The sequence below is a fragment of the Nocardiopsis prasina DSM 43845 genome (assembly GCF_000341265.1).
Lineage (GTDB): Bacteria > Actinomycetota > Actinomycetes > Streptosporangiales > Streptosporangiaceae > Nocardiopsis > Nocardiopsis prasina.
Window position 1 is genome coordinate 1 of sequence record NZ_ANAE01000176.1, and the last position, 48728, is coordinate 48728.

Below are 48728 nucleotides of genomic sequence, written 5' to 3' on the forward strand. Positions count from 1 at the left end.
TTCGGAGGAGCACAAGAACGAGTGGCTGCCGAAGATGGCCGCCGGTGAGGCGATCGGCTGCTTCGGACTGACCGAGCCCGACTCCGGCTCCGACCCCGGCTCCATGCGCACGCGCGCCCGCCGTGACGGCTCGGACTGGGTCCTCAACGGCACCAAGATGTGGATCACCAACGGTTCGGTCGCCGACGTCGCCGTGGTGTGGGCCGCCACCGAGGACGGGATCCGCGGCTTCGTGGTGCCCACGGACACCCCCGGGTTCTCGGCCAACGTGATCCACAGGAAGCTCTCGCTGCGCGCCTCCATCACCTCCGAGCTGGTCCTGGAGGACGTGCGCCTGCCCGCCGACGCCGTCATGCCCGCGTCGAAGGGGCTCGGGTCGCCGCTGTCCTGCCTGAACGAGGCCCGCTACGGCATCGTGTGGGGCGTGGCCGGTGCCGCCCGCGCCTGCTACGAGGCTTCCCTGGACTACGCGAAGACGCGTGAGCAGTTCGGCAAGCCCATCGGCGGGTTCCAGCTCACCCAGCGCAAGCTCGCCGACATGGTCGTGGACGCCAACCACGCCTCGATGACGGCGCTGCGGATCGGCCGGCTCAAGGACGAGGGGAACTGCCACCACAACCACGTGAGCTTCGGGAAGTTCGCCAACGTGGCGGCGGCGCAGCGGGTGGCCCGGACCGCGCGCGGCATCCACGGTGCCAACGGGATCACCCTGGAGTACCCGGTGATGCGTCACATGGTGAACCTGGAGACGGTGGCCACCTACGAGGGCACGGAGGAGATCCACGCGCTCAGCATCGGCCAGTCCGTGACCGGCGTCTCGGCGTTCCGGTAGGGCGGCGGGCACCCCTCGGGTGCCATCGGTGGCCGGAAACCATCACAATGGGAGCATCCGATCGAGGGAGTTGCCGAAGATGGTGAACGAACCGACGAAGCGGTTCGAGATGACGAAACTGCGGCGGACCGCCAACGCCTTCGTCAGCGGCTTCGTCAAGTACGGGGCCTGCCCGCCGGAGCTGCACCTGCTCACCACGCGTGGGCGCACCTCCGGTTTCCTGCGCACCATCCCGCTCAGTGTCCTGGACAGTGAGAGCGGACGGTACCTGGTCTCTCCGTACGGCGAGGTCGGCTGGGTGCGCAACATCCGCAAGGACGGTTTCGCCACCCTGCGCCAGGGCGGCTGGATCGAACTGGTGAGTGTGCGGGAGCTCGGCCCGGCCGAGGCGGCTCCGGTGCTCAAGGAGTACCTGGACAACCCCAGGTCCGCGGTCGTGGGCCCGTACTTCGACGCCCCGCCGGAGGCCCCGGAGCAGGCGTTCGAGGCCGAGGCCGACCGGCACCCGGTCTTCCAGATCGTGCGGTCCACGACGATCCGTCTGTAGAACCGCGCTGAGCCCCGGTCACCCGGAACTCGGGTGGCCGGGGCTCAGCCGTGGGGGCTCAGCCGTGGGGGTCAGCGCGCGGGGCGCAGCAGGGCCGTGCCCCGGTCGAGCGGTGTGTAGCCCACGGTCGCGTACGTCATGGCCGGGGTCGGGTAGGCCTCGTTCGGTGTGGTGTTGATGTACACCCGGTCCCCGCCCCGACGCGCGGTCAGGGCGCACGCCGTGAGGGCGAGCGCGACGGCCAGGCCCCGGCGCCGGTGCGCGGGGACCACGCCGAGGGGTTCGATCTCCGAGCAGCGGTTCTCCGGGTCCCACCACACGACGCAGCAGGCGGCCAGCGACCCGTCGGGGGCCTCCACCACCAGGTCGAGTTCGCGGTCGTACAGCAGCGCGGCGCGGGTGTTGTCGTACCGTTCCCGACTGAACCGGCTGGTCAGGTCCGGGTTCACCGTGCCCACGCGCTCGGGCCAGGGCAGGTCGGAGGGCTTCCAGGCGGTGCGGTGGCACTCCACCCGGGCCTCCTCCTCGCCCTCACGCACCGCGCGGATCCGGTAGCCGTCCGGCAGGTGGATCTCCTCCTCGGTGGCGTCGCGGCTCATCCACTCACCGAAGGTGTTGTCCTTCCCGAGGGCGAAACCGGCCTTCTCCGCGAGGTCGCGGAGCACGGTGTCCCCCTGGAAGGCCAGGAGCTCCACTGCGGCGTCACCGGTTCGGTCCAGGGCCCAGTCCAGGAGCGCGGCCCCGGCCTCGGGGTCGTCGGAGGCGCCCACGGCAGAGACGGTGGCGAGGGAGCGCAGGGCGTCGGGGCCCTCGACCACGGCCCAGCCCACGACCTCACCGTCCCGGCGGGCCACGGCCGCGTTCTCGGACGTGAACTCCTCGGTGGCCAGCTGCCAACCGAGGCCGCCGGGGTGCGGGGACTTCGGCCACAGGCGCCGGGCGAGGGCCTCCAGGGAGCGTGCGTCCCCGGGGCGGAGCGGGCGGACGTCGAGCATGGGGGGCTGCCTCCCCTCGGAGTGGTCCCAGGCACGTTAGCCCACGGGATCTCCCCCGCTCCACCGGTTTTCCGGGGCCGCCGCACCGCCCTCGCGGGGTGGCCGCGGGTCAGTTGCGGACGCGGAACACGTCGTAGACGCCGTCGACCCCGCGTACCGCGCGCAGCACGCTGCCCAGGTGCGTGGGGTCGGCCATCTCGAAGGTGAAACGGCTCTGCGCCACCCGGTCGCGGCTGGTCTGGACCGTCGCCGACAGGATGTTGACGTGCTGATCGGAGAGTACGCGGGTGATGTCGGAGAGCAGACGCGAGCGGTCCAGTGCCTCCACGTGCAGCGCCACCAGGAACATCGAGTCCTCGGTGGGCCGCCACTCGACGTCCACCATGCGCTCGCGGTCCAGGCTCGCGGCGTTGACGCAGTCCTCGCGGTGCACCGAGACCCCGTTGCCGCGAGTCACGAACCCCACGATGTCGTCACCGGGCACGGGCGTACAACACTTGGACAGGCGCGCCCACACGTCGGCGTCGCCACCGGCCACGACCACGCCCGGGTTCCCCGCGCGCTGGCGGCTGGTCGCCACCTTGGTCGGCAGCGACGACTCCGCGAGATCCTCCGCGTGGCTGTCCAGCCCGCCCATGGAGTCCACGAGCTTGCCGACCACGCTCTGCGCGCTGACCTGGCGTTCGCCCACGGCCGCGTACAGGGAGTCGACGTCCGGATAGCGCAGGTCACGGGCGAGGGCGATGATGGCCTCACCGTTGAACAGGCGCTTGACCGGCAGCTCCTGCTTGCGCATGTACTTGGCGATCTCGTCCTTGCCCTGCTCGATCGCGGCCTCGCGGCGTTCCTTGGTGAACCAGTGCCGGATCTTGTTGCGGGCGCGGGCGCTCTTGACGAAGTTCAGCCAGTCGCGGCTGGGCCCGGCGTCGGGGTCCTTGGAGGTGAGGATCTCCACGGTCTCGCCGTTGTGCAGCTCGTTCTCCAGCGGCACGAGGCGGCCGTTGATCCGGGCGCCCACGGTGCGGTGGCCGACCTCGGTGTGCACCGCGTACGCGAAGTCGACCGCCGTGGCGCCCTGCGGCAGCGAGATGACGTCGCCGCCGGGGGTGAAGACGAACACCTCCTGCACGGAGAGGTCGAAGCGCAGCGACTCCAGGAACTCGCCCGGGTCCTTGGTCTCCTGCTGCCAGTCGATCAGCTGGCGCAGCCACTGCATGTCGGTGCTGCCCTTGGACTTGGCCTCGGCACCGGCGGAGTTGCGGTCCTCCTTGTACTTCCAGTGCGCGGCGATGCCGTACTCGGCGCGACGGTGCATCGCCCGGGTGCGGATCTGGAGTTCGACCGGGTTACCGGAGGGGCCGATGACCGTCGTGTGCAGCGACTGGTACATGTTGAACTTCGGCATCGCGATGTAGTCCTTGAACCGGCCGGGGACCGGGTTCCACCGCGCGTGGATCGTGCCCAGGGCCGCGTAGCAGTCCCGGACGCTGTCGACCAGGACCCGCACCGCGATGAGGTCGTAGATCTCGTCGAAGCCCACGTTGCGGGCGATCATCTTCTGGTAGATCGAGTAGTAGTGCTTGGGCCGGCCGCGCACGGTGGCCTTGAGCTTGGACTCGCGCAGGTCGGCCGAGACCGCCATGATGACCTCCTGGAGGTACACGTCGCGGCGGGGGGCCCGCTCGGAGACCAGGCGGGCGATCTCGTCGAAGCGCTTGGGGTAGAGGGTGGCGAAGGCCAGGTCCTCCAGCTCCCACTTGATGGTGTTCATGCCCAGGCGGTGGGCGAGCGGGGCGAAGATCTCCAGGGTCTCGCGGGCCTTCTTCTCCCGCTTGGCGCGGGCCGGGAGGTAGCGCAGGGTCCGCATGTTGTGCAGGCGGTCGCACAGCTTGATGACCAGGACGCGGATGTCGCGGGCCATCGCCACGACCATCTTGCGGACCGTCTCGGCCTGGGTGGCCTCGCCGTACTTGACCTTGTCCAGCTTGGTGACGCCGTCGACCAGCTCGGCGATCTCGTCGCCGAAGTCAGCTCGCAGCTCGTCGAGGGAGTAGTCGGTGTCCTCGACGGTGTCGTGCAGGAGGGCGGCGGCCAGGGTGGCCTCCTGCATGCCCAGTTCGGCGAGGATGGTGGCGACGGCGAGGGGGTGCGTGATGTAGGGGTCGCCGCTTTTGCGTTTCTGGTGGCGATGATGGTGGGCCGCGACCTCGTAGGCGCGTTCGATCAGTCGTACGTCCACCTTGGGATGGGTGGCCCGCACCGTCTTGATCAGTGGTTCGAGCACCGGGTTCATCGTCACTCCCCGCTGGGCCCCGAGTCGGGCGAGCCTTCGGCGTACTCGCACCGTGGAGGGTGTGGTGGCGGCCGCCTGCGCCCCCGGGGCCCCCGGCCCCGAGACGTCGGAGGGCGCCGCGTCACGCGCGGCGCCCTCCGGGCGGTCCTTCTGTGGTCTGTCGGTGGCCTGCGCACCACTGCCGTCCGCACGCTCGGTTCGCGTGGCGGCTTCCTCGGGGGTGGCGGCCGTCGGTGTCTCGGGGTTCTCCCGGTCCGGACCCTGCTCGGACACCGCCCCGGTCGAGACCACTTCGTTTGGCATGCCTACCTCCCGCGGTTCCTCCCGGTGGAGCCGACGTCGCCGTTCGGCCCGCCTCCGGTGCACGTGCGTGTCATCAGGGCCAGTCGTTGACGCGGCCGCCGCGGTCCCCTCGCCCGTCAGTCTAGTGGGACCACTTCCCACCTGCGCGGGGAGCGGTCCGACCCCTCGTTTCCCCGGGTCCGGCTCGGAGGTACGGACGGTGACTCAGGTCACCAGGTACGTCACACCGAGTGCTGGAGTAGGTCAACAAGGACCGGCTGCCGGGGTATTCCCCCGAGGGGCGGCAGCGAGGCGAGGTGTCGGCCTCAGACCGAAAGGAGGGTGCGCGGCTCCACGTCGGGCATCTTCTCCCGTCCCCGCAGTGCGGAGAGCTCCATCAGGACGGAGAATCCCACGACCGTACCACCCGCCTTGCGGACCAGGTCCACCGCGGCCCTGCCGGTCCCGCCGGTCGCGAGGACGTCGTCGACGATGAGCACACGGCCGCCCGGGGTGATCGCGTCGGAGTGGATCTCGACGGTCGCGGTGCCGTACTCCAGATCATAGGCCTGGTCGATGGTGTCCGAGGGCAGTTTCCCGGCTTTGCGCGCGGGAACGAAGCCCGCACCCAGCGCCATGGCGACGGGAGCTCCGAAGATGAAGCCGCGCGCCTCCAGTCCGACCACGTGGTCGATCCCGCTTCCGAGGAAGGGCGCCGCCAGGGCCCGCACCGCGACGGAGAACGCACCGGGCTCGTTGAGCAGGGGGGTGATGTCCTTGAACAGGATGCCCGGGTGCGGGAAGTCGGGGACGTCGCGGATGTGCGCCTCGATCAGGGCGAGGTCGGCGGCGTCCGGGGCGTCCGGGATCGCGGTGTCGTGAGGCATGGGTGGCGGGGCCTTCTGTGGTGGGTCCGGTCGGGCGTTGGCCCGGCGGATCTGCGGGCGGCGTTGGCCGGGAAACAGCGGTACCGGCCCCGGGTGGGGGGCCGGTACCGAAGTCTGTGGTGAGCCGGGGCGCGGTGTCACGCCCGGCCCGGTGCTATCCCTTGGGCTTGTCGTCGTCGCCGAAGTCGGGACGGTCCTCGACCGGGGTGTCGTCGGCGGCGGGCGTGATGACCTCGCCGACACCGGCCTTGAGCATCCGGATGCGGGTACCGGGGGAGATCTCCAGGAGCACGTCCTGGTCGTGGATCTCCACCACCGTCGCGAAGATGCCCGCCTTGGTCATGACCTCGACGCCGGGGACCAGGGAACTCTGCATCTGCGTCTCCTGCTGGCGACGCTTCTGGTTCGGGCGCCAGAAGAGGAGCCAGAAGACCAGGAGGATCAGCACGAACGGGAGCATCATGCTGAAGATGCTGCCCTCCTGCTGGGCCGCGTCGGCGAGAGTGTAAATGCCCTGCACGGGGGCGTCCTTCCTGACGTTTCGTGTGGCCGACGTCTGCCGGTTCGGACACCGCGACGACCACCTTCTCGGGCCGACCGACCACGGCGGCCGGAGTCGTACCCGATGCCTACAACGCTCGGGGGGAGCCAACTCGTTCCGCCGGTGTCCGACGACACCAGACGAGGCCGCTGCCCCGTCCTGGCTGGTTCGACCCAGTTTACGTGGCGCCGGTCACCGGTCACCCACCGCCCGGGGTCGGAGCGCTAACGGTTCGGACCCGGTTCGCGCACGCGCCTCATTGTGCCCGGACGGGGGCCCGCTTGTGAAGTCTCCCGGCTCCGGTCAGGAGGCCGAGGTGCCCTGACCGGCCTTCCCTGCCCCGTTCGCGGCGGGGTCGGCGGCGGCGCCGAAGGCTGCGTCCGGCGGGGGGATGATCCCCATGTGCGCCCAGGCCATCGGGGTGGCCACACGGCCGCGCGGGGTGCGGGCGAGGAATCCGGAGCGGACCAGGAAGGGTTCGGCGACCACCTCCACGGTCTCGGCCTCCTCCCCCACGGACACCGCGAGCGTGGACAGTCCCACCGGGCCTCCCCGGAAGCGGTTCATGAGCACGTCCAGGATGGCCCGGTCCAGGCGGTCCAGACCGAGCGCGTCCACCTCGTACAGCTCCAGGGCGGCGCGGGCGTTGTCCAGGGTGAGACGGCCGTCTCCGCGCACCTCGGCGTAGTCGCGCACGCGGCGCAGGAGCCGGTTGGCGATCCGGGGGGTGCCCCGAGAGCGGCCGGCGATCTCCCCGGCCGCCTCCCCTTCCAGCGGGGCGCCGAGGAGCCCTGCGGAGCGGTGCAGGATCTGCTCCAGCTCGCCGGGCTCGTAGAAGTCCATGTGAGCGGTGAAGCCGAAGCGGTCGCGCAGCGGTGCCGGGAGCATGCCCGCGCGGGTGGTGGCCCCGACCAGGGTGAACGGGGCGATGTCCAGGGGGATGGCGGTGGCGCCGGGCCCCTTGCCGACCACGACGTCGACCCGGAAGTCCTCCATGGCGACGTAGAGCATCTCCTCGGCCGGGCGGGCCATGCGGTGGATCTCGTCGAGGAAGAGGACCTCACCCTCCTGGAGGGTGGAGAGCACGGCGGCGAGGTCGCCGGAGCGTTCAATGGCGGGGCCGGAGGTGATGCGCAGGGGCGCGCCGAGTTCGGCGGCGATGATCATGGCGAGGGTGGTCTTGCCCAGGCCCGGGCCGCCGGACATGAGGATGTGGTCGGGGGCGCGGCCCCGGCGCTGGGCGCTGTGCAGGACCAGGGCGAGCTGTTCGCGCACCCGGTGCTGGCCGACGAACTCGTCCAGGTTCCTGGGGCGCAGCGCGCCCTCGATCTGGTGTTCCTCGACGTCGGCTTCGGGCGAGACGGCGTCACGCTCGTACACGGGTCTTCTCCCTCCGGTTCCTGTCGGTGGCTAGGCGCGGCTGAGTCTGCGCAGGGCGCTGCGCAGCAGGACGGTGACGTCGCCGGTGTCCTCGGCCTCGGCGGCGACGGCCGAGGCGGCCGCCTCGGCGTCCTTGGTCGACCAGCCGAGGTTGACGAGGCCGGAGACGACCTGGCCGCGCCAGGCCCCGTTGGGTTCGGTGCCGCCGGAGGCGTCGGCGGGGGGCAGGGTGCCGTCGGTCATGACCGGGGCGTCGAGTTTGCCGCGCAGTTCCAGGACGATGCGCTGGGCGCCCTTCTTGCCGATGCCCGGGACGCGCGTCAGGGCGGTGGTGTCCTCGGTGGCCACCGCCTGGCGGAGGCTGTCGGGGCTGTGCACGGCGAGCATGGCCAGGGCGATGCGGGGGCCGATGCCGGAGGCGGTCTGGACCTGTTCGAACAGGTTCCGCTCGTCGTCGTCGGCGAACCCGAAGAGGGTGAGGGAGTCCTCGCGGACGACGAGGCTGGTGGCCACGGTGCCCTCCTCCCCCACGTGGAGCCGGGAGAGGGCGGAGGGAGTGCACTGGACGGTCATACCGACCCCGCCGACGTCGATCACGGCGCTGGCCGCGCCGCGTGCGGCCACCCGGCCGGTGAGGAACGCGATCATCTCGTGTGGACACCGGGAGGGGTGCCCGTCTCCTTCCTTGGGGGCTGTGGTGCTGCCTGACGCGCACGCCGCCGCTCTGCCGGGGGCTAGCGGCCGCGTGCGCGTCGGGCCAGTTCCACCTTGCGGGCGAAGTCCTGTTGGGCCTGGGCGACCCGGGCCTGGGCCCCGCCGCGCCAGATGTGGCAGATGGCCAGGGCCACGGCGTCCGCGGCGTCGGCCGGTTTCGGCGGCCCGTCGAGTCCGAGGATACGCGCCACCATGCCACCGACTTGCTTCTTGTCGGCGCGACCGTTGCCGGTGATGGCGGCCTTGGCCTCGCTGGGGGTGTGGGTGGCCACGGGGAGTCCGCGCCGGGCGGCGCAGACCAGGGCGATGCCGCTGGCCTGGGCGGTTCCCATGACGGTGCTGAGGTTGTGCTGGGCGAAGACGCGTTCGACGGCGACGGCGTCCGGCTCGTACTTGTCGAGCCATTCCTCGATGCCGCGTTCGACCTCCACCAGGCGCTGCGGGAGCGGGGTGTCGGGGCTGGTGCGGATGGCGTCGGCGGCCAGCAGGCGCAGGGGGCGGCCGATGGCGCCCTCGACGGCCCCGACCCCGCAGCGGGTCAGCCCCGGGTCGATCCCCAGCACGCGCACGTCCCCACCCTGTCCTTTTCTCGTCGCCCACGGCCGTGTTCTCGAACGTCCGTTCGCACCATGCTAGCGGCGGGCGCCGACGGGATCGGCCGCCAGGCGCGGCGTGTCGCCCCCGAGGGGTGGACGGGCGGACCCAGGGGTGGACGGGCGGACCGAGCGGTGCTAGGTTGAACTCACATCGAGAAAAACTCAGCTTGAGAACAACAAGGGGGAAGCAGTGTCCGAGGGGATCGACGGGCCGACCGGGGACCCGCGCGGAGCGGGTCGCTACGACGCGGCCGACGAGCGCAGGTACCTCGCCGGCTACGACCCGAACGCGTTCGCGCCCGTCGCCGTCACCGTCGACGTGGTGGCCACGACCATCCGCGACGGAGTCCCCCACGTCCTGCTCGGCCGACGCACCCGGCAGCCGCAGCGAGGCCGGTGGGCGCTGCCCGGCGGCTTCGTCCGGGCCCAGGACGGACCGGACGCCCCGGCCGACCGCGACCTGCCGGACGCCGCCCTGCGCGTGCTCACGGAGAAGACCCCCCTGCCCGCCGAGCTGCACCTGGAGCAGCTCGGCACCTACGGGGCGATCGCGCGGGACCCGCGGATGCGGGTGGTGTCGGTGGCGTACATGGTGCTGGCCCCCGACCTGCCCGACCCGCACACCGGCCGCGACACGGCCGAGGCCGCGTGGGTCCCGTGGACCTCCCTCGGACACGGCGACGGTGGCAGGGACCGGCACGAACTCGCCTTCGACCACGCTCGCGTCCTCGCCGACGCGATCGAACGCGCCCGTTCCAAGCTGGAGTACACCGCGCTCGCCACCGCCTTCCTCCCGTCCACGTTCACCATCTCCGCTCTGCGCGGCGTGTACGAGGCGGTGTGGGGGCGGACCCTGCACGCCGCCAACTTCCACCGCAAGATCCTGGCCACCCCGGGGTTCGTGGAGGACACCGGTGAGCTGGCCGAGCGCGGCGGCGCGGGGGGCGGCCGCCGCGCGCGGCTGTACCGGGCGGGCGGCGCCGCCCTGCTCCACCCGCCACTCCTGCGCGGCGCCCAGTGAGGAGACGGGGCCGCCAACAGTGAGCGGGACCCCGTGAGCACTCGTCGAGCCACACCCCCGGAAGGGAGACCGGTGAACGTGGAGCACAACCCCCAGGGCGGACTCGACTCCGCCCTGCGCGAGCTCGGACTCGCGGCCGACCCCGCCGCGCTGTTCGGTCCCCTGCCGCTCGACGGCGAGGCGGTCCCCGTGGCCGCCACCGCCGCGTACCGGCACCTGGCCCGGCTGCTCCATCCCGACACCGCGCCCGCCGAGCGCTCCGCCGAGGCAGCGGCCGGGTTCTCCCGGCTCACCGAGGCCTGGCGGCGCTACCGGACGGCGGTGGAGGGCGGCCTGGGCCTCGACGACATCACCCTCGTGGCCCGGGGGCGGACCTACCACGTGAGCCGGGACGGCGCTCTGGCCAGCGGCGACGTGGCCGACCTGCATCCGGTGCGGTGGCGGGAGGGCACCCGTGGCGCGGCGCCGGACGGCCCCTGGCGGGACGCACTGCTCAAGCTCCCCCGGGCCCCGCGCGACAACGACCTCCTCCTGGCCGAGGCAACCGCGCTGCGCCGGATCCGCGAACGCGGCGCCGAACGGTACCGGGCGTTCGCCCCGGAGCTGGTGGAGTCGGTCCGCCACCGGGACGCGGCCACGGGTGTGGAGCGGCGGGGCAACGTGCTGGGCCGACTGTCCGGTTTCCACAGCCTCGCCGAGGTGCGACGGGCGTACCCGGACGGGATCGACCCGCGCGACGCCGCGTGGATGTGGCGGCGGCTGCTGGTGGCGCTGGGCAACGCCCACCAGTCCGGGGTCGTGCACGGCGCGGTCGTACCCGAGCACGTTCTGGTCCACCCCGAGGCGCACGGTCTCGTCCTCGTGGACTGGTGCTACTCCGTCACCTTCGGCGAGCGGCGCACCGCGCCGCACGTCCCGGCGATGGTTCCGCACCGCCGGGAGACGTATCCGCCGGAGGTCGCCGAGCGCCGCCCCGCCGTGCCCGCCACCGACGTGTACATGGCCACCCGGTGCGTGGAGTTCGTGACCGACGGCCGCCTCCCCGGTCCGCTGCGGGCCCTGGCTCGCGGGTGCACGCTGCCCTCCCCGGAGAGGCGCCCCAAGGACGCGTTCGCACTGCTCGGTGAGCTGGACGAGGCGCTGGAGCGGTGCTTCGGTCCGCGCCGGTTCCGCCCCTTCGCCATGCCCGCCTGAACCACTCGACCCCCGTTACCCACCCACCACCCCGAACAGAAGGAGACGACGATGGGAAGCAGCAGCTGGTCCACCGACGCCCACCACGCCAGGCGGGCCTACCAGGCCTCCGCCGGAAGCAGTGGGTTCGACTACCACGACGACGTCACCAGTACCCCGCGCGACCAGTGGCGGGCCCACGCCTCACTCGACCCGCGCGGCGTGGCGATGCGTGAGAGCCGCGACTCCGAGGCGCACCCGAACTCCCTGGCGGTGTCGGTGCTCTTCGACGTCACCGGCTCCATGGGGCGCGTGCCCCGCGCCCTCCAGGCCAAGCTCCCCGACCTGTTCGGGCTGCTCCTGCGCCGGGGGTACGTGCAGGACCCGCAGATCCTGTTCGGTGCCATCGGCGACGCCACCTGCGACCGCGTGCCGCTCCAGGTCGGCCAGTTCGAGTCCGGCAACGAACTGGAGGACGACCTCGGCAACATCCTGCTGGAGGGCGGGGGCGGGGGTCAGATGACCGAGTCCTACGAACTGGCGATGTACTTCATGGCCCGGCACACCGCACTGGACTGCCTGGAGAAGCGCGGGCGGCGCGGGTACCTGTTCATCGTGGGCGACGAGATGGCCTACAGCGCGGTCAAGGCGCGGGAGGTCCGGGAGGTGATCGGCGACGACCTCGACGGGGACGTGGCCCTCCCGGAGCTCCTGGAGGAGCTGCGGCGCAAGTACGAGGTGTACTTCCTCATGCCGACCGGCAGCTACCACTTCCGGGACGACCGGGTCCGGAAGTTCTGGGAACGGCACCTGGGCCAGAACCTGGTCCTGCTGGACGACCTAGACGCGGTCTGCGAGACGATCGCGGTCACCGTGGGCCTGGGTGAGGAGGCCATCGACCTGGAGGAGGGTCTGCGGGACCTGGCCGACGCCGGGTCGGACCAGGCCGACGTGGTGGGCCGGGCCCTGCGTCCGCTGGCGCGCGGGCGCGGCGCGGTGGCCACCTCGCCCGACCTGGAGGGGCTGGCCGGTGACGGCCCCGGGGTGGACCGGCTGTGAACGGCCGGGCGCCGTCCGATGAGCACGCGATCGTCGTGGACCTGGGGTTCGGCGACGCGGGCAAGGGCGTGACCGTGGACCTGCTGTGCGCGGGGGGCCGTTACGGCGCCGTGGTGCGCGCCAACGGCGGCGCCCAGGCCGCGCACAACGTGGTGACCCCGGACGGTAGGCACCACACGTTCGCGCAGTTCGGGGCGGGCACGCTCGCCCCGGGCGGCCCGGTGCCCACCCACCTGTCCCGGTTCGTGGTGGTGGACCCCTTCGCGTTGGCCGCCGAGGCCCAGCACCTGGCGGCGCTGGGGGTGGCGGACCCGTTCTCCCTGGTCACGGTGGACCGGCGCGCGCTGATCAGCACTCCGTGGCACGCGGCCGCCAACCGTGCCCGGGAGCGTGCGCGCGGCCGGGACCGGCACGGTTCGTGCGGGATGGGGGTGGGCGAGACGATGGCCTATGCCCTGGAGCACCCCGAGGACGCGCCCACGGTGGGCGACTGCGCGTCTCCGGGGCGGCTCCGCCGCAAGCTGGACCGCCTGGCGGAGCGGCTGGCCTCGGTGCTGACCGAGGCGGCGGACGGCGACGGGGGTGCGGCCCGGGAACCCCTCCCCGATCCGGACGCGTGCATGGACGCCTACCGGGCCTTCGCCGAGCGGGTCCGGCTCGTGGACGATCGGTACCTGCGCCGTCTGCTGGCTCGGACGCCGGTGGTGTTCGAGGGCGCGCAGGGCGTGCTGCTGGACGAGTGGCACGGTTTCCACCCGTACACGACCTGGTCCACCACCACCGCCGTGAACCCGCTGGCGCTGCTGGCCGAGGCCGGGTCGGCGGACGGGGCCCGGCGGATCGGGGTGACGCGCACCTTCGCGACCCGCCACGGCGCGGGGCCGATGGTGACCGAGGACGCGCTGCTCACCAAGCGGTTGGCCGACCGGCACAACCGCGCCCACCCGTGGCAGGGCGGGTTCCGGGTGGGTCACCTGGACCTGGTGGCGCTCCGGTACGCGTTGGAGGCCACGGCGGGGGTGGACGCGCTGGTGGTCACGCACGGCGACGCCCCCGCCCGGTTGGGTCGGGACCTGCGCTGGTGCGTGGGCTACGAACTCGCGGACGGGAGTCCGGTGCGGATCACCCCCGGGGCCTCCCCCGACCTGGCCCGCCAGGCCCGGCTCACCGGTCTGCTGGACGCCGCCCGGCCGGTGCTGGAACCGGTGCCGGGCCCGGCGCCCGCCGCCCTCGCCGACGCCCTGGGGCTGCCACTGGAGGCGGTGTTCACCGGCCCGACCAGGGACGACGCCCACGTGCCGGTCCGTCGCGCGCCTCGGCTGGGCCCCCTCCCCCGGCGGCTCCACGCACCGACCTGAGCGTGTCGGACCTGGGGCACGTCGGGCTCGCGGCCTACGTTGGGGCCATGAGCTCCCTGACTGATCCCGAGGTCCGAGACTTCCTGCTGAGCGGCACGCGCACGGGCAAGGTGGCCTACACGGCCGCCGACGGCCGTCCGCTGGCGGCGCCGATCTGGTTCACCATCGACGAGGACGGGCTGGTGTTCAACACCGGGCGCGACACCGCGAAGGGACGGTCGCTGGCCCGTGACCCCCGGGTGACGCTGGTGGTGGACCTGGAGGAGGAGCCGTACGGCTTCGTGCAGGTCCAGGGCGTGGCCGAGGTGTCCGAGGACCCCGACGAGCTGCTCCGGACCGCCACCGCCATCGCCCGCCGGTACGTGGGCGAGGAGGTGGCCGAGGAGTACGGTCGCCGCAACGGCGTCGCCGGTGAGCTGGTGGTGCGCGTGCGTCCGACCAGGGTCATCGCGGAGATGAACATGACCGGCTGAGCACCCGGTTCACGGTCAGGCGGTGGCGTGCTCGACGAAGGCCCGGGCGGCGGCGGTGAGCGGGCCCCGGCGACTGATCAGGGCCACGAGCAGGTGGTCGGTGGGGTCCAGGTCCAGGACGAGGACCCCGGCCTGTTCGGCGAGCCCGCGCCAGGCGTCAGTGACCACGGCCAGCCCGGCACCGCCCAGGACCAGCGGCAGGATCGACACCCGGTGTTCGCTCTCCACAGCGATGTGCGCGTCCAGACCACCGGCCAGCAGGCGGTCGGCGAACCGGCGCATGCCCGAGCCCTCGTGGCCGACGATGAGGCGCCGTCCGGTCAGGTCCGCGACGGGGACCGGGGTTCCCGGGGAGAAGGGCCCGTTCGCGGGCGCCAGGAGGACGAAGGACTGACGGACCAGCGGGTGGACGTGGACCTCGGTGTCCCTCATCGGGGTGTCGGTGGCGACCACGCCGAGTTCGCAGGCGCCGGTGCGGACCATCTGGACCGCGTCCCGGTTGGTCAGGGCGCCCCGGATCGACACCGACACCTCCGGGTGGCGTTCGGTGAAGCCCGAGACGAGCCCGGTGAGGGGTTCGATGGACTGGGTGGGCAGCGCGGCCACGTCCACGCGCCCCCGGCGCAGTCCCCGGACCGCCTCCACGGCGGAGCGTGCCAGGTCGAGCCCGCGCACCGCCTCCCGGGCGGGTTCGACGAGTGCGTGCCCGGCGTCGCTGAGGACCAGGCGGCGGCCGATCCGGTGGAAGAGGTCGCTGCCCAGGTCCCGTTCCAGCACGCGGATCGCCTGGGACAGGGAGGGCTGTGACAGGTGCAGGGCGGCCGCGGCGCGGTTCACCCCGCCGTGGTCCACGACGGCCAGGAAGTACTCCAGCTGCCGTACGTCCACACCGCACCCCCGTCCCGTTCGCCCCACTCTGTCCGATCCTATAGGCCGCGCCTATCAGCGCTATCGCCAACCGGTCTTGGACGGGCGGTGTGCCGGGCTGCTGTGATCAGGACATGAACGACCGACTTCTCCCCGGATTCACCCGGCACAGCGTGGAGGTCGGGGGACTGCGCCTCAACGTCCGACGGGCCGGAGAGGGACCCCCCGTCCTGTTGTTGCACGGGTACCCCCAGACCCACCTGATCTGGCACCGGGTCGCCCCGCTCCTGGCCGACGGGTTCAGCGTCGTGCTGGCCGACCTGCGCGGCTACGGTGACAGCGACAAACCGCCCTCCGACCCCCGACACCTGGCCTACTCCAAGCGGACGATGGCCCGTGACCAGTACCTCCTCATGCGTGAGCTGGGCTTCGACCGCTTCGCCGTCGTCGGCCACGACCGCGGGGCGCGGGTCGGACACCGCCTGGCCCTCGACCACCCCGAGGCCGTCACCGCCTTCGCCGCCCTGGACGTGGTGCCCACGCGGTACGCGTTTGAGCACGCGGACGCGGACTTCGCGTCCGGGTACTACCACTGGTTCTTCCTGACGGCCGGGAACGGCATTCCGGAACACCTCATCGGCCAGGACCCCGGTTTCTGGGTCCGCACCAGAATGAACGCGCGCCACCACGGGGGGTCCGCGTTCGCCCCGGAGGCGGTGGACGAGTACGTGCGCTGCTTCAGCGACCCCGCCGCCATCCACGCGTCCTGCGAGGACTACCGTGCCGCCGCCACCGTCGACCTCGAACACGACCGGGCGGACGCGGGGCGCCGGGTGGAGTGCCCCGTCCTGCTCCTGTGGGGCGAGCACAGTTTCGTCGGGCGCCACTACGACGTACCCGAGGCCTGGTCCGAGTACGCCTCCGACCTAAGCGGACACCCCCTGGACTGCGACCACTACGTGCCCGAGGAGGCGCCCGAGGCCACCGCGTCCTCCCTCCGCGCCTTCCTGGGCCGGGCCATCGCCCCCGACGCCTGACCTCCGTCCCCCCGCCCCCCGCCCGTCCCACCTCTCACCCGATGGAGACCCCATGAAGCAGTACTGCATCGCCACGATCCCCGGAGACGGCATCGGCGGTGAGGTCGTCGCCCCCGCGACCGCCGTCCTCGACCGGGTCGCCGCCCACCACGGGTTCGCCCTGGACTACGACGAGTTCGACTGGTCGTGCGAGCGGTTCGCGCACACCGGCGCGATGATGCCCGAGGACGGTCTGGACCGGATCCGCCACCACGACGCCATCCTCCTCGGGGCGGTGGGCTGGCCGGGCGTGCCCGACCACGTGTCCCTGTGGGGCCTGCTCATCCCGATCCGCCGCGAGTTCCACCAGTACGTCAACCTGCGGCCGATCACCGTCCTGGAGGGCGTGCCCAGCCCGGTCACCGGCGCTCTGCCCGGTGAGGTCGACTTCGTGGTCGTGCGGGAGAACAACGAGGGCGAGTACTCGCGGGACGGGGGCCGCTTCGACCGGGGCACCCCGCAGGAGCGCGCCGTACAGGAGTCGGTGTTCACCCGCCGCGGCGTGGAGCGGGTCCTGGAGTACGGCTTCGATCTCGCCGAGCGGCGCGGCGGCCGCCTGACCTCCGCCACCAAGTCCAACGGGATCGTGCACACCATGCCGTTCTGGGACGAGCTGGTGGCGGAGCGGGCCGCGCTGCACCCGGACGTGGTCTGGGACCAGGAGCACATCGACGCGCTGGCCGCCAAGGTCGTCCTGGAACCGGCCGGGTTCGACGTGATCGTGGCCTCGAACCTGTTCGGCGACATCCTCAGCGACCTCGCGGCGGCGGTGGCGGGCGGGATCGGGATCGCCCCGTCGGCCAACCTCAACCCCGAGCGCGAGTACCCCTCCATGTTCGAGCCGGTGCACGGTTCGGCGCCCGACATCGCGGGCCGCGGGGTGGCCAACCCGCTGGGGGCGCTGTGGTCGGCGTCGATGATGCTGGACCACCTCGGCCACCCCGAGGCCGGGCGGCAGATGATGGACGCGGTCCGCGCCGCGCTGGCCGAGGGCCGGGTGCGCACCCGCGACCTGGGCGGCGAGGCCGGGACCGACGAGTTCACGTCCGAGGTCCTGCGCCGCCTGCCCTGACGGCCGGTGGCGGAGCGACCCGCGCCGCCGCGTGGAACGCCCGTGGCCGCGCCCCCAGCGGGGGGTGCGGCCACGGGCGTCGACGCGTGGTCGGCGTCCGGGCCCGGCCTCAGAGCTCGGCCATGACCTCGTCGGGGATGTCCGCGTTGGTGAAGACGTTCTGGACGTCGTCGGAGTCCTCCAGCGCGTCCACGACCCGCATGACCTTCTTGGCGCCCTCGGCGTCGACCGGGACCTCCATGGTCGGCAGGAAGCTGGAGTCGGCGGACTCGTAGTCGATGCCCGCTTCCTGGAGTGCCGTGCGGACGTCGACCAGGTCGGTGGCCTCACAGACGATCTCGAAGGCCTCGCCGAGGTCCTCGACGTCCTCGGCCCCGGCCTCCAGCACCGCCATGGTCACGTCGTCCTCGCTGGTGCCCTCCTTGGGCACGATCACGACGCCCTTGCGGTTGAACATGTACGACACCGAACCGGCGTCGGCCATGTTGCCGCCGTTGCGGGTGACCGCCACGCGCACCTCGGAGGCGGCGCGGTTGCGGTTGTCAGTCAGGCACTCCACGAGCAGTGCCACGCCGCCGGGGGCGTACCCCTCGTACATGATCGTCTGCCACTCGGCGCCACCGGCCTCCTCACCGGAGCCGCGCTTGCGGGCGCGCTCGATGTTGTCGGCGGGCACCGAGTTCTTCTTCGCCTTCTGGATGGCGTCGTAGAGCGTCGGGTTCCCTTCGGGGTCCCCGCCACCGGTACGCGCGGCCACCTCGATGTTCTTGATCAGCTTGGCGAACAGCTTGCCGCGCTTGGCATCGATGACGGCTTTCTTGTGCTTGGTGGTGGCCCACTTGGAGTGGCCGCTCATGCATGTCCTTTCACGATGTCGACGAAGAGGCGGTGGATACGCGTGTCGCCGGTGAGTTCGGGATGGAAGGACGTCGCCATCAGGCCGCCCTGTCGTACGGCGACGATCCTACCGGCCTCGTCCGTACCGGTAACGCTCCCGAGTACCGCCACCTCCGGGCCGACCGACTCGACCCAGGGCGCACGGATGAACACCGCGTCGAAGGGGTCGTCGCCGATCCCGTCGATCCGCACCCCGGTCTCGAAGGACTCCGTCTGGCGGCCGAAGGCGTTGCGGCGCACCGTCATGTCGATGCCGCCGACGGTCTCCTGGTCGGCCGTTCCGCCAAGAACACGGTCAGCCAGCATGATCATTCCCGCGCAGGTCCCGTAGACGGGCATCCCGTCCGCGACGCGCTCGCGCAGCGGCTTCATCAGGTCGTACCGGACGGCGAGCTTGGACATGGTCGTGGACTCGCCGCCGGGGATCACCAGACCGTCGACGGTGTCGAGCTGCTCGGCGGACAGGACCCGCGCGGTGCGGGCGCCCAGGTCCCGGAGCATGTGCGTGTGTTCGGCGACGTCGCCCTGGAGGGCGAGCACGCCGATGGTGGGGCTGGCGGTCACGTACGGCCTCGTTGGTCGTGGGTTCGGCGGTCGGGGCGGCGGCTACCAGCCACGTCCCGCGTAGCGCTGGGAGTCGGACAGCTCGTCCAGGTTGATGCCGACCATGGCCTCGCCCAGTCCGCGGGAGACGCGGGCGATCACGGCCGGGTCCTCGTAGTGCAGGGTGGCCTGCACGATGGCGTCGGCGCGCCGGGCCGGGTCACCGGACTTGAAGATGCCCGAGCCGACGAACACGCTCTGGGCGCCCAGCTGACGCATGAGCGCGGCGTCGGCGGGGGTGGCCACGCCACCGGCGGAGAACAGCGGGACGGGCAGCTTGCCCAGGCGCGCGACCTCCTTGACGATCTCGTACGGGGCGCGCAGCTCCTTGGCGGCGCCGAACAGCTCGGGCTCGTCCAGGGTGCCCAGGCGCCGGATCTCGCCGCTGATGGAGCGCATGTGGCGGGTGGCCTCGACGACGTTCCCGGTGCCGGCCTCGCCCTTGGAGCGGATCATCGCCGCGCCCTCGGCGATCCGGCGCAGGGCCTCGCCGAGGTTGGTGGCACCGCACACGAAGGGGACGGTGAACGCCCACTTGTCGATGTGGTACGCCTCGTCGGCGGGCGTGAGGACCTCGGACTCGTCGATGAAGTCGACGCCGAGCGACTCCAGGACCTGGGCCTCGACGAAGTGTCCGATCCGGACCTTGGCCATGACCGGGATGGAGACCGCCTCGACGATGCCGTCGATCATGTCCGGGTCGGACATGCGGGCGACGCCGCCGTCCTTGCGGATGTCGGCGGGCACCCGCTCCAGGGCCATGACCGCGACGGCACCGGCGTCCTCGGCGATCTTGGCCTGCTCGGGAGTGACGACGTCCATGATGACGCCGTTCTTGAGCTGCTCGGCCATGCCGCGCTTGACGCGCTGGGTACCGACGGCGTTGTCGGTGGTGTTCGCTGCGTTGGTGGCCACGGTGGTGGTCTCCCGTTCGTTCGGCTGACTGGGGGCCCAGACCGCCCGCTCCCCGGACACCTCACGGCCGGGAGCACGGCCTGGATGCGACGCGGCGGGCGCGCCCGGCGACCGCACGCAGGCGCGCGGGCACCGTCGGCGGCGCGCACCGGGTCGACCAGCATCCCATCCTAGTTCCACCCGTTTCGCGGCCTTTGGCCAGGCTGGAGTATCGGTGTGTGAGGTGTGGCCACCTCGTCGGAGTGCCGTCCCGATCGCCCGGTCAGCGCCGGGGCGGTTGGTCGTCCATCTCGAAGTAGTGGGGCAGCGCGGCGGTACCCGCCAGGCGCAGGAGGCGGACCAGTCGTGAGCGGCGCGCGCGCCTGGTGTCGGACACGGCGTCGTTGTGGAACACCCTGGCCAGGTACACGCCGCGCGCGGCGACCGTCACCTCGTCCAGCCGGTCCGGGGCCAGCCCGGCGTCCGGGGGGTCCAAAGCGGCGCGCAACGCCTGGGAGAGCCGGCTCTCCGTGAGTTCGCGCTCCCCCTCCCCCGCCCGGCGCGCCGCGTTGGCGGCCGCCGCGAGCCTCCCGGCGGTCTCCCGGTCCAGACCGGGGTCGGCGGCGAGGTCGAGGACGGCCGCGGCCCGGCGCAGCAGAGCGGCGTCCAGGGCGGCGCGCGCGGTCTCCACCCGGTGGTGGAGGCGGTCGAGCCGGGTGGCCCGCCACGACAGGTAGAAGCCGAGCAGGACCAGCGCGATCAGGATCGCCGCGACCAGGGTGACGAAGCGAACGTCCTCGATCAGGACCGCTCACCCCGCAGCCGCGGGTGCGCGCGGCGCGGCGCCCCGGAGGAACGGCGTCCGCCGTCCAACCGCACACCGGCGTCGGCCCCCTCTCCCGACGTCAGGACGGTCTCGTACACGTGGGCGATGTCGGCGGCGACGGTGTCCCAGTCGTAGGCGCGCACGGCAACGCGTGCGGCCTCCGAGAGCCCGGCCCGGCGTTCGGGCGAGTCGAGCAGGGCCGCCGCGCGCTCGGCCAGGTGATCGGCGTCGCCCACCCGGAACAGCTCCCCGGCCGCGCCGCCGTCCAGGACCGCCCCGAAGGCGGGGATGTCGCTGGCGACGATCGCGGCCCCGGCTGCCATCGCCTCGGTCAGGACGATGCCGAAGCTCTCCCCACCCAGGTTGGGCGCGCAGAAGACGTCGGTGGAGTGGTAGGCGCGGATCTTGTCGGCGTCGTCGAGCCGCCCCGGCAACACCACGCGGTGCCGCAGGGACTCGGGGACACCGGACAGGTCGGCCTCGCCCGGTCCGGCCACGAGCAGGCGCAGCTCGGGCCGGTGCGGCGCCATCCGGGAGAAGGCCTCCAGGAGGGTGGCCAGCCCCTTGCGGGGTTCGTCCAGGCGGCCCAGGAAACCGATCGAGCCGCCCCGCCCCGGCCACCCGGGCAGCGGCTCGGCGTGCGCGAAGCGGCGCACGGACACCCCGTTGGGGATGAGCACGGCGTCGCCGCCCACGTGTTCGACCAGGGTGCGGCGGGCCGCCTCGGAGACCGCCACGCGCGCGTTGATCTTCTCCAGGGCCGAGCGCAGGGCGCCGGAGCTCGCGGCCATGGCGCGCGAGCGCGGGTTCGAGGTGTGGAAGGTGGCCACGATGGGCCCGTCCGCCGCCCAGCAGGCCAGCAGGGAGACGCTGGGAGCGGCGGGTTCGTGGATGTGCAGCAGGTCGAAGCGGCCCTCGGCGATCCACCGGCGGACCCGGGCCGCCGTGCGGGGGCCGAAGCTGAGGCGGGCCACCGAGCCGTTGTAGGGCACCGGGACCGGGCGTCCGGCCGGGACCAGGTAGGGCGGGGTCCGGTGGTCGGGGTCGCCGACCGGAGCCAGCACGGAGACCTCGTGGCCCATGGCGCCGAGCGCTTCGGCGAGGTCCCCCACGTGTTGCTGCACCCCGCCGGGGACGTCCCAGGCATAGGGGCAGACGATCCCGACGCGCATCCCGCTCCCGTCCGCCTGGGGGGTGGCGTCCGGGGTGCCCGAGGGCGTCCGCGCCCGGGTCACCGCCGCTGTTCCCGGTCGCGCGCCACGGCCGCCTCGACCTCGTGGCGGCGGGCGCGGTCGGCGTCGTGGTCGGCGCTGAAGACGGACTGGAGCATGTGCCAGTCCTCGGGGTGCTCCGCGATGGCTCCCTCGAGGACCCGGACCAGCGCCTGGGTGGTGTCGTGGACGCGCTGGGTGCGGCTGCCCTCCGCCGCGACGGGGACCTCGTCGTGGACACGGACGTGCCAGTGGGGGCCGTCGTACCAGAGGGAGACCGGCATGAGGGCGGCCCCGGTGTTCAGGGCCAGGGCGGCGGGCCCTGAGGGGACTCGTGCCTTCTCTCCGAAGAGGTCGACCTCCAGCCCGGTTCCGTTGATGTCGCGGTCGGCGAGCAGGCACACCAGTCCGCCCTCGCGCAGACGGCGGGAGAGGACCCCGACGGTGTTGGCCGCACCGCCGGTCAGCGGCAGGACCTCCATCCCCAGGGACTCACGGTAGGAGGTGAACCGCTGGTAGAGACTCTCGGGGCGCAGCCGCTGGGCCACGGTGGTGAGCCGGGTGCCCCGCGCGGCGATCCACGCCCCGGCGTGGTCCCAGTTGCCCATGTGCGGCAGGGCCGCCACCACTCCGCGCCCGGACCTGACGTGTTCCTCCAGCACCTCGATCCCGGTCTGGCGGGTGTGGTCGAGGATGTGCTCCCGACCCATGGCGGGCAGGCGGAACATCTCGTAGTAGTAGCGCATGTAGGAGCGCATCCCCGCCTTGGACAACGCCCTGAGCTGCGCGTCCGTGGCGTTCGGCCCGACCAGCCGGCGCAGGTTGCGCTCCAGCCCCCGGGTGCCGTCGTTGTGGGTGCGCCAGGCCCGGTCGGCCAGTCTCTGGAACACCGCCCGGCCCGCCCCCTCGGGTGCGCGGCGGACCAGCGTCCACCCCGCCGAGTAGGCCAGGTCGGCCATGCGTTCGTCCACGTCGTCGTCCTCGTCCTCTTGTGCTTCGGTCCCCTCGGCGGCGTGGTCAGGCGCCGTTGCTGGTCTTCTCGTCCTCGCCCTCGGCGAAGCCGGGGTCGTTGAGGCGCGCGCGGGTCTCGACGAGGCGCTGGAGGACGGTGAGCAGGCTCATCACGGCCAGGAGCCAGAGGCCGCCCGCGAGGATGTAGGGAACGCCGAGCTCGCTCAGGCCCACCGCCACCAGCACGATGATCAGGCGTTCGGTGCGTTCGGCCACGCCGACGTCGCAGTTGACGCCCAGGCCCTCCGCCCGCGCCTTGATGTAGGAGACCATGAAGCCGCTGATCAGGCAGAACAGGGTGAGTCCGGCGAGCATGGGATCGTCGCCCTCACCCACGAACCACCACATGAGTCCGGCGAGGATCGCGGCGTCGGCCACCCGGTCGAGGCTGGAGTCGAGGAAGGCACCGAAGGCGCTGCCGCTGTCGTTGGCCCGCGCCACCGCTCCGTCGAGCATGTCGAAGAGGGCGAAGACGGTGATGACCACGGAACCCGCGTAGAGCTGGCCGCGGGGGTAGAAGTAGAGGGCGCTGACGACGACACCGGTGGCACCGATGATGGTGACGAGGTTGGGCGTCAGGCCGATGCGGGCCAGGCTCCGACCGAGCGGAGCGGTGACCCGGGAGATCATGGGGCGAAGGATTCTCAGCATGTCTTCTAGTGATCGTAGGACGGTAACGGTCGTCGGAGTGGGAGCCGCACCCTCTGGGGGTGGCGTCGACCACGGGCAGTCGTTGGGGTGGGGGTCGCGGGTGGTCCCGGCCTCACTTCCGGGGCCAGGTCTCGGCCAGCCTGGCGCGGGTCCGCTCCAACATCTCGGGCAGGACCCTGGTCTGGCCGATCACGGGCATGAAGTTGGTGTCGCCGCCCCAGCGGGGCACGACGTGCTGGTGGAGGTGTGCGGCGATCCCGGCACCGGCCACGGTACCGAGGTTCATGCCGACGTTGAAGCCGCCCGGACCGTAGGCCTCGGTGAGCGCCCGGAGCCCGGCCTGGGTGAGCGCGGCGACCTCGGCGGTCTCCCCCTCGTCCAGCGACGTGTACTCGGAGACGTGCCGGTAGGGGCAGACCAGCAGGTGGCCGCTGTTGTAGGGGTACAGGTTCAGGACCACGTAGGCGGACCGGCCGCGGGCGACCACCAGGCCCTCCTCGTCCGGCAGGCCGGGGGCGCGGCAGAAGGGGCAGCCTTCGTCGGCTCCGGGCCCGGTCGGCTTCCCCTCACCCTTGATGTAGGCCATGCGGTGGGGCGTCCAGAGCCGTTCGTGGCCGTCCGGGGTTCCGGTTCCGGCGCCGGGCGGCCGGTCCGCACCGCTCCCGGGTTCGTCGTGGGTACCGCGCATGGCTCGTCCGCCCCCTCGCCTGACCGTTTCGTGCCGCGCGTCCAGCATAGGAGCGCGCGGCGGGTGAAGCGTCGGACCCCGCGGTCCGGGGGTGGCGCGACGGGTCAGTGGCGCGCTCAGGTGCTCCACTGACCCGTGGCTCAGAGTCCGAGCAGGGTACGCAGGTGGCGCGGGGACGGGTTGCCGTGCGCGAGCATGGCGTCGTGCAGGCGGCCGACCGGTTCGCCGGGGCGCTCCAGCGCCAGATCCCGGGCGATGTCGGAGACCTCCGCGTAGCCGACGTAGTAGGTGGACAGCTGGGCGCTGGTGAGCAGGGCGCGCCGCCACTTACCGACGGCCTCCCCCTCCTCCTGGTGGCCACGTTCGGTCAGGAGGGCGACGGCCTCGGACTCGGTGAGGTCGCCGGTGTGCACGCGCACGTCCAGGATCGCGTTGAGGATGGCCCGCAGCCGCATCTTGAGCTGGACCAGGCGCAGCCCGAGGTTGGCGCGCCGGGTGGCGGGGTCGGACCCTCCGGACCACCCGTGAACGGCCAGCACGTCCTCGGCGTGGACCGCCCACCCCTCCACGAAGGTGCCGCTGCTCAGCGCCGAGCGCACCCGGGTCCGTCCCCGGTGGCGAGCGGCGTGGGCGAGCTGGAGGGCGTGCCCCGGCATCGCCTCGTGGACCATCAGGTTGCGCAGCATGCCCGCGTTGTACTCGCGCAGGAAGGAGACCTGGCGCTCCGCGGGCCAGTCCTCGGGCGGCGGGGCCACCGCGATGAAGGTGGGCTGGGAGGAGGCGTCGGGGTCGAGCGCGCCGGGCGCGTCGCAGTAGGCCACGGCCACGCCCCGCCGGGAGACCGGCATCGGGATGACCTCGACCGGGTCGTCGTGGACGGTGGCCAGGTCGAGTTCCCGGACCCGGGCGTAGAGGTGTTCGAGGGCGTCGACACAGGAGGGGACGACCCCCTCGGGGGAGATCTCGAACTCGTCGGCCAGGGCGGAGAGCACCTCGGCGACCTGGCCGGGGCGGCGCGGCTCACCGGTGTACTCGGCGGCGGCCTCGGCCAGTGCCTCCTCCGTGGCCAGGAGGTCGCTCTCGGCGCGTACCAGGAGCGCCTCCGGGGACAGTTCGGAGTCGAGCGTGTACCAGAGCTGGGCGGCGAACCGTCGCGCGCCCAGGCGCGGGTCCCCGGTGGCGAACTCCAGCTCGGTGCGCATCCAGGAGGTGTACTCGTCGAGGGCGGCCAGGGCCGCGGCGCGGGCGGGTTCGAGTCCGGAGGCGTGCTCGGGGTGCTGGGCCGCCAGGGCCGGAACGGCCTCGGCGAGCATCCCCCGGGCGCCCTCCAGCTGCCCCAGGGCGGTCTCCACGTGCACGCGGGGCATGCCGGGACCCTCGGACAGGCGGGCTCGCGCGGTGTCCAGGTAGGCGGGCAGGGCGGCGCAGCGCGCGGTCAGGGCCGCGAGGCGCTCCTCCGGCGGGAGGGTGTCCCGTTCCAGGAGGGCGTGGAGGGCCTCACCCGGTGAGTGCACCAGGGGGTTCCACGTGTGCGGGCGCAGTTCGGTCGTGTGCCACAGGTCCGCGCTGATCCTGGTCCGGAGCATCTCCAGGTCGACCAGGTCGTCGGTCGGGACGAGGTCCGCGTCGATCTCGTCCAGGGAACCCAGCGCGTCGGTCAGGAGCCGGACGCGCAGGGAGTCGGCCTCGACGGAGTGGTCGGTGAGCCGGTGGGCTCCCCGGGTGTCCCCCAGGTCCAGAGCCCACTCGGGGTCGTCGGCCAGGAGGGCGTCGAGCACCCGCTCGGCCACGTCTCGGAAGCGTCGGGTCATCTCGGCCGCGTCGGGTTGGGAGGAGGAGGTCATGCCGCCATGATGCCAGGTCAGGGAAAACACGGACGCCCGGTTCCCGACGTGCGGGAACCGGGCCGTACTCCGTGCGGGACCCCGGCCCGGGTCAGATCCTGGTCAGCGCCAGGAGTTCTGGCCCCCGGTGGAGGTGGGCTGCTGCCCTGCGGCGCCCTCGGGGTCCCCCACCGTGATCGCGTGCTCGACGAGGGTGATGAGCGTCGACTTGGTGGAGGCCTTGTCACGGGCGTCCACCTGGACGATGGGAATCTCCGGGCTGAGCGTGAGCGCGTCCCGGACCTCGTCTGCGGCGTGGGGGTAGTAGCCGTCGAACCCGTTGATGCCCACGATGAAGGGCAGACGCGCCTCTTCGAAGTAGTCGATCGCGGGGAAGCAGTCGGCCAGGCGTCGCGTGTCCACCAGCACGACCGCGCCGATGGCACCCTTGACCAGGTCGTCCCACATGAACCAGAACCGGTGCTGTCCGGGGGTGCCGAACAGGTACAGGATCAGGTCGGAGTCGAGGGAGACGCGGCCGAAGTCCATGGCGACGGTCGTGGTCTGCTTGTCCGGCGTCTTGGCGAGGTCGTCCACCCCGACGCTGGCGCTGGTCATGACCGCCTCGGTCGTCAGCGGCACGATCTCGGAGACGGAGCCAACGAATGTCGTCTTCCCGACACCGAAGCCCCCGGCGACGACGATCTTGACCGACGTCATCGCGTTCCCCCCAGCACCGCCTTCCTCGGCTGGGCTAGAGCTTGCGAAGTCCACTGAGCACCCTTTCAAGCAGGTTGGTGTTGGGGCGAGCGTCGTTGTCGAGCGAAGACCTGATCTGGACCAGTCCCTGCTCGGACATGTCCGCCACAAGCACCCGCGCCACACCGAGAGGCATCCGCAACAGCGCGGAGATCTCCGCCACGGATCGCCATTCCCGGCACAGGTCGCTGATCGCCTGCCATTCAGGCGTCAGCGTTCCTGACTCGTTCCGGGCCGCCGCGGTGGCCGAGATCAGCGCCTCCAGGGGAAGCTGAGACTTCGGCTTGGTACGGCCCTTGGTGACCGCGTAGGGGCGCACCAGCGAACTGGGGGCGCTGCCCGGCGCGGGTCGTTGGTCATACGGTTGTTGGATTGGTCGAGGAACATCTCCGCCGCCCGGAACTGCGGGCATCCCTCCGGTGGAGGGATGGCCCGGCTGTTGTCCGAACCACGAGGCGCTCCCGGCATCTCTACTGTGAGGTGCCACCACTTCCTCCTGTCGGTGGTGGATCAGTGGATTCCCGAGGTGCGCGCCGTTGGTGTCAGCGCCCGCCCCGCCCGCTCGACGAGCAGGGTCATCTCGTACGCGACCAGACCCAGGTCGCTCTCGGCCGCCGCGAGGACCGCGAGACACGAGCCGTCGCTGATGGCCATGATGAGCATCAGCCCCCGCTCCATCTCGACGACGGTCTGGGCGACCGCTCCACCCTCGAACACCCGGGCCGCGCCCTGCGTCAGGCTGGACAGACCAGAGGCGATTGCGGCCAACTGGTCGGCCCGGTCCGCCGGGAAGCCCGCGGACGAGGCCAGCGGAAGGCCGTCAGAGGAGACGACGATCGCGTGGGCCACGTCGGGTACCCGGTCGGCAAAGTCAGTGATCAACCAGTTGAGTTCATTCACCTGTCGACTCATCTGATCTCCTGTCCAAGTTCGCCGGTCGATCTGTGGGCACTGCTACCGCCGGCACGGCATGTGACAGCACTGCCTTTGCGAACCACCCGGCCCCTCCCGTGGGGGTGACCGGGAGTCTGGTGTTCCGCTCTCGTCAAGCGATGGGTGTGGCGCGTCCGAGAAGCTCGGTTGATGCTATTGCATCCGGCTTCCCTGACTGTGAGGGACCCCGTCCCACCACTGGTCACTTGGGTCACTCCTCCGTCGAACTGTCGCCGAGCCGGTTCCGACCGTCGCGGACGCCCTTCTGGAAGCCCGAGAAGCGGTTGCGGACCCGGTCCGCGCTTCTGGTGGGCATCTGCTTGAAGTTCTCCGGCTTGGGTGCGGTACCAGGAACAAGGTTTGCCTTGGGAACCCGTTTTGGCAAGCCCGAGGTGGTCAATCCACCGGCGAGCGGCTCGGCCGCGGTGCGCGCGGCCTTCCAGCCGCGGTCTGCCGCCGAGTTCCATTCCTGCTCGGAACGGGGGTTGGCCGGGGGCTGCTGCTGGGCGGGTTCCCTGCGCGTGCGCTGGGGTTCCCGGGTTTCCTGGGGCGCCGGGGGCACCTGCTGGATCGGGCCGGTCTCGGTGGTGTCCACGGTGGGACCGCCGGTGCGGCGCTTGAACCAGTTGGACTCGATCGCGTCGAAGATCGGCAGCGAGTCCGCGTCCTGGCCGGACGGGGCCGCCGGGACCACGGTGCTGTTCGGGCCCTGGGCGCCACCATAGCGGCGCGACAGGTAGGCCGTGGAACCGTAGCCCTCCCGCGAGTCGCCGCCCCCGGTGCGCCAGTTCCCGGTGGTGTTGGACTCGGGCTGCTGGGGCTGCGGAGCGGGCTGCTGGGGCTGCTGCGCGCCGCTGTCCCAGGCGGAGATCGCCGGGAAGGTCTCGGTGTTGTCCTCACCGCGAGCCGGCGCCGCCGGGGGCTCCGGCTGGCGGGACTCGCGGGACCCGGTGTCGAAGGCCCCGCTCCGATGGGTACCGGTGCCGAAGACGTCGTAGGAGTCCGAGCTCCGGTTCTCGGGCTCGGGATTCCTCCCGAATCCGCCCTTCTCCGAGGCGGGGCGGCCGAAGGCGCCCGTGTCGGTGGGACGGCGGAAGGAGCCGGAGTCCGGGGCGCTGAACGAACCCGTGTCCGTGCTGTTGCGGGGGGCCGGGTCGAACAGGCTGCGACCGGTGGTCTCCTCCTGCCTCGGCTCGTCCTCCTCGGGCACGTCGTAGGGGTCCACGACCGGGTTGGCGTTGTCGGTCAGGCCGCTGTTGGGCGACAGGCCCTCGGCGCGGTTGGGCGCCTCCCAGACGGAGCCGGTGCTGGTGGTGTTCCACAGGTCCTGGCCGCTGGGCGGGTGCTCCTCCGTGCGGCCGCCGACGGGCTTGCGCTTGGGCAGCCCGCCCAGGTCACCGGTGAGGTCGCCGGACTCCTGGCTGTTCCAGGGGTCGTTCGGCTCCTCGGCGGCGGGGCTGGCGGCGAAGGCCGCCTCAGCCTCGGCGAAGGTGTCGGGCGCCCCGGCGGACAGCTCGGGACGGTTCCCGACCCCGCCCAGGGCGTGCTGGCCCTCGACCGGGGTGATAAGCAGGTCCGGCGGGAAGACGACGCTGGCGGTGGTGCCGCCGCCGTGCGCCTCCTTGAGACCCATGCGGATGCCGTGGCGGTGCGCCAGGCGCGAGACCACGAACAGGCCCATGCGGCGCGAGACCGCGACGTCGATGACCGGCGGGGCTGCCAGGCGGGCGTTGATCGCCGCGAGGTCCTCCGGGGCCATCCCGATGCCGCTGTCGGTCACGTCGACCTGCACGGCGCCGCTGTCCATGATCTTGGCGCTGACGAGCACCTCAGTGTCGTGCGGGGAGAACGAGGTGGCGTTCTCCACCAGCTCGGCGACGAGGTGGATGACGTCGTTGACCGGACGGCCGAGCACCGAGATGTGGGAGGGGGCGCGCACGTTGACGCGCTCGTACTGCTCGACCTCGGAGACGGCGCCTCGGAGGACGTCGACCAGCGGGACGGGCTGGGCCCACTTGCGGGTGTTGTCCTGACCGGACAGGACCAGCAGGTTCTCGTTGTTGCGCCGCATACGCGTGGCGAGGTGGTCCAGCTGGAAGAGGTCGGAGAGGCGGTCGGCGTCCTGCTCCGACTGCTCCAGACCGTCGATCAGGCGCAGCTGCCGCTCCACCAGGGTCTGGCTTCGGCGGGAGAGGTTGACGAACATCGCGTTGACGTTGCTGCGCAGCGCGGCCTCGTCGGAGGCCAGGGTCAGGGCGACCCTGTGGACGTCGTCGAAGGCGCGGGCGACCTCGCCGATCTCGTCGTGGGTGTGCACCTCGATGGGGCTGACCTTGACGGACTCGGGGACCGTCCCGGCCTCCTGCATCCGGTTGATCGCCTCGGGCAGGTCGCGCTCGGCGACGCGGCGCGCACCGTCCTCCAGGGTGCGCAGCGGGCGCACCAGGGAGCGGACCACGAGGGAGGTCAGGATGAAGACGGCCAGGAGCACGCCCGCGACGATGATGAGGTCCATGATCGTGCGGAACAGGGCCTGGTCGCGCAGGTCGTTGGCGTCGACGGCGATGCCCTCCGCCAGGCTGGACTCGACCGTCTTGAGGCGCTCCAGGGCGGTGTCCGCGATGGCCGCGTAGTCCTCGGGGCCGTCGTTGGGGGTGACGTTGGTCAGGGGGTCGCCACGGTCGGCGCGGTACATGACGCGCATCCGCATGGTGGAGACCTGGCTGACCTCGAGACCGGTGAAGTTCTCGTCGAACACCGCGCGCTGCTGAGGAGAGGCGGCCTGGATGAAGTTCGAGATCTCGTTCTCGTAGCGGGCCCGGCTGGAGTCGATGGCCTCGGAGATACCGCCGGTCATCGTGTTGCGGGCCAGGGAGTGGCCCATCAGCGCGGTCTCGTAGGAGAGCTGGTCACGGGCGTTCGACAGCGCGGTGAGGGCGCGGACGGCCTCACGCAGCTCGGTGTCGTTGGTCTCGTCCGCGATGGTCTGGTTGAAGTCGGACAGCGACCGGGCGATGGTCCGGTACTTGGTCACGACGGGCAGGACCGTGATGCGGGTCGAGTCGACCTCGGTGCGCAGGGACTCCAGTGTGGAGAGCTGGCTGCGCATCGCGGCGAGCCTGGTCTGCGCCAGGTCGCCGTCCATCGCGCCCATGTCGTCCAGACGGGCGTTCAGGGTGCTCTGGAGGTCGAGTGTGGCGGCCCGCTCGGTCTCCATCTCCTGGCGGAGTTCGTCCGAACGTCGGTCCGGGTCCGCGTTGTCGGAGATGAAGACGGCGCTGGCCGTGCGCTCGCGGCCCAGCTGGTTGGCCAGGTCCACGATGAGGACGCCCACTTGGGCGCGGTCCTCGATGTGCGCGTGGGTGACGGTGGAGACCGAGGCCTCGTAGACCCGCAGTCCGCCGAGCGCTAGCGCGACGGCGGTCGGGATGACGATGAGGGCCACCAGTCGGGAGCGCACCCGCCAGTTACGTGGCCGCCACCAGTTGGCTCTGCGCCGGGGCTTGGCATCGGCGTTTTCGGCCTGCGCTGCCTCGCTCTGAGCGCTGGCCCCGCTTTTCGTCGCTCGTGTCGACACGGACCCTCGCAACCTTTCGTGTCACCGCCTCGAACGGCTGTTGAACCCAGGGATCGGACCGCTCCAGACCGGAAGGTCGGCATGACCACAGTGGTCCACCAGAAACAGGAAGCAGTGGGAATGTGGGGAGATGTGAAGACTGTCCGCCGGACTCGCCTGGGAGGAGAGGCGCCGCGCACCGACACAGTCGTGGTGCGCGTGCGGTGCATAGCGTACCAATGGGCGAGAAGGGCTCGCTTCGGGCGATTGATGCCCATCAAGCAAGATCATCCGAGGCCAACGGTGGCCGTAATCCCCTCCCTGTCCGCATTATGACCAATCCCCCAGGTCAGACTGGTCGACCGAAAACCGGTCGGACAATGAGGTAACTATTTGGACACACCACCAGCTTCCACTGCCACGCCTGCCCTCCGTGACATCGTGAGAGGACGTGTACGCAGGCCCTGAGGGGAAGGCGGAGATGCGCACCTCGCCGCGCCCAGATTCGATCACCCGGAGTCACCATCACATCGCCCCTGGCATTACTCGCAGTTCAGGACAGTGCCGTGCGCCCTTCCGCTTTTCGGTCCGGGCACTGCTTCCACTGAGCACCGCGCTTCTGTTCGCCCTCACCTGCGCGGCCCCGGGAACCGCCGGGGTCGCCGATCCCGAATCGGCGGACCTGGACCGACTGCGCGTGGAGCTGGCCACGGCGCGCGCGGAGGTGACCGCCCTGCGGGAGAGCGCCACGGAGCGCATCCTGGCCTACGAGGAGGAGAGCGCCCGGCTGGAGGAGCTCACCGACGAGCGCGAGGCCGCAGACCACCGCGCGGACGCGGCGGACCGGCACCACGAGGGCGCCCGGCTGGGCGCGGCCCGCCAGGCCGCCAGCGCCTACAAGGGCGCGGACCTGAGCCTCATGCAGGCCTGGACCAGCGCGGAGGGGCCCACCCACGCCCTGGAGCGCGGCGCCTACCTCCTCCTGTTCGGGGAGCGCCGCTCGGCCGACCTCGCCCGGGCCCAGGCCTCGCAGGTGGCCACCGACACCCTGGCCGAGGCGGCGGAGTCCGCCGAGCGGGAGCAGGCCGAGGCCACCGAGGCGGCGGAGACCGCTCGGGAGACCGCCCTGGAGGCCATAGCCGCCCAGGAGCAGCGGACCGAGAAGCTCCTGGAACAGCAGACCCGGCTGGAGGCCGCCCTGGCCGACACCCGGGACCCCGGGAACGAGGAGACACGCCGCAAGGAGGCCCTGGCGGACGCCCGTGGGGCCGTGAGCGGCACGGAGGGCGAGCGGGAGAGCGCCCAGGAGGCCGCCGGGGACGGCGGCTGCGCCGGAGGCACCGGGGACTTCCGGAACGGGCGGGCGCCGGACGGGGTCCTGTGTCCGCTGCCGCAGCCCGGCGAGCGGCTGCGCGCCGACGCCGCCGCCGCCTTCATCGAGCTCGACGGGGATTTCCGGTCAGAGTTCGGCCGCCCGATGTGTGTGACCGATTCCTACCGGCCGTACCACGAGCAGGTGCGCCTCTTCCAGGAGATGCTCCCCGGGATGGCGGCCGAGCCGGGTACCAGCGCGCACGGGCTGGGCGTCGCCGTGGACCTGTGCGGTGGCGTGAACGAACTCGACACCCCGGAGCACCGGTGGATGCTCGACCACGGCCCGGAGCACGGTTGGCACAACCCGGACTGGGCCCGCGGCGGGTTCGAGCCCTGGCACTGGGAGTTCACCCCCTGAGCCCGGGCCCGGCACGGTCCGCTCAGACCTGGGAGCCGACCCTGACCTCGTAGGTGCCCAGTTCTCCGGCGTCCACGAAGAGTTCGTCGTCCGCGTCCAAGGCGGGGGTGGCCACCGGCAGCAGCGCGCGGACCCGTCCGGGCCCCGACACCAGCCAGTCGTGGCCGGGCTCGACCCGGCCGCGCCCGTTCTCCTTGTCGTCCACCGAGGTGCTGAGTTCCACCGCTTCACCGGACAGATCGTCGGCGGTGGTCAGGACCGGGCCGAGGATCAGTTCCACGGGCTCGCCCGACGCGTCCAGCCAGAGGCAGGCGGGGGTGTAGCCGCTCGTGGGTCCCGACCCCCCTGCCAGGGCGGCCACGCCCACCCGGGCCGACCGCGCCTCGGGCGCCACCGCGTCGTCGACCCCGCGCACCAGCTCGGGGCCGATGTCGAACACGCGGTCCCCCGCGCGCACCGACACCGGCGCGGTGGGCGCGACCGGGGCGCACATGCGGGCCTCGGGTTCGACGATGATCTCGATCGCGCCGTTCACGGCCCGCTCGTGCGCGTCCGCCAGGGCGTCGTTCCCGCCCTCCAGCAGTTCGCCGAGGCTCCGCGTCCCCGGGCTGCCCATCACGTCACCGTCGTCCAGCGCGCCCACGCGCGCGCCGCCACCGCTCGGTGACAGATAGGTGACCCAGCGCAATGTTCCTCCACGTTTGCTCACGAGCCCCTCGGGTCTCGGTGTCGGGTGCCCTCGCAACGGGCGTGGGGGGGGACCACTCCCCCGTGACGCGGTTCAGGATGCGGCGTTCGACCCGTGTTCCTTGCCGGTTCCGGCACAGCCCCGGCAGGGCTCCTCGACCCGGTGCCAGACGACCAGCCCGTTGACCTCCCGGTGCGGCCGCTCGGGCCGCCACCACCCCGTCCCGGAACAGAACCGGCAGTGGTTCCCGTTCCGGTCGCACCACCCGCACGCGGAGATCGCGCACCTGGCGTGGGTCGGTTCCCGCGTCGACTTCATGTGCCCCCACCGTCTTCCGCGAAATCGCGACCAGCCTCGCACAGGCGGCACACGCGAGTCCAGCGGTCACGGGGGCGAACGTGCCGGTGGGCGGCCCGCGCCCGTCCGGGCCTCAGGCGGAGTCGCGCACCACCAGTCGGGTGTCGAGGAGGATGGTCCGGGCCTCGGCGGTGCGCGGGATCGCCACGTCCACGAGCAGTCGGGCCATCTCCTGGCCCATCTGGACCGTGGGCTGGTGGACGGTGGTCAGCGACGGGTCGCTGTGCCGGGCCATGAGGGTGTCGTCGAAGCCGACCAGCGCGACGTCCCCGGGCACGCTGAGGCCGCGTTCGCGCAGCGTGCGGATGGCGCCGACAGCCATCATGTCGGAGGCCGCGAAGACCGCGTCGGGTTCGCCGCCCTGGTCCAGCAGTCGGGCCATGGCCTCGGCCCCGCCCTCGACGCTGAAGTCGCCCTGGACCACGAGGCGCTCGTCCACCTTCCGGTCGGCGGCGATCATGCTCTCGCGGTATCCGCGCAGGCGCGCCACACCGGCGTTCATGTCCTGCGGCCCGGTGATGGTGGCGATCCTGGAGTACCCGGCGTCCAGCAGGTGGCGGGTGGCCACCCTCGCGCCTTCGAGGTTGTCGATGTCGACGCGGAACGGCGCGGGCTGGGCGTCGGAGTAGGGGCGGCCGCCGTGGACCACGGGCACCCCGGACTCGGCCAGGCGCGAGGTGAGGGGGTCGTCACGGTGCAGGGACACCAGGAGGGCACCGTCCACGTGCGAGCCGCTGAGGTACTCGCCCACGCGCTTGTGCTCGGCCTCGCCCCGGGCGGTGGTGAGCATGAGCTGGAGGTCCCGCTCGTGCAGCACCGAACTCACCCCTCGGATGATGTCGGCGAAGAACGGGTCCGCGAACAGGCGGTCCCGCGACTCGGAGACGACCAGCGCGATCGTGTCCGTGCGTCGGGTCACCAGGGTGCGCGCCGCCTGGTTGGGGGTGTACCCCAGTTCGGCGATCGCGTCGTGGACGGCCTCGCGGGTCCTCGGGCTGACCTGGGACGACCCGTTGATCACCCGGGAGACGGTGCCGCGGCCGACCCCGGCCCGTTCCGCCACCATCTCCAGGGTCGGTCGCTGCCGACCGCCACTCTTGGCCACTTGGGGCTCCTTGGACGTCGTGCCGCCGGTCTCCCGGACGGCGGTTGTGTGTGCGCTCGGGCACGGGTCGACCCGAGCGTTCGTGGGGCGCCCGTACGACGGGCCCCACGGACACTCGGGTCGACCACCGGTGGTCTACCTCTCGGGGAACCGGCCGGTCCTGGCCAGCTCCGCGTACCAGTGCCCGGTGTCCTTGACCACGCGCTCCTGCGTCTCGTAGTCGACGTGGACGATCCCGAACCGGCGGGAGTATCCCCATGCCCACTCGAAATTATCCAGAAGTGACCAGGCGAAGTAACCGCGCAACGGCACCCCGGCGTGGATCGCCTCCCTCGCGGCCCGCAGGTGCCCCTCGTAGTAGTCGGTGCGGTCGGGGTCGTGGACCGCGCCGTCCTCGCTGACCGTGTCCTCGAACGCGCACCCGTTCTCGGTCACGTACAGGTCGACGCCGCCGCTCTCCCCCGCCAGCCGCTGGAGGACGTCGTACAGGCCGGTGGGGTCGATCTCCCAGCCCATGTGGGTGACGGGCAGCCCCTGGGAAACGTGCACCTCGTCGGGGCCAGCGCCCAGCCAGGCGTCGCCGTCACCACTGACCAGGGCGGGGTCGATGCCCTTGGCCGAGCCCGCGACGAACTCGGGCGAGTAGTAGTTGACTCCCAGGAAGTCCAGGGGCGTGGAGATGGTCTCCAGGTCGCCCTCAAGCACGAACGAGAAGTCGCTGATGTCGGCCAGGTCGGCCACGACGTCGGCGGGGTAGGAGCCCTTGAGTAGCGGGTCGGTGAAGATGCGGTTGCGCACGCCGTCCGCGCGGCGCGCCGCCCGGGCGTCCGCCGCGTTGGCGCCGTGCGGCCGGATCACCGCCTGGTTGTGCGCCAGGCCGATCTTCGAGGGGTGGCCGGTGGAGCGGATCGCCTCGGCGGCCAGGCCGTGGCCCAGCAGCAGGTGGTGGGTGGCCGCCAGGGCGGCCGCGGCGTCCCGGCGGCCGGGGGCGTGGTGGCCGTTCTCATAGCCGAGGAAGGCGGCGCACCAGGGTTCGTTGATGGTCATCCAGTGGGTGACGCGGTCCCCGAGGGCCTCCGCGACCACCCGCGAGTAGTCGGCGAAGCGGTAGGCGGTGTCCCGGGCGGGCCAGCCTCCGGCGTCCTCGAGGGGCTGGGGCAGGTCCCAGTGGTAGAGGGTGGCCCAGGGCTGGATGCCCGCTTCCAGGAGGCTGTCGACCAGGCGGTCGTAGAAGTCGATCCCGGCCTGGTTCACGGGGCCGGTGCCGTCGGGGACGACGCGCGGCCAGGCGACGGAGAAGCGGTAGGCGCCGAGGTTGAGGCGCCGCATGAGGGCTACGTCCTCGGCGTAGCGGTGGTAGTGGTCGTCGGCGGGGTCACCTGTGTCCCCGTTGAGGACCTTGCCGGGGGTGTCGGCGAAGGTGTCCCAGATGCTGCGGCCTCGACCGTCGGCGGTGGTGGCGCCCTCGATCTGGAAGGAGGCGGTCGCCGCCCCCCAGAGGAAGCCTTCGGGGAAGTCGTTGGGGTTGCTCACTGCTTCGGTACGCACCTTCCGTGGCGGGTGGATCGCTTGGGAGCGCTCCCAGTCACCGAAGCAGACACCCCCTCGTGAGTCAACGGAGTCACCCCGCCCCGAGATTCAACCGTTACGCTCCCTCCACGCAAGCGGACGGCCCCGGCGGGGTGTCCCACCGGGGCCGATCGCGAGGCACGGGAGGCCCGGACTAGTCCGAACCGGGCCCGACCGGGACCACGATGCCCTGCCAGCGCTCCTCCATGAAGTCGCGCACCTCCTGGCTGTGCAGGAGGTCGTTGAGCCGGACCAGGTCCTCCGACTCCACGTCCTCCGTGCGTACGACCAGACCGTTGGCGTACGGGTTGTCCTCGGTCTCCTCCCAGGCCAGCGCGTTGGCGGTCTCGGGCAGGTCCGCCTCCAGGGCGTAGTTGCCGTTGACCACGGCCGCGTCCACGTCCTGGAGGGAGCGCGGCAGCTGGGCCGCCTCCACCGGAGTGATCGTGACGTCCAGAGGGTTGTCCTCGATGTCGGACTCCGTGGCCTGGCCGTCCGTGCCGTCGGCCAGGGTGATCACGTCCTGCTCCTCGAGCAGGCGCATGGCCCGGTCCATGTTCGAGGCGTCGTTGGGCACGGCGATCTTCGCGCCCTCGGGGAGGTCGTCCAGGTCCGCGAGGTTCTCGGAGTACAGGCCGAAGGCCTCCAGGTGCACGTCGGCCACGTAGGACAGCTCGGTGCCCGGGTTGCCCTCCAGGTACTCCTCCAGGAAGGGGACCGTCTGGTAGTAGTTCGCGTCCAGCTCGCCCTCGGCCAGGGCCGCGTTCGGCTGGTTGTAGTCGGTGTACTCGACCACCTCGACGGCCAGTCCGGCGTCGGCCGCCAGCTCGTCGTTGACGAACTCCAGGATCTCCGCGTGCGGCAGCGGGGTGGCGCCGACCCGCAGGGGCACGACGCCCTCCTCACCACCGTCGTCGGCCGCCCGCTCACTGGGGCTTCCGCAGCCCGCCAGCAGGACCGCCGCCGCACCGGCCGCGGCGACCCCTCGCAGCACGTTCGTCCCTGTCATCGATGTCTCCTTGCCGTTGGTTCCGTATCGCTCTGGAGGGGGGCGAGGGGGTCGTGTCGGGGGGTGGGGCCCGGGTCAGCGCCGGGACAGCCTGCGCACGAGCAGGTCGCCCAGGCTCTGCGCGACCTGCACGATCACGATCAGCAGGATCACGGTGGCCCACAGGTAGTGGTCGTTGAAGCGCTGGTAGCCCTCGCGGATGGCGAGGTCGCCCAGACCGCCGCCGCCGATGGCACCGGCCATCGCGGAGTACGAGATGAGCGTGACCACGGTCATCACCAGACCGGCGATCAGTCCGGGCATGGCCTCGGGCAGCATCACCTTGCCCACGATGGTGAACTTGCGGGTGCCCATCGCGTGCGCGGCCTCGACCACTCCGCGGTCGACCTCGCGCAGGGAGGTCTCCACCAGTCGGGCGAAGAACGGGATGGCGCCGATGCTGAGCGGCACGATCGCGGCTGTGGGGCCCAGGGTCGTGCCGACCAGGAAGCGGGTCAGGGACAGCACCGCCACCATGAGGACGATGAAGGGCAGCGAACGGCCGATGTTGACGATGGCGCTGAGCACGGCGCGCACCGCCGGGGCCGGGATGAGGCCGCCCCTGTCGGTGGCCACCAGGAGCACACCCAGCGGCAGGCCGACCAGGACGCTGAAGACGGTCGCCCACCACACCATGTAGATGGTGTCCTGGGTGCCGAGCCACAGGCTGGGCCACATGTTGGGCCAGTCCGCGAGGAAGTCTCCGATGGCGGAGACCGCGTTGCCCTCCTGGGCGAGGACGAGGACGTCGGCGGGGTTGATGGTCACTTTCCGGCCTCCTCGACCAGCAGGCCGTGCTCGGACAGGTAGCTGAGCGCCTCACGGCGGCGCTCCCCGCGCATGTCGACGCTGAGGCGTCCCACGGACTGCCCGGCGACCTGTTCCACGCCGCCGCCGAGGATGTTGACGTCCACGTCGAAGCGGCGGGTGAGTTCGGACATGAAGGGCTCGTCGAAGGAGCGCGGGTAGGTGATGACCACGCTCTGGGGGCCGCCGTTGTCCGGCAGGGGGAAGAGGGAGCGAGCCAGGAGGGACCCCGGGGTGCCGATGAGGTCCAGCACGCGGCCGGACTCCAGGAACTCGCCGTTCTCCATGATCGCCGCCGAGTCGCAGATCCGCTTGATCACGTCCATCTCGTGGGTGATCAGCAGGATGGTCAGGCCCAGTTCGTCGCGCAGGCGGCGCAGCAGGGCCAGGATCGAGTCGGTGGTGGCGGGGTCCAGGGCCGAGGTGGCCTCGTCGCTCAGCAGGACGTGGGGGTCGGAGGCCAGGGCGCGGGCGATGCCCACGCGCTGCTTCTGCCCGCCCGAGAGCTGGGAGGGGTAGGCGCGCGCCTTGTCCCCCAGGCCCACGAGTTCCAGGAGTTCGCCCACCCGGGTCGCGCGCTTGGAGCGGGAGACCCCGGCGACCTCCAAGGGGAAGCCGACGTTGCCCGCGACCGTGCGGGAGGAGAGCAGGGCGAAGTGCTGGTGCACCATGCCGATCCCCCTCCGGGCCGCGCGCAGGCGTGAGCCGCGAAGGGAGGTGAGTTCCTCGTCCCCCACGCGCACGGTGCCGCTGTCGGGGCGTTCCAACAGGTTCACCGAGCGCAGGAGGGTGCTCTTGCCCGCACCGCTCTGGCCCACGACCCCGAAGATCTCGCCGGACTCGACATGCAGGTCCACCCCGTTCAGGGCGTGCACCTGGCGTTTCTTCAACCTGTAGGTCTTGTGTAGACCCACTGCGTCAATCACGGTTTTCCCATCGACGTCTGGCGGTGGTGTCCCGGAGACCGCTCGCGGACACAGGAGGGCTCTGGACTCAGCGTGGGTTTGACGCCCACACCCGAGCGTACGAAGCGTCCACCTGGCGGGCGGCGGCGACGCGCCGGTACGTCCGGCGGTCGCGGGGGCGTGTGGAGGGCGGCCCCGGGGTGGCCCGGCGCGAAGCCGGACCGGCTCGGTGTCAGAGGTGACTAACGGGGCATGCGACAGCGACCGCCGGGCAGCGGAACGCACCGCCGGGTGGTGTTCGCCGTGGTGGCGGGGGTCGCTTTGCCGTGCTCAGGAGCCTTCACGGCACCAACTCAACCATGGGTGACCGGGTCGGTTCAGCAAAATACTTGACCTGAATATGGTTATTTAGAACACATCGAGGCCTTTGTGGGAGAGACGTACCGTACTCTCCCACCCGAAAGTCCTCATGAGTGCCTACACTCATTACCGTCCCGTGACTCTTCATGGGCGCGCACGCGCCATGAGCACCGAGGGCAGCTGGCAGCCGCAGGCCGCCGCGCCCGCCCGGGAAAGACGATCAGACGCACCCACAGCGCCCGTGCCCGCAGGCAGGGGCGTGTGTGGGCCCGAGGAGACCACACCGTGCAGTTCGAGGACAGAGCACAGACCGAAGACACAGTGCGCCCCGGTGGTGCGGTGGGGTCCGGTCGTCCACGGGGCACCGCCGACGACCACGCGGACTTCTGGGCACCCGACCCCCCGGCCCGCACCCGGCGTGAGGCCCTGGCCGACCTGACCGAGGGCGCGCGTGCGCTGTCCGTGTCGGCTGGGTCCGGGCTGGCGTCCCTCGTTCGTCCCGGTGGAGCACGGGTGGCCGCGCTCTGCCTCTCCCTGGTCGCCGCCACGGCGTTGGTCCCCCTGTCCGCCTCGGCCGCCCCGGCCCCCGGGCTTCCGCCCCGGGAGCCGGAGAGCATGAGCGACCTCAAGTCCCGGGCCGCGACCCTGACGGAGGAGTACGAGGGCGAACTGCGGGACATGGAGGCGGTGATGGAGGAGGCCGAACGGGCGCAGGGCCGCGCCGACGGCACCCGCAAGGAGGTCAAGGAGGCTCGCGACCAGGTGGTCTCCCTTGCGGTGGCCACCTACACCAGCAGCGGGATCGACCCGGCCATGTCGCTGTTCGTGGAGGCCGAACCGGACGAGGTCATCGACCGGGCCGTGGTCATCGACTACCTGACCACCACGAACCAGGAGAAGATCGACCACCTGAACCAGGCGCTCTCGCGCGACGAGGTGGCTCAGCAGAACGCCCAGGAGCGGCTGGACGAGGCCTCGGACGACCTCACCGAGCTGGAGGACCGCCGGTCGGAGGTGCACGTTCTGATCGCCGACCACCCGAACCAGCCCATGCAGTCGCACAACAGCATCACCCCCCGCACGGAACAGATGCGGGACCTGGTGATCGAGGAGTTCGGACGCGGCGACGACGTGGGCGGGGTCGGCTGTTACCGGCCCGACGGCGGCTTCGTGGTCGGCGAGCACCCCAAGGGCCGGGCCTGCGACTTCATGCTGGACCCGAACGGCGGCATGCCCAGCCAGGAGGAGATCGACCGCGGTTGGGCGATCTCGGAGTGGGCCATGGAGAACGCCGACGACCTGGGGATCATGTACATCATCTACCGCCAGCAGATCTGGGACGTGCGGCGCGGCGACGAGGGCTGGCGGGACATGTCCGACCGGGGCAACATGACCGAGAACCACTTCGACCACGTGCACATCTCGATGTTCTGACCCGGGGGCGCCGGTGGCGGGCACGTTCCCCCTGGCCACTACCGGCCACGGGAGCCACACGACGCACACGGTGACGCGGTCCGGCGCGGTCTCACAGGTCAGGGGCGGGCTTCGGGCCGCGCGTCCCGTGGGCAGCGGCCGTGCCGCCGACGCGCTCCAATACCCGAGGATTCGCCGCCCCGTCCATGCGAGTACATCACGATTAAGTCACGCAAATGACCAACTGGCGTGTCAGAAGCACGAAACGGTGACGATTCACCCTCCAACCCCAGGTCCGGCCTGCCCCGTTGACACCGGTCAGGGCTAAGATGCAAGGCGTCCCGACCCCTGGCCTGCGGGGAACCGACCCGCTGGCACCTCACGCGGCGGTCGGCGCCCCCGTTTGAACCGGGGACCTCCTCACGACACGGGGAACTCCCGCCCTCGCCCGTCCGCTCTCGCCCGCGGTCACGGCGTCCGAGGCGGGCCCACCTCCCCCACGGTTCCCCGTGCTGTCACCCACCCGGCGATCCGCCGGTGGCCAGATCACGGGAACTCGTGAGAACTCACGGGCGCCAACGTGCGCCTCACACATGACGGTCACCACATCACCGGGCGAGGGGAGCCATGAGCGAAAACGGACCTTACAACCAGCCACCGCAGAATCCTTACGGTGGCGGGGACGGCACCGGCGGACAGCCGCCCTACGGCCCGCCGCAGGGGAACCCCTACGGTGACGCCGCCACCGGCGGACAGCCCGGCTACGGCCAGGGGCCCTACCAGGGCGCCCCCGGCCACGACCAGAGCGGCCCCTACCCGGGTGCCCCCGGCCACGACCAGGGCATGTACGCGGGCGGCCAGCCGCCGTACGGCCCCGGGCCCGGCGGCCCCATGGGCCCGGGCGGCCCGATGGGACCCGGCGGGTACCCGCCCGCGCAGCCGCCCCAGCAGGGCGGCGGCGGCAGCAAGGCCGGCCTGTGGGTGGTCATCGGCGGCGGCGTGGTCATCGTCGTCCTGGTGATCGCCGTGGTCATCATGCTCGTCACCAACGGCAACGGCGGCGAGGAGATCGCCTCCGGCCCCGACGGGACATCGGAGGTCACGGAAGAGGAGGAGCCCGCGGAGGAGGAGCCCGCCGAGGAGGACACCCCCGCCTCGAACGGCGCCCTCGGCGACCCGCCCCACGCCCTGCCCACCGAGCCCTGCGAGTCCTTCACCGACCAGGTGCAGACGGACTTCGTCCTCCGTGACAGCGGCAGCAAGTACGTCTCCGACAACACGTCGAGCTGCTCCAACCTCGGCGACCTCCCCGAGAGCAGCTCCACCGAGGGCTTCGGCTCGCTGGAGGTGGGCTTCAAGCTCCCCTACAGCGCCAGCGACTCCCCGGAGGCCGCCTCCGAGGACATCCAGTACACGCTGGAGCGCATCCGGGGCGACTCCGAGTCGGACCGCTACGACGCCGCGGACATCGAGGTGGACGAGGAGGTGGAGGGTCTCGGCAGCGAGGCGCACCTGGTCATCACCAAGTCCGACCTGCTCGGGGAGAAGCTCCCCGAGGCCAGCCTGCTGATGCGTCAGGACAACCTGATCATCACGGTGACCTACTACCTCGACACCACCCGGGGCGACCACGACAGCCTCGCCCTTCCGGACAACACCGAGGACATCATGGTCAACGCCGCCAACGAGGCGCTGGCCATCGTCGGGAACAGCTGACCGTCCGAGCCGCGTAGCGGCGAGGACACCGAAGGGGGCCGCGGCGACGCCGCGGCCCCCTTCCGTGCGTTCGGTCCCCGCTAGGGAAGGTCGGCGCGGACCCGGCGGGCCGCCTCGACCATGTTGCGAAGCGCCTGCTCGGCCTCCGCGTAGCCGCGGGTCTTCAGACCGCAGTCCGGGTTGACCCACAGGTTCCCGGCGTCCACGTGCGTGGCCGCGAGCCGCAACGAGGTCTCGATCTCCTCGACCGAGGGCACCCGGGGCGAGTGGATGTCGTACACGCCCGGGCCGATGCCCCGCTTGTAGCCGCGCTGGCCCAGGGCCTCCACGAGCTCCATGCGCGAACGGGCCGCCTCGACGCTGGTGACGTCGGCGTCCAGCGCCTCGATGCCACCGACGATCTGGTTGAACTCCGAGTAGCACATGTGCGTGTGGATGGTGGTGCTCGCCGCCACCCCCGACGTGGCCAGGCGGAAGGAGTTCACCGCCCAGTCGAGGTAGGCCTGGCGCTGCTCCTCGCGCAGGGGCAGCAGCTCACGCAGGGCGGCCTCGTCCACCTGGATGTGGCGGATGCCCGCCCGCTCCAGGTCCGCGACCTCGTCCCGCAGGGCCAGGCCCACCTGGCGGGCGGTCTCGCCTAGCGGCTGGTCGGTGCGGACGAACGACCAGGCGAGCATGGTGACCGGCCCGGTCAGCATGCCCTTGACCGGCTTGTCGGTGCGCGACTGCGCGTAGGTGATCCACTCGACCGTCATCGGCTCGGGGCGCGAGACGTCGCCGAACAGGATCGGGGGACGCACGCAGCGCGAACCGTAGGACTGCACCCAGCCGCGTTCGGTGGTCGCGTAGCCCTCCAGCTGCTCGGCGAAGTACTGGACCATGTCGTTGCGCTCGGGCTCGCCGTGGACGAGGACGTCCAGGCCGATCTCCTCCTGGAGCGCGATGACGCGGTCGATCTCCGAACGCAGGGTGCGCTCGTACTCCTCCGTGGCCAGCTCGCCCCTGCGGTGCGCGGCGCGGGCGCGGCGCAGCTCGGCGGTCTGCGGGAAGGAGCCGATGGTGGTCGTGGTGAGCGTGACGTCGGTGGGAGCGCCGCGGTCCTCGGGACGCTCGTAGGCGTCCTGGCCCAGGGCGTCCAGGCGGGCGCGCACACGGGCGTCGGTGAACGACGGGTTCCCGGCGGCGGCCGCGTCGAACCCGGCGTCCTCGCCCTCGGTGAGGACCCGGCCGAGCAGGGCCACCTCCGCCGCCTTCTGCTTGGCGAAGGCCAGGGCCGCGCGCAGCTCGGGTGCGAGCGAGGTCTCGGCGTCCAGGTCGATCGGCACGTGCAGCAGCGAGCAGGAGGTGCTCACGGTCAGCTCGTCGGTGAGGGCGAGCAGGGTGCCCAGCTCCGCCACGGCGGCGGGCAGGTCCGTGCGCCACACGTTGCGGCCGTCGACGACGCCGGCGACCAGGCGGGTGGAGCCCAGGCCGGAGACGGCGGCCAGGTCCTCGACGCCCTCGGAGTCGGTGACGAGGTCGAGGCCGACGGCCTCCACCGGGGAGTCCTTGAGCACGCGCAGGGCGGCGGCGCCGATGGAGCCGAAGTAGGTGGAGACGAGGAGGGAGGGACGGTCGGTGAGGGCGCCCAGGCGCTGGTAGACGCGCTCCAGGTGGCCGACGGCGGCGCGGCCCTCGTCGGTGGCCAGGATCGGCTCGTCGAGCTGGACCTCGGAGGCCCCCGCGGCCCTGAGGTCGGACAGGAGCCGGGCGTAGGCGTCCAGGAGCTGGTCGAGGAGCTCGATGGGCTCCCAGCCCTCGGGAGCGTCGTCGGCTGCCTTGGCCAGCAGGAGGAAGGTCAGCGGTCCGACCAGCACGGGGCGGGTCTGGAAACCGGCCTCGGAGGCCTCGCGGAACTCGGTGACGGGCTTGTCACCGACCAGGCGCGGCCGGGTGCTGGGAGAGAGCTCCGGGACGAGGTAGTGGTAGTTGGTGTCGAACCACTTGGTCATCTCCAGGGGCGGGGCGCCCTGCTCGCCCCGGGCGAGCGCGAAGTAGCGGCGCAGCTGCTCGTCCCGCTCCTCGGCCTGAGCCGGGGAGGAGAAGCGGGCGGGAACGAGGTCGAACAGGACCGCCGTGTCCAGGACCTGGTCGTAGAAGGAGAAGGTGTTGGACGGCAGGTCGTCCACGCCGGCCTCCCGCAGCTGGGCGTAGACGCCCAGGCGGAGTTCGGAGGCGACGGTGTCGAGCTCGGCGGCGGTGGTGTCGCCCTTCCAGTAGGACTCACTGGCGCGCTTGAGTTCGCGGTCGGGGCCGATGCGCGGGTACCCGTGCACGGTGGAACGCACGGACGGCCCGGAGGCCGGGGTGCTGGGCATGGAGCTTCTCTCCCTCGTCGAAAGCCGGGTACCGGCCGCGAGGCGAGCGAGGACGCGGACAACCGAGGAACGCCTCGCGGCGCATGGCTGTCTCCGCCCTCGGCCCTCCCTCGGGGCACGGGACCACCGACGGCGCGGGCGCGCCGCCGGGCGGAGGCAGGTCTTCGGACTCGTGGGCTCCTCCGACGCTACCGCCGGGCCTCCTACTGGTCGCCGCTTCCCGGTTTCCGACTTTTCCGGTCGGATCACCAGTGCTTATGACGACGTTCGTTCCCACTCACCGCTGCGGGGCAGTCCCGGACTCGCACCGGGTTCCCTCTTTCGACACGCAACGCCCGCCCCGGAGGGGTTCCGGGGTGACCATGGGTGGAGCGTGTACCTTCCACGGGTGCAAGTATAGGGAGCGCCCCCTCCGCCCATGCACTCGGCGTGGCCCTTGCCCACTCGGCGTGAACCCGCGCCGGGACCCCGGCATCAGAACCGACAATCAGCGTTACGTGGGGGAGCGCTCCCCCTCCTCCCCCACGAACGTTCGTCTGACGATGAACGTGGAGAACCCCAGGTGAAGCAGCAAGACCGGCAGACCATGGCTCCCGACCAGCCCCTCCTCACGGTCGCGATCGCGATGGTCGTCCTTCTGGGGCTGGTGCTGTCGGCGTCCCGACCACCCGGCCTGTTGGAGGACAGTGCTCTGGCGGACAGCGACGGCGCTCAGTCGGCCGAGGACGGGGATCGGCTCCCGGCCACAGGCGAATTCGACCAACTGACCACGGTCTCCCCCGACGCGGTTCCCGGAACGGAGGAGGTCACTCTCGCCTATGAGGGTGGGGCGGACGTCTCCGTCACCTACCCGTCCATCCCGAACGCCGGTCCGCTGTCCGACTTCCTGGACCGCACCCTGACCGCCCAGGTCCACGCGTTCGAGGCGGCCAACCCCGGGGCGCGCGCGTTCCTCGGTGAGTGGGGGCTGACCGCGGCCGAGGACGGGATCGTCGGTGTGCGGATGACCACCACCGAGACGGACTCCGAGGAGACCCGGGAGGGCCACAGCACCTACTGGTACGAGGTCGACACGGGCGCGGTGCACGGCTCCAGCCACCTCCTCGCCGGACAGGCGGAGCTGGCCGAGCTCAACGAGCGGGTCCGCGAGGCGGTGTCCGACACCGACGCCGCGCCCTCGGCCCTGTACCCGATCAGCGCGCTGTACGACTCGGTGGGCTTCAACCCGGACGGCGACCTCGTGGTGGAGTTCGACGCCGGACAGGTCGCCCCCGTCAGCACGGGCCGCGTGCACGCGGTGCTGCCCCGGGACGAGGCCGAGTCGCTGCTCTCCGACCTCGGGCTCCGGGTGCGCGAGGCCGCGACCACGGGCGTGCGCGAGTTCACGGTCTCGGACGCACCCGAGGCCGAGAAGGACGGCTCGTCCTCCCAGGCCGCTCCGGGTGTGCTGTCCCCGCGTGACGACTCCGTCGACTGCTCCGACCCGGCCGCCAAGTGTGTCGCCCTCACCTACGACGACGGTCCCGGCGGGGGCACCCCCGAACTGTTGGACGCCCTGGCCGCGCACGACGCCAAGGCCACCTTCTTCGTCACCGGCCTCCCGGTCGTCGAGCACCCGTGGGTGGTGCGGCGCACCTACGCCGAGGGCCACGAGGTGGCCAACCACACGCTGGACCACCCCAACCTGACCGAGCTCTCGAAGGGCGCGGCCCGCAAGAACCTGGAGGCGACGCAGGCCCTGGTGTACCGGGAGACCGGGTACACGATGGACCTGATGCGGCCGCCCTACGGGGCCACCGACGGCCAGGTCGCCGAGGTCACGGCGGAGCTCGGGCTGGCGCAGATCCTGTGGAGCGCGGACACCAACGACTGGCGGGACCGCAAGGCCAGCGTGGTGCGCAAGCGTGCGCTGGGCGACGCGGAGCACGGCGCGATCATCCTGATGCACGACATTCACCCCACGACGATCGACGCGTCGATCGACATCATCCGTGAGCTGGACGAACGCGGATACAGCATGGTCACGGTGTCGCAGCTGCTCGGCACCGCGGAGCCGGGCCGCACCTACGTCGACGGCCTCCCCGAGGAGGAGTCCGAGGAGGGCGCCCCGGAAGGCTCGGAGTAGCCCGACCCGCCCGACCAGCGTCCCGGCCCCCGGGCCGGTGTCCACATGTGGACACCGGCCCGGGGGCCGTGGTGTTCTCCCCTATGTTGCTCCCAGCGACCGTGAGAGCACCCCCTAGAGGGACGAGGGAGTCGGGTTTTGGCTTCGAGGAGAGTTGGACCGGGCCGGACCGTTCCCCCGCCCCGACCGGGCCGGGGACACCCGTTCTGGCCGGGGACCGCGCTAGTGTTGCTGGCCCTCCCGCTGGCCGCCTGTGAGAACGGTGCGGTGAGCGTGGGCGCGGGCGATCCCCTGCGGCTCACCGTGCTGGCCGACGAGGTCGGGGACGGTCTCGGTGAGTGGCGCGGCGACGCCGGGGACTTCACCGGCCACCCCCACGAGCCGGAGGGGGTGAAGGTCAGCGTCGCCTACCCGGAGTTCGAGGGCGCCGAGGCCTTCGCGGAGGATCTCGCCGCACGGGTGGACCAGGAGGTCCGGGACTTTCGCGCCGGAACCCGCGATCCGGTGAGCCTGGACATCGGCTGGGAGCTGGTCGCCGCCGGGGACGGCGTCCTCGGGGTCCGGCTCGTCCGCACCGAGGAGGACATGCACGGGCTGCGGCAGGGCTACTCGACGTACTGGTACGACGCCCGCGACCGCACGGTCTCCTACTCCACCCAGCTCCTGCGCGGGCAGGAGGAGCTGGGCGAGCTCAACGCCATCGCGCGCGAGGACCTGGCCGACGACGAGGACGTGGACCCCGACGCGCTGCACCCGGTGCTGCGGACCTACGACTCGATCGGGTTCAACGCGTCGGGGGACCTCGTGGTGGAGTTCGACGACGGGCACCTGTCACCGATCGTGGACGGACACGTTCCCGACAGCTCCCCCGGGCGTAGAACCGTGGTGGTCGGGCACGAGGTGTCCGAGCCCCTGCTGTCGGGCCTGGGCGAGCGCGCCAGGGAAGCCTCCCTGGTGGCGGAGCCCGACCTCGACCTGCCCCCGCCCGCAGCCGGAGACGACGCTGACGGACCGCCGCCCGGGGTGGTCACCGCCGGCGACCCCGAGGTGGACTGCCGCGACGACGGGACCAGGTGCGTGGCCCTGACCTTCGACGACGGCCCGGTGGAGGCCACTCCGCACCTGCTGGACATCCTCGCCGAGGAGGAGGTGACCGCTTCCTTCTTTCTCAACGGCGGCCCGACCCTGACCCGGCCGAGCGTGCTACGACGCGCCTACGCGGAGGGGCACGAGATCGCCAGCCACGGCGACGAACACGAGCACATGAACAAGATGGACGCCGAGCACCTGGCCGCGCAGACGGCGGCTGTGAGCGCGATGGTCCGGCGGCAGACCGGGTTCACGGTGGAGCGGTTCCGGCCGCCCTTCGGCGCCACCAACGACGACGTGCACGCGGAGATCGCCGCCCAGGACATGGCGGAGGTCGCGTGGACGGTGGACAGCCGGGACTGGGAGGGTCACGCTCCGGACGAGATCGTGGAGAACGTGGTGGCCGGGATCGAGCCGGGCGCGGTGGTGCTGCTGCACG

At 71.8% G+C, this 48728-nt stretch carries 43 protein-coding genes and 1 riboswitch; of the genes, 14 read left to right on the plus strand and 29 right to left on the minus strand.

From position 1 onward, the window contains the following. Together D452_RS0121305 and D452_RS0121310 are read left to right on the plus strand one after the other, a co-directional pair. The coding region (locus tag D452_RS0121305; RefSeq protein ID WP_017546169.1) for an acyl-CoA dehydrogenase family protein at nt 1-832 on the plus strand (832 nt) is incomplete at its 5' end. Between the two features lie 79 nt (nt 833-911). Next, nucleotides 912-1379, plus strand: a complete 468-nt coding sequence (locus tag D452_RS0121310; protein ID WP_017546170.1) for a nitroreductase/quinone reductase family protein — start codon at nt 912-914, stop codon at nt 1377-1379. A gap of 71 nt (nt 1380-1450) precedes the next feature. Here D452_RS0121310 and D452_RS0121315 read toward each other — a convergent pair whose 3' ends face one another. The 7 genes from D452_RS0121315 to ruvC form a co-directional block, all read right to left on the minus strand. Beyond that, nucleotides 1451-2374 (minus strand): GNAT family N-acetyltransferase, encoded by a 924-nt coding sequence (locus tag D452_RS0121315; RefSeq protein WP_017546171.1) that lies wholly within the window; start codon nt 2372-2374, stop codon nt 1451-1453. Between the two features lie 109 nt (nt 2375-2483). Further along, nucleotides 2484-4667 carry a RelA/SpoT family protein gene (locus tag D452_RS0121320; protein ID WP_026129535.1) on the minus strand — a complete coding sequence of 728 codons (2184 nt, stop codon included), beginning with the start codon at nt 4665-4667 and terminating at the stop codon, nt 2484-2486. 608 nt (nt 4668-5275) lie between these two features. Next, entirely contained in the window at nt 5276-5836 is a 561-nt protein-coding gene (locus D452_RS0121325) for an adenine phosphoribosyltransferase (RefSeq protein ID WP_017546173.1), read from the minus strand. A 154-nt stretch (nt 5837-5990) separates the two neighbouring features. Continuing rightward, the gene (gene yajC / locus D452_RS0121330; protein ID WP_017546174.1) at nt 5991-6356 is read right to left on the minus strand and encodes a preprotein translocase subunit YajC; all 366 of its coding nucleotides are present in this window, start codon (nt 6354-6356) and stop codon (nt 5991-5993) included. 324 nt (nt 6357-6680) lie between these two features. Further along, nucleotides 6681-7757: a Holliday junction branch migration DNA helicase RuvB gene (gene ruvB, locus D452_RS0121335; RefSeq protein WP_017546175.1), complete on the minus strand. Its 1077-nt coding sequence runs from the start codon at nt 7755-7757 to the stop codon at nt 6681-6683. 30 nt (nt 7758-7787) lie between these two features. After that, entirely contained in the window at nt 7788-8405 is a 618-nt protein-coding gene (ruvA, locus tag D452_RS0121340; RefSeq protein ID WP_017546176.1) for a Holliday junction branch migration protein RuvA, read from the minus strand. Nucleotides 8406-8491: 86 nt separating this feature from the next. Further along, complete coding sequence (gene ruvC, locus D452_RS0121345) at nt 8492-9040, minus strand: crossover junction endodeoxyribonuclease RuvC (protein WP_017546177.1); 549 nt, start codon at nt 9038-9040, stop codon at nt 8492-8494. Between the two features lie 229 nt (nt 9041-9269). Here ruvC and D452_RS0121350 point away from each other — a divergent pair, with 229 nt between their 5' ends. The 5 genes from D452_RS0121350 to D452_RS0121370 all read left to right on the plus strand — a co-directional run bounded on the left by D452_RS0121350 (nt 9270) and on the right by D452_RS0121370 (nt 14151). Further along, nucleotides 9270-10088, plus strand: coding sequence for an NUDIX hydrolase (locus tag D452_RS0121350; protein WP_051061345.1), 819 nt, complete (start codon nt 9270-9272; stop codon nt 10086-10088). Between the two features lie 72 nt (nt 10089-10160). Continuing rightward, nucleotides 10161-11282 carry a hypothetical protein gene (locus D452_RS0121355; RefSeq protein WP_017546179.1) on the plus strand — a complete coding sequence of 374 codons (1122 nt, stop codon included), beginning with the start codon at nt 10161-10163 and terminating at the stop codon, nt 11280-11282. 51 nt (nt 11283-11333) lie between these two features. Further along, nucleotides 11334-12320, plus strand: coding sequence for a hypothetical protein (locus D452_RS0121360; RefSeq protein ID WP_017546180.1), 987 nt, complete (start codon nt 11334-11336; stop codon nt 12318-12320). After that, nucleotides 12317-13678 carry an adenylosuccinate synthetase gene (locus D452_RS0121365; RefSeq protein ID WP_017546181.1) on the plus strand — a complete coding sequence of 454 codons (1362 nt, stop codon included), beginning with the start codon at nt 12317-12319 and terminating at the stop codon, nt 13676-13678. The genes D452_RS0121360 and D452_RS0121365 overlap by 4 nt, the downstream gene beginning before the upstream one ends. Nucleotides 13679-13725: 47 nt before the next feature. Further along, a complete protein-coding gene (locus D452_RS0121370) occupies nt 13726-14151 on the plus strand; it encodes a PPOX class F420-dependent oxidoreductase (protein ID WP_026129536.1) in 426 nt (141 codons plus the stop codon). A 15-nt stretch (nt 14152-14166) separates the two neighbouring features. On the opposite strand, the gene D452_RS0121375 is transcribed toward D452_RS0121370, so the two are convergent. After that, nucleotides 14167-15039: a LysR family transcriptional regulator gene (locus D452_RS0121375; RefSeq protein ID WP_017546183.1), complete on the minus strand. Its 873-nt coding sequence runs from the start codon at nt 15037-15039 to the stop codon at nt 14167-14169. Between the two features lie 113 nt (nt 15040-15152). Here D452_RS0121375 and D452_RS0121380 point away from each other — a divergent pair, with 113 nt between their 5' ends. Both D452_RS0121380 and D452_RS0121385 read left to right on the plus strand, forming a co-directional pair. Next, entirely contained in the window at nt 15153-16055 is a 903-nt protein-coding gene (locus tag D452_RS0121380; RefSeq protein ID WP_017546184.1) for an alpha/beta fold hydrolase, read from the plus strand. Nucleotides 16056-16107: 52 nt separating this feature from the next. Beyond that, nucleotides 16108-17166, plus strand: a complete 1059-nt coding sequence (locus D452_RS0121385) for a tartrate dehydrogenase (RefSeq protein WP_017546185.1) — start codon at nt 16108-16110, stop codon at nt 17164-17166. A gap of 109 nt (nt 17167-17275) precedes the next feature. Here D452_RS0121385 and D452_RS0121390 read toward each other — a convergent pair whose 3' ends face one another. From D452_RS0121390 to D452_RS0121450, 13 genes are all read right to left on the minus strand, one after another. Continuing rightward, entirely contained in the window at nt 17276-18022 is a 747-nt protein-coding gene (locus D452_RS0121390; protein ID WP_017546186.1) for a YebC/PmpR family DNA-binding transcriptional regulator, read from the minus strand. Then, on the minus strand, nt 18019-18627 hold the full coding sequence (gene pdxT, locus D452_RS0121395) for a pyridoxal 5'-phosphate synthase glutaminase subunit PdxT (protein ID WP_017546187.1): 609 nt from the start codon (nt 18625-18627) through the stop codon (nt 18019-18021). Before pdxT ends, D452_RS0121390 begins: the two co-directional genes overlap by 4 nt. 42 nt (nt 18628-18669) lie before the next feature. After that, nucleotides 18670-19581 (minus strand): pyridoxal 5'-phosphate synthase lyase subunit PdxS, encoded by a 912-nt coding sequence (gene pdxS / locus D452_RS0121400; protein WP_026129538.1) that lies wholly within the window; start codon nt 19579-19581, stop codon nt 18670-18672. Between the two features lie 262 nt (nt 19582-19843). Next, complete coding sequence (locus D452_RS0121405; RefSeq protein ID WP_026129539.1) at nt 19844-20338, minus strand: hypothetical protein; 495 nt, start codon at nt 20336-20338, stop codon at nt 19844-19846. Nucleotides 20339-20361: 23 nt separating this feature from the next. Beyond that, nucleotides 20362-21621 (minus strand): glycosyltransferase family 4 protein, encoded by a 1260-nt coding sequence (locus D452_RS0121410; RefSeq protein ID WP_017546190.1) that lies wholly within the window; start codon nt 21619-21621, stop codon nt 20362-20364. Beyond that, nucleotides 21618-22568: a phosphatidylinositol mannoside acyltransferase gene (locus D452_RS0121415; RefSeq protein ID WP_017546191.1), complete on the minus strand. Its 951-nt coding sequence runs from the start codon at nt 22566-22568 to the stop codon at nt 21618-21620. Before D452_RS0121415 ends, D452_RS0121410 begins: the two co-directional genes overlap by 4 nt. Nucleotides 22569-22614: 46 nt before the next feature. After that, a complete protein-coding gene (gene pgsA, locus D452_RS0121420) occupies nt 22615-23238 on the minus strand; it encodes a phosphatidylinositol phosphate synthase (protein WP_017546192.1) in 624 nt (207 codons plus the stop codon). 133 nt (nt 23239-23371) lie between these two features. Next, a complete protein-coding gene (locus D452_RS0121425; RefSeq protein WP_017546193.1) occupies nt 23372-23947 on the minus strand; it encodes an HIT family protein in 576 nt (191 codons plus the stop codon). A gap of 140 nt (nt 23948-24087) precedes the next feature. Continuing rightward, nucleotides 24088-25758 (minus strand): DUF885 domain-containing protein, encoded by a 1671-nt coding sequence (locus D452_RS0121430; protein WP_026129540.1) that lies wholly within the window; start codon nt 25756-25758, stop codon nt 24088-24090. Nucleotides 25759-25893: 135 nt separating this feature from the next. Continuing rightward, nucleotides 25894-26490 carry a GTP-binding protein gene (locus tag D452_RS0121435; protein WP_017546195.1) on the minus strand — a complete coding sequence of 199 codons (597 nt, stop codon included), beginning with the start codon at nt 26488-26490 and terminating at the stop codon, nt 25894-25896. 34 nt (nt 26491-26524) lie between these two features. Beyond that, nucleotides 26525-26941 carry a DUF742 domain-containing protein gene (locus D452_RS0121440; RefSeq protein WP_233515572.1) on the minus strand — a complete coding sequence of 139 codons (417 nt, stop codon included), beginning with the start codon at nt 26939-26941 and terminating at the stop codon, nt 26525-26527. 98 nt (nt 26942-27039) lie between these two features. After that, nucleotides 27040-27441, minus strand: coding sequence for a roadblock/LC7 domain-containing protein (locus tag D452_RS0121445; protein WP_014909276.1), 402 nt, complete (start codon nt 27439-27441; stop codon nt 27040-27042). Nucleotides 27442-27673: 232 nt separating this feature from the next. Beyond that, entirely contained in the window at nt 27674-30922 is a 3249-nt protein-coding gene (locus tag D452_RS0121450) for a sensor histidine kinase (protein ID WP_026129541.1), read from the minus strand. A 793-nt stretch (nt 30923-31715) separates the two neighbouring features. On the opposite strand from D452_RS0121450, the gene D452_RS0121455 reads away from it, so the two are divergent. Further along, complete coding sequence (locus D452_RS0121455) at nt 31716-32750, plus strand: D-alanyl-D-alanine carboxypeptidase family protein (protein ID WP_017546197.1); 1035 nt, start codon at nt 31716-31718, stop codon at nt 32748-32750. Nucleotides 32751-32772: 22 nt separating this feature from the next. Here the strand turns inward: D452_RS0121455 and D452_RS0121460 are convergent, their stop codons facing one another. The 7 genes from D452_RS0121460 to D452_RS0121490 all read right to left on the minus strand — a co-directional run bounded on the left by D452_RS0121460 (nt 32773) and on the right by D452_RS0121490 (nt 39238). Next, complete coding sequence (locus D452_RS0121460) at nt 32773-33438, minus strand: hypothetical protein (RefSeq protein ID WP_017546198.1); 666 nt, start codon at nt 33436-33438, stop codon at nt 32773-32775. 93 nt (nt 33439-33531) lie between these two features. After that, the gene (locus D452_RS31480) at nt 33532-33756 is read right to left on the minus strand and encodes a hypothetical protein (RefSeq protein ID WP_017546199.1); all 225 of its coding nucleotides are present in this window, start codon (nt 33754-33756) and stop codon (nt 33532-33534) included. A gap of 112 nt (nt 33757-33868) precedes the next feature. Further along, on the minus strand, nt 33869-34900 hold the full coding sequence (locus D452_RS0121470) for a LacI family DNA-binding transcriptional regulator (RefSeq protein WP_017546200.1): 1032 nt from the start codon (nt 34898-34900) through the stop codon (nt 33869-33871). 135 nt (nt 34901-35035) lie between these two features. Beyond that, on the minus strand, nt 35036-36433 hold the full coding sequence (locus D452_RS0121475) for a GH1 family beta-glucosidase (protein WP_017546201.1): 1398 nt from the start codon (nt 36431-36433) through the stop codon (nt 35036-35038). 190 nt (nt 36434-36623) lie between these two features. Beyond that, the gene (locus D452_RS0121480; RefSeq protein ID WP_017546202.1) at nt 36624-37478 is read right to left on the minus strand and encodes a MetQ/NlpA family ABC transporter substrate-binding protein; all 855 of its coding nucleotides are present in this window, start codon (nt 37476-37478) and stop codon (nt 36624-36626) included. A gap of 75 nt (nt 37479-37553) precedes the next feature. Then, complete coding sequence (locus D452_RS0121485; protein WP_017546203.1) at nt 37554-38285, minus strand: methionine ABC transporter permease; 732 nt, start codon at nt 38283-38285, stop codon at nt 37554-37556. Further along, entirely contained in the window at nt 38282-39238 is a 957-nt protein-coding gene (locus D452_RS0121490) for a methionine ABC transporter ATP-binding protein (protein ID WP_026129542.1), read from the minus strand. Before D452_RS0121490 ends, D452_RS0121485 begins: the two co-directional genes overlap by 4 nt. Before the next feature lie 690 nt (nt 39239-39928). On the opposite strand from D452_RS0121490, the gene D452_RS0121495 reads away from it, so the two are divergent. Both D452_RS0121495 and D452_RS0121500 read left to right on the plus strand, forming a co-directional pair. Continuing rightward, nucleotides 39929-41023: a coiled-coil domain-containing protein gene (locus D452_RS0121495; protein WP_026129543.1), complete on the plus strand. Its 1095-nt coding sequence runs from the start codon at nt 39929-39931 to the stop codon at nt 41021-41023. A 606-nt stretch (nt 41024-41629) separates the two neighbouring features. Then, nucleotides 41630-42718, plus strand: coding sequence for a hypothetical protein (locus tag D452_RS0121500; RefSeq protein WP_017546206.1), 1089 nt, complete (start codon nt 41630-41632; stop codon nt 42716-42718). Nucleotides 42719-42798: 80 nt separating this feature from the next. Here the strand turns inward: D452_RS0121500 and metE are convergent, their stop codons facing one another. Next, the gene (metE, locus tag D452_RS0121505; protein WP_017546207.1) at nt 42799-45075 is read right to left on the minus strand and encodes a 5-methyltetrahydropteroyltriglutamate--homocysteine S-methyltransferase; all 2277 of its coding nucleotides are present in this window, start codon (nt 45073-45075) and stop codon (nt 42799-42801) included. A 155-nt stretch (nt 45076-45230) separates the two neighbouring features. Beyond that, nucleotides 45231-45415, minus strand: a riboswitch (cobalamin riboswitch). A gap of 246 nt (nt 45416-45661) precedes the next feature. Between metE and D452_RS0121515 the strand changes: the two genes are divergently transcribed. Continuing rightward, nucleotides 45662-47200 carry a polysaccharide deacetylase family protein gene (locus tag D452_RS0121515; RefSeq protein WP_017546208.1) on the plus strand — a complete coding sequence of 513 codons (1539 nt, stop codon included), beginning with the start codon at nt 45662-45664 and terminating at the stop codon, nt 47198-47200. A 231-nt stretch (nt 47201-47431) separates the two neighbouring features. Further along, the coding region (locus D452_RS0121520; RefSeq protein WP_394297097.1) for a polysaccharide deacetylase family protein at nt 47432-48728 on the plus strand (1297 nt) is incomplete at its 3' end.

Bases quoted from the DNA above. Each gene is read 5' to 3' on its own strand.
- D452_RS0121310 (WP_017546170.1), top strand. From the start codon at position 912: ATGGTGAACGAACCGACGAAGCGGTTCGAGATGACGAAACTGCGGCGG.
- D452_RS0121315 (WP_017546171.1), bottom strand. From the start codon at position 2,374: ATGCTCGACGTCCGCCCGCTCCGCCCCGGGGACGCACGCTCCCTGGAG.
- D452_RS0121320 (WP_026129535.1), bottom strand. From the start codon at position 4,667: ATGAACCCGGTGCTCGAACCACTGATCAAGACGGTGCGGGCCACCCAT.
- D452_RS0121325 (WP_017546173.1), bottom strand. From the start codon at position 5,836: ATGCCTCACGACACCGCGATCCCGGACGCCCCGGACGCCGCCGACCTC.
- ruvA (WP_017546176.1), bottom strand. From the start codon at position 8,405: ATGATCGCGTTCCTCACCGGCCGGGTGGCCGCACGCGGCGCGGCCAGC.
- D452_RS0121360 (WP_017546180.1), top strand. From the start codon at position 11,334: ATGGGAAGCAGCAGCTGGTCCACCGACGCCCACCACGCCAGGCGGGCC.
- D452_RS0121370 (WP_026129536.1), top strand. From the start codon at position 13,726: ATGAGCTCCCTGACTGATCCCGAGGTCCGAGACTTCCTGCTGAGCGGC.
- D452_RS0121380 (WP_017546184.1), top strand. From the start codon at position 15,153: ATGAACGACCGACTTCTCCCCGGATTCACCCGGCACAGCGTGGAGGTC.
- D452_RS0121385 (WP_017546185.1), top strand. From the start codon at position 16,108: ATGAAGCAGTACTGCATCGCCACGATCCCCGGAGACGGCATCGGCGGT.
- D452_RS0121390 (WP_017546186.1), bottom strand. From the start codon at position 18,022: ATGAGCGGCCACTCCAAGTGGGCCACCACCAAGCACAAGAAAGCCGTC.
- pgsA (WP_017546192.1), bottom strand. From the start codon at position 23,238: ATGATCTCCCGGGTCACCGCTCCGCTCGGTCGGAGCCTGGCCCGCATC.
- D452_RS0121425 (WP_017546193.1), bottom strand. From the start codon at position 23,947: ATGCGCGGTACCCACGACGAACCCGGGAGCGGTGCGGACCGGCCGCCC.
- D452_RS0121430 (WP_026129540.1), bottom strand. From the start codon at position 25,758: ATGACCCGACGCTTCCGAGACGTGGCCGAGCGGGTGCTCGACGCCCTC.
- D452_RS0121435 (WP_017546195.1), bottom strand. From the start codon at position 26,490: ATGACGTCGGTCAAGATCGTCGTCGCCGGGGGCTTCGGTGTCGGGAAG.
- D452_RS0121440 (WP_233515572.1), bottom strand. From the start codon at position 26,941: ATGCCCGCAGTTCCGGGCGGCGGAGATGTTCCTCGACCAATCCAACAA.
- D452_RS0121445 (WP_014909276.1), bottom strand. From the start codon at position 27,441: ATGAGTCGACAGGTGAATGAACTCAACTGGTTGATCACTGACTTTGCC.
- D452_RS31480 (WP_017546199.1), bottom strand. From the start codon at position 33,756: ATGAAGTCGACGCGGGAACCGACCCACGCCAGGTGCGCGATCTCCGCG.
- D452_RS0121480 (WP_017546202.1), bottom strand. From the start codon at position 37,478: ATGACAGGGACGAACGTGCTGCGAGGGGTCGCCGCGGCCGGTGCGGCG.
- D452_RS0121500 (WP_017546206.1), top strand. From the start codon at position 41,630: ATGAGCGAAAACGGACCTTACAACCAGCCACCGCAGAATCCTTACGGT.
- metE (WP_017546207.1), bottom strand. From the start codon at position 45,075: ATGCCCAGCACCCCGGCCTCCGGGCCGTCCGTGCGTTCCACCGTGCAC.
- D452_RS0121515 (WP_017546208.1), top strand. From the start codon at position 45,662: ATGGCTCCCGACCAGCCCCTCCTCACGGTCGCGATCGCGATGGTCGTC.